This is a genomic window from Xenorhabdus mauleonii (genome assembly GCF_900113945.1).
GTDB classification, from domain to species: Bacteria; Pseudomonadota; Gammaproteobacteria; order Enterobacterales; family Enterobacteriaceae; genus Xenorhabdus; species Xenorhabdus mauleonii.
On the sequence record NZ_FORG01000016.1, the window covers coordinates 57,672 to 102,009 of the forward strand.

Below are 44,338 nucleotides of genomic sequence, written 5' to 3' on the forward strand. Positions count from 1 at the left end.
TTATTTAACCCCACCATCCATCGCTTTCAATTTTTTAGATAATTCACGGCGCTCTTTAGATAACTCCGCATTCTTGATGATATATTCATCGACACGTTCTTCATAATCACTGCGCATATGAGCAATAATTCCCTGAATATCATCAATCGACATACCAGGTTTAATGTAATCACTCAAATTATCGAGCAGTAATACGCGCTTTTGGTTATCGCGGATCTTTTTCTCATTATCTACAATTTCACGTTGCAATTTGTTTTTACGACGGAATATACGCACAAACTCCAGTACATTATGAAATGTTGGTTTATTTGTGTTGTCCATTTTTTACACCTTTTTAATCTGACTGATAATTTCTTATGCTAACCCCACAATACAATTTCAAGCAACGTATAGACAAGTTAGTTTCGATAATTTTTAAGACTTAGGTGTTAAACGCCGGTACATCCCCTGCGCATCTGGGCTTGTCAATTGATAACCGAGTTTTGCATAAAATTCAGGTTCATCCGCAATCAAAGAAACATAAGAGCCTGATAAGGCTTGTGCCTCCAACCAGGTATCAATTCGAGCCATAATTGTTTTACCAAGCCCTTGCCCTTGATAATCTGGATCAACAGCAATATCCACTATTTGAAAAAAACATGCGCCATCACCAATCACACGACCCATTCCAATCAGTTTTCCTTGAGTACGTAAGTAAACGGCAAACAGTGAGTTAGGTAATCCTTTCTGTGCAGCTTCTATAGATTTTACTGATAACCCAGCTCGCTCACGCAATGTGACATACTCTTTCGGTGTCGGAAGTGTGTCTGTAATTTCTATCATCAGTATCATCCTGTTTTAGGGAAAGATTCACGAGATTCAAATATGGTGTTTACCCCACAATAATACACTGGCATTAAATAGCCCAAAAGTCACTCTTCCAACTTTTACGGAATCAGTTCATTTTTTCCATATCACAAACATTCAGATCTGTTCATTCAGATTAGCCAGAATATGGTTTACCATGTATAACTCGCAATTTAGTGTTACTGAGAATCATCGTTTTTAGTACGCGCAGTTTTTAGTATGCACTGTTTTAGGTACACATTTTCGATATGATTTAATTGGCGATGACGGAGAACACACAACATTGAACACCAGTAAAGAACAACAAAGTTTCTACTTTCACGATTATGAATTTTGACATCCAATCCATTGTAATATAACTATTTTAATTTTATTAAATTTTTAATGTACTCGATTTTGTACTCAACCATCAAAGAGCGGCATCACTCTTTACCTACCTCCCCTTCAAATGTCATACCAACCTAGGGAAATTAATAAGCATTACGGATTAGGAAGCCTTGCCCTTTACCTTCAACTTTCATCAGTCATCTGACAAATTCTATTAATTTCCCGCCTGTCATTTTATGTCATCCTGCCATCAAAAATATGCTACTCACAGAATCACCTTCCAACTGTAATTAGTCAAAATTCATTCTCCAGTATTGATGAACCGATTTTATTGATGTTCACTGGCGGAGAAGTCCCCCGCCTCATGTTATTTAGCAATGTGTATTGTTGATTAAATGAGGGAATAAATATGAGCAATCGAGACAGTAGCAATTCCGTTGAAGTCCCAACAATGGACGAAGTCAGAAAGGCCATTAAAGACGCAATTGCAGAACACGCCGCAAGTCGTAATCATCCAGATGCAACGCTAAAAGATAAGGGATTAGTGTCTCTAAGTAATGATGTTAATAGCAATAGTGAAACAGCCGCATCAACCCCAAGAGCAGTAAAAACAACATATGATTTAGCTAGTGCAGCCAATCAGAATGCTAACAATGCAAACAAGGATGCCAATAACGCCAATGACAATGCTAATACTCGCTTAGCAAAAGGCCTGAACGGGGTTGATATTCCAGATAAATCGGCGTTTGTGCGGAATATTGGGCTGGGGAATACGCTGAAAGTTGGAGAGTATGGAGTCGGGGCAGATCCAATTTCTTCTCCACAAGCAGGTATTGATGGCAATGCTAACAATTTAGTGAGGTCGGGGTGGTATGGAGCAGGAGGATATAACACCCTTAACTACTGGTATAATTATGCGCCTATTATGGTCATGACAAGAAGCGGAGGTGATGGTACTGGGTCAGTCGCGCAACTTCAGATTAGTGAAAAAGGAATGGGAACTCGTTATCGAGTAAGTAATCAGTGGAGTAAATGGGTATCATTTTATCATACGGGCAACACAACCAAAGACAATAATGGCGTCCTCAGAGTATCCACCTCCATTATCCAAATTTTCCCCGATGGCAACTTTACCACCAACGTCGAATCTGAAGGTGCTATTGTTGAACGTCTATCAAAAGGGACTTATCTCATCAAAGGTGTTCAGGGATTCAGTAATGATGGGCAGATAGGCGGTATTGAAATTCCTCGATGCCAGAATGACCTTCCACTAATCTGGGTTAATCACGACGTTCTGCCTGATGGTTCTATCAAATTAATGACCTACCATCGTGAACATTCAGATGCTCCTGCATTCGCCAGAAATAGACGAGAAGGCTACACGAGCGGGGATTTGATTGATATTCCCGAGGGTAGATTCATTTCGGTTCGTGTGCAAATGCCTGACACCCAAAAATCACAATCTTAATTCCTCTATCAATTTCAAAATATCATTTGGAGGTAATACTATGTACGATTGGTCTGGAAATGTTCCTGCAAATGCTGAACAAGGTCAACCCACTGGGCTTATCCTTGAAAAAGGAGACGTGATCTCTGTTATTGCCTCTGGCTGGGTTAGGTATACCCTTGACAATACAAATCCCTGGTCTGCTCCTCAAGGAGTTCCGCCTCTTCCTCCAGGAGGGGGTTTAATTGCAAAAATTGGTGACAGCACCTATGAAATTGGCAATGGTGTACTCCACAGAACAGTCCCTACAAATGGTGAATTAACTCTTTTATTTTCAGATAGCCAATATAGCGATAATTCTGGAGATTTTTATGTCAACGTTAAAATAGAATCACGCTATGATCCTCTTCAAGAAATAAAATAAATAACCTTAATACATAACCCGCAACTTTTTGCGGGTTAATCATTTCTCTATTTTCACCTGCTCAGTTACTTCATCATCAGCAACCGCATCTGCTGATTGTTTCTGCCCCCTATTCCACACCAAATCCGCCGGCATCTGCACACGGACATCAAAGCGACAGCCTTCGGGAATATCACAGGGTTTACCGTCGTAAAAGGGCACGAAGCCCTATTTTTATTTCGGCGGTTCCGGCCAGGCGATATTGTAGTGGTTTAATAAATTTGGCCACCTGAACAGAGATGATATGCTCACCTCAGAGCAACACAGGTGCCTTGATGAAAAAACGAAATTTCAGTGCAGAATTCAAAATTGAATCCGCTCAGTTGGTTGTGGATCAAAACTATACTGTTGCGGATGCTGCGAACGTTATGAATGTCGGGCTTTCCACTATGACCTGGTGGGTAAAGCAGCTGCGGGATGAACGGGCAGGCAAAACACCGAAAGCATCCCTCATCACCCCGGAGCAAATTGAGATACGTGAGCTAAAGAAGAAACTTCAACGTATTGAAATGGAAACGAAATATTAAAAAAGTCTACCGCGCTCTTGATGTCAGACCCCCTGAACCGTTCTCGATAACCGGGAAACTCAGAGCGCATTATCCTGTGGCCACATGTCCTCTTCCCCTAAAATGAGACAACGATAATTAGATTTTCTGCCCTAATATTTGCAGAGGTCAACATGAAAAAAGCACGATTGGCTGAAACTCAGGTAGTGAATATTTTAAAGCTCGCCGATTCGGGTATGAAAGTGGACGATGTCTGCCGCCAAAATGGGATCAGTAATGCCACTTACTACAATTGGAAGTCAAAGTAGGGTGGTATGTAAGCCAATGATATTAAAAGATTAAAATAACTTGAGGAAGAAAATACCAAGCTTAAAAAGCTATTTGCGGAAGTCAGCCTTGAAAATCATGCCATGAAGGAACTTTTCGCAAAAAAGGGTTGGTAGTGGCCGAGAAAAAATCCTGCGCACAATCGTTGGTTCAGGCGGGTTTGTCGGTCATAAAAGCGTGTCAGTTAACGTCCCTGACGCGTGCAACCTTCTATCGTAACGGGATGGATTAGCGTAAAAAAGATAATGTCGTCATTGATGCTATACACGCTGTTTTAGCTAAATCACCTCAAGCAAGCTTCTGGAATTGTTACTATCGGCTCAGGTTTCAAGGCTATCCCTTTAACCCTAAACGCAGGTTCAAAAAAGCCCTGGCTCAACGTGAAAAAAGGCCATTAATAGTAACAAGCCAACCTAATATTCACTGGGCGTTGGATTTTATGCATGACGCATTATATTGCGGTAAGCGATTCAGAACATTAAATATTATTGATGAGGGAACACGAGAATGTCTTGCCAGTGAAGTGGACACTTCACTGCCGGCAGAAAGAGTCATTCGAGTCCTTGAACGTTTAAAAACAGAACGAGGCTTGCCTCAACAAATTAGGGTTGATAATGGCCCTGAATTAATATCCGCAAAACTATTAAATTATTGTGATAGTCACAATATTGAGTTATGCCATATTCAGCCCGGCAAGCCACAACACAAAGAAATGGCGTGGTTTTGGCTGTAGGGTTACAACCAGAATCGATCCCATGAAATTTTAAATCACCTCCCGCCAGAAATATGTCGAAAACAGTTAGAAAATTCCAGTCAGGTATGTCTCAGTTAATGAGGAGTGGGCACTAGCATCTCGTAATGATATAGCTGGGTATCTGCCTATGCTGACCCTGTGCTGTTTACCATCCAATCTATATCGACACTGAAACGTAATCACTCCTTTGGGTGACACTCGCACACTAAGCCCGTCGATATCTGTTATTTCAGATTTACCTTGATATGGTTTACCATGTATGGAACGTAATTTAGTGTCACTAAGAGCCATATTATTCTGTACTCGCGATAATTATTAATTTGTACTCATTATGTACTTAAATATCGCATGGACAAAACCGGACAGTAAAGAACACAAACAAACCAATAGAGCAAGATTCAATCAAAAATAACTGATGAATAATTTAAAATCAAAAAGATAACTGTTGATAACTTACGGAAAAAAACTTTGTCTACCGATAACAAACAACCATCCTTCTACTTTCACGATTATGAGACGTTTGGCAAACATCCTGCCTTAGATCGCCCTGCCCAATTTGCGGGAATTCGCACCGACAGTGATTTCAATATCATTGAAGAGCCTTTGGTGGTGTATTGTGCTCCTGCTGACGATTACCTTCCCGACCCTGAAGCGGTGATGATTACGGGAATTACACCGCAGTTGGCATTGAAAAAAGGGGTCAATGAAGCTGAATTTGCTCGTCTGATTCACGAAGCATTCAGCAAGCCCAACACATGTATTCTTGGATACAACAATATTCGTTTTGATGACGAAGTTAGCCGCAATATTTTTTATCGTAACTTTTACGATCCTTACGCCTATAGTTGGCAAAAAGGTAATTCACGTTGGGATTTACTTGATGTATTACGTGCTTGCTATGCCTTGCGTCCAGAAGGTATTGTCTGGCCGGAAAATGATGATGGGCTGCCCAGTTTCAAACTGGAACATCTGACAAAAGCCAACGGTGTTGAACATAGTCAAGCCCACGATGCAATGTCCGATGTTTACGCTACCATCGCCATGGCAAAACTGGTGAAAAAAGCCCAGCCCCGCTTATTTGATTACTTTTTCCAATTGAGAAATAAGCAAAAAATCAGCAATCAAATTGACATTCCGCAAATGAAACCTTTGGTTCATGTATCGGGAATGTTTGGGACTTTGCGCAGCAATATTAGCCTTATTGCACCTCTGGCATGGCATCCGACAAATCGCAATGCCGTTATCATGTGTGATTTGGCAGGTGATATTACGCCACTACTGGAACTCAGTGCAGATAAGCTACGTGAACGTTTATATACCCGACGCGATGAGTTGCAACCAGATCAAAGCCCAGTTCCTATCAAGTTAGTGCATATCAATAAATGCCCAATTATCGCGCCAGAGAATACGTTACGGTCAGAAGATGCAGAACGAGTCGGATTAGACCGCAATCAATGTGAGCAAAATTTGGCTATTTTGCGTAATCATCCACAAATCCGGGAAAAGGTTGTTGAATTGTTTTCGCACCCAGAAGAGTTCCCCGAATCTGATAATGTAGATGCTAAACTATATAGCGGATTTTTCGGCGATGCCGATAAAACTGCCATGGAAATTATTCGGGAAACTTCCCCACAAAACTTACCGGCCTTGGATTTAACCTTTCAGGATGCGCGCATTAAGGCATTGTTATTCCGCTATCGTGCCAGAAATTATCCAGCAACGTTGGATTACGATGAACAGCAACGTTGGTTGCATCATCGTCAGGATCTCTTCACACAAGAGAGCATCAGCCAATACCTTGCAACGATTGAGGCGCTTTTTGTTGAATATCAATCTGATGAAGATAAATGCCGTCAACTAAAGGCACTGGTTGATTATGCAATTCAACTGGCTGAGTAAATTTTCATAACTATTTCAATTTATTACTGAAGAAAAAAGACAAAACACAAATTTTGTCTTTTTTCTTTCATTAAGAAAGCAAATCAATCATGCTGGTGTTCAGTATGTTGGCAATCATGCCCCTTCCCCCAATTTTTCAGTTTGGAGGTTTTGCCAATTCCCGGATTCAACGCATTTGTCGGATCCGTCATTTGATAGAATTGCTTAAGCTGAGGTTTAGCGTGATATATGTGCCCAACATTATGCTCAGCAGGATATTCTGCTCCACGTTGATTTAATATTTCCAGCATTTCGGCTTTCAGTGCCTTAATATCTGTACCTTTTTTAACAATATAGTCCTGATGGAATACGTGACACATAAAATGTCCATAATAGAGGCTATGTACCAGTTTTTCATTGATTGCTGGAGGCAAGGATTCAAACCATTCATGATCATTACGCCGCAAAGCTATATCCAATGCCAAAATATCTTCCACTTCCTTATCATGGACTGCTTGATAACGAATTGCAGCCCCAGCAGCTGCAAAGCGATGCAAAAATGCCTTTGCTCCCTCTTCGGGCGTACAGGCAAAATATTCACCCTCAGCCTGTTTAAAATAGCTTTCCAGCCACTTTAGTGCCTCTTTAATCCCATCACCGGACATTTTTAACATCAAGTGATGTTCGAAACGGTTTCGATATTCTTTCAAGCGAGGTGGCAAATGAGAAGGCAATAAACGACTCAGCCCCTGCATAACACGATCAGTCAGATGCGAAGGCAAAAATGGGACTTTGCCAAACATGGCATCCATCCGCCCTTTCAGACTGAAAAATTTTGGCATTTTATCTGTGCCTAATTTGTCAATCATGACGAAAGTGTCTTTTCCATATACTTCGGCGATATCAAAAATATCCCGATGCATATATTCTCCAGCAACGGGCAAATGTTGGAAATTTGAGAGAATATGGCGGCGCAATTCCGTCAATTCCTGTGGCTGGTTAGTACCGATATAGAAAACCTGCGAAGAGGACTCAGCCGGAAAAGTATCAAGACGAACAGCAAAAATCACTAACTTACCCGCACAGCCAGACGCCTCGAATAGCCTGCGTTCATCAGCATTGAACCGTGATGGTGTATCAGCATCAACGTCTCGGATACGTTGTGAGTATTCATGATCGGAAGCTACCCTGTCACTGGATTGAATATCTTCAGTACGATAGCGTTGTGTCTCTAGGTGTGTCAGAATCTCTTCTGGTGTATCGCCCAACGCAATGCCTAAGTGATTTATGAGTTCAGCCTGACCTTTTTCATTAACGCGACCATACAGTGCCAATTCAGTATACGCAGGGCCACGCTGCACCAATGACCCTCCTGAATTATTGCAAATCCCGCCAATAACAGACGCACCAATGCAGGACGAACCAATAACCGAGTGGGGTTCACGGCCTAGCGGTTTCAACTCTTTTTCTAAATGCCACAGGGTGCTGCCGGGGAAAGCAATAACTTGATTGGTCGATGGAAGGATCTGTATCTTATCCATCCGGAGTGTACTGATAATGATAATATCGCGATCATAGTTATCACCATCCGGTGTTGAACCACCGGTTAACCCCGTATTGGCGGCCTGCATTAAAATAATTTTATCAGCGTCGATACAAGCCTTGAAAACTTTCCATAACTCTAATAATGAACCCGGAAATACAACCGCAAGTGCATTTCCTTGCCCAGAACGAAAACCTTTACGATAACGTTCTGTTTTCTGAGGTTCAGTGAGAATATGGGAAGATCCGACGATATGCGTAAGAGTGGCGATTATCTGCTGATTTTGAGCATTGTTGACATCATTCATAATGATCCTCTTACCTTATGGCACCAATCAAACAGGCTTTTCATGAAATGAGATGTGGTTACTTAATCACTTATTATATCCCGTTTCTTTTCGTTTACTGGTTTCTTGTTCACGTTTAGGCTTAAGGTCTACAAGATATAATGTGATACCTTCAAATACTGCATTTAATTTAGACAAAATGAAAACAGCACCCGAAGGTGCTGTTTCAAATACAAGGGGTTGCTTTCTATTCGTGATTTATTGACTCTTATGATTCACTGAATTGCGGCATCGGTTGACGGAAGCTTCGCGTCAGGAAGAACATATACAGTAAACCAATTCCCCCCCAAATCAGACCCAACTCCATAGAGTGTGCATCCAGATTCATCCACAAAACGCCTACTGTCGCAGCGCCAAGCAAAGGAAGAATCAAGAAATTCAACGTATCTTTCAGGGTGTTGTTGCGGCGCTCACGAATATAAAATTGTGAAATAACCGACAGGTTTACGAAAGTAAAGGCCACCAGCGCACCAAAATTAATCAATGCAGTTGCAGTCACCAAATTCAACCAACCGGCAGATAGCGCAACAATACCAACCAAGATGACGTTAATTGCCGGAGTACGCCATTTCGGATGAACATAGGCAAATACTTTCTCAGGCAATACCCCATCCCGACCCATTACATAAAGTAAACGGGAAACACCTGCATGGGCAGCCATACCAGATGCCATCACAGTCACGCAGGAGAACACTAAAATAATAGCCTGGAAGAATGCTCCGGCAACAAACAACATAATTTCTGGTTGAGATTCATCCGGGTTTTTAAACCGAGAGATATCTGGGAAATAGAGTTGTAAGAAATAAGACACAGCAATGAAGATGGCGCCACCAATTAATGCCGTCATGAAAATCGCTTTTGGGATTACCTTTTCTGCATTTGGTGTCTCTTCAGACAACGAACTGATACCATCAAACCCGAGGAAAGAGAAACAAAGTATCGTCGCCCCGGTTATCATTGGGATCAATTTAGCTTCTTCTGACGTAAATGGCCGCAAGCTGAACAGTGTTCCCGCACCTTCACCATGATGTACGCCATACATTAATAAACCGACAAAGACCACCATAACAGCAATTTGCACAACCACGATCAGGCCGTTGAGGTTTGCCACAACATTAATGCCACTCAGGTTGAACACTGTCATCAAGACCGCCAAGCTAACCACGAAGACCCAAGGGTCGATTCCTGGAAAAATCGCTTGGAGATAAATTTTTGCCAGCAGGATATTGATCATTGGCATGAGCAAATAATCCAGCAAAGATGACCAACCTACCATAAACCCAAGGTGGGGATTTATTGATTTTTGTACGTATGTGTAGGCTGAACCTGCTGACGGAAAACGTTTTACTAATTTCCCATAGCTTAGAGCTGTAAATAAAATTGCGATTAATGCGATAGCATAAGATGTCGCAACATGCCCACCAGTCAGACCAGAAACGATGCCGAATGTGTCAAAAATAGTCATTGGCTGCATATATGCAAGCCCCATCATAACTACCTGAAACAGGGTCAACGTTCTTCTTAATTGAACGCGATTATTAGTACGAGTCTGAGTGGTGTCGAAAGCGATTGAATTATGCGACATGAGCGAAACCCCCCATAACTTCGATCTGGGTACTAATACAACTACTTAATCGATAGTTACTGGGTAGACTTCGCATCTGTCTATAGACAGAAAAGAAAGAAGAATTAGAAGAGGATGAACTAGCAAGGAGGCATGCCCCATAGTCATCGTTGCAGCAACGAGCGCCAATTGGCACAAGTGCAAAAGAGAATAATTGCTCCATTTTTTATTCCTCAGTACAGCAACCCGCTTTCAGTTATGGTTGCTTATGGTCAGTATCGATCCGGAACAGGCTCCGGCCTCTTTGTGTGGTAAAAAATAACTCGATTGCAAAAAAAATAACTGGTGCATATTTACACACCAGTTATTTTTTAGTGCACGCATTTTGCACTTCAAGTTCTGAAATAGCAAGCGCTAGGCACTAAAAAATTTATTATTTTTTACGGCACTACAGAGCCTTACAGAATAAGCTCTTACTGAGTGTGTGCTTGGGTTCATCGCCATCATTTCCATTGCTGGCCTTTGATAAACTTTTAGCACAGAGGGGAACTATTTGCCATTTAATTGTGTGCATTTTTATAGCAAATTTATCGCAAAAAAGTCATTCTATCACCACAAAAATGATTACAGAATGACTTTATACAACGTCTAAACGTTAATTATGATTACTAATATTAATAAACAGACACAATATTAATTAAAAGTCATAATTAAGACCGATGTTGTAACGACGGCCATCAAGTGTAGTGCCGTGAGTTTCCTCAGTAACACGTTTGTCCAAGATGTTATAGACGCCACCCAGCACACGTAGCTGTTTCGTTATATTGTAAGTCATGCCTAAGTCAAAAAAGGTGTAAGAAGGACTTCCTGCTTTTGGTTGACCACGATATAAATATTCTTTTGATTTACTTCTAAAATTGACACGAGCCCATGTTTCTACTTCTGGAAGTACCTGCCAGTTCAATGTGGCATTAACCATATTTCTTGGCATCTTATTTATAGTTACTCCCTTGTATTTACCACTTTTCTGCTCTGATTCGGTATATGTATAATTTGCAGCTAATGATAAATTTTCGATAATATTCCAATTTATTGCAGACTCGATGCCACGAAGATTAGCTTTATCGACATTTACACGGTCACTGATGAAACTATAAGATTTGTCCCCAATTTTACATTTGTCGCCTTTTCCATTACTTGGATCGGTACAACTGCGTAATTCCGTAATTTTATCTTTGTAGTCTGTATTAAATACTGTCAAAGAAATATTAAAATTTTCTTGGTTATTCCAAATTACACTGATCTCTTCGCTAACACTTTTCTCTGGTTTTAGATCCGAGTTTCCTAAAATAATCCCATTTCCACCCGATCCACCAGTTGCTTGTCCCCAACCAGCAGAAACTTGTCGTAAGTTAGGTGAGCGATAACCTGTGGATATACCGCCCTTAATTGTCCATTGCTCATCAACATGCCATACGCCGTATAAACGAGGTGTCCAATTTACGCCAAAATTTTCGTCTTTATCTAATCGAATGCCTCCAGTTAAAGCGAAATCATTGGTCATTTGCCACTCATCATCTGCAAATAGCGCTCCGCTCCAACGGGTCAATTTGGTTATCTTATCATCTAACGGTAATCTGTTACTGCTATCATCTTTCAATTCCTCATAACGGTACTGTCCACCCACGCTTAATGTATGCTCATTCAACGTAAATGTTGTTTGATTATTGAACACCGTATCGTTGTATTGCATCTTGCGCTTTGGGTTATTCGATTCATCCCTTTGGATATAAGAAGTCATTGTGCCAAAATCATAAACTCCATTATGAGTTATAGAATAGTTATTACGCTTATAACGGCTTATATCATCTGGACAAGAGGTTTTCGCACATGTAAGAGTCTTGCCAAACGTCGAATCTCGGTCTTGTTCGTAACGGCCAACTTCAAAATCGAAGGTATTTTTTTCATCAGGTGTCAGAGAAAAAACCGCTGTACCATTACGCATTTCTTGCTCACTAAATCCATCAATAAATTTATCTTCATTTCGATGAGAGAACAAACCACTGACTTTCAGACCCAATAATCCTTCGATGAGTGGCCCAGCAGCATACGCGCTGGTTTGATACGTATTACCAGAACTCTTTCTCTCAGTCAGAGTAGTATCAGCACGCAAGCTTCCGTGCCACTCCTTCTGAACTTTACGGGTAATAATGTTAATAACCCCTCCCATAGCATCAGAACCATAAAGAGAAGACATTGGTCCGCGTACAACTTCAATACGCTCAATCGCTGCTAATGGGGGTATCCAGCCCTGTTCAATACCTGAACCATCACTGTTTGGACGCGTATTGCGTGTATCCATACGCTTACCATCAATCAGAATCATAGTATATTGTGATCCCATTCCACGAATGTTGATATCACTTTTACTGCCACCACCAGTAACAACCACACCCGGTACATCTTTCAATGCATCCGTGACATCACGGTAGGCTTTAGTTTCTAATTGCTCACGGCTGATAACTGAAATAGATGCAGGTGCATCTTCAATTTTTTGCTGAAAACCTGCTGCGGTAGTCACAATAATTTTATCTTCGCCATTATTAGCCATATTGTCAGCCAAAACAGAGCTGGATGACATAGCAGCAATAATGCCTACTACAATTTTTTTCTTTGCAAAAACAGACATTCCCGATTCTCCAAAAGGTAGAATAGAACTATTTAAATTAATATGGATAATCGACATAAACCCATTGCACGGGAATAATAATTTATTCCCGTCAGTATTATAATTTTTTAATTAGAGATACTTTAAAATTAATAAAGCACTCTATCTCTTTTATTATTTTAACTTACTAGCTCTGTTACTAAACCATCAATTAGTACCCGTGGTATACCTTGAGAGCAGCGCTCAATCCGGCCTTTGATGCCATAGACTTGGGCTAGGCTATCTGGCGTAATAACTTGTTCCGGTAGACCTTCAGAGATTAATTTTCCATTTTTTAACATTAATACATGGTCGCCATGTCGTAATGCAATATTGATATCGTGCACAACGACAACCGTAATAATATTACGTCGGCGTGTTTCTCGAGCGACTAAATCCATTACGTGATACTGATAATTTAAATCCAGCGCACTTAGCGGTTCATCCAATAATAATAAAGTTGGATGGCGAATTAATGATTGAGCTAATCCGACCAATTGTTTTTGCCCGCCAGATAATTGGTCCAAATAACTCAATGCCAAATGTTCAATACCGAGCTGGCGCAGCAACTCCATGACTTCTTGCTCACATTGACGGTTATTCACGCCGCCAGATGCGCGTTGAGCGACAATCACAGACTCCAATGCATGAAGGTGAACACCCGCAGGTAATGACTGAGGCAAATAAACTACGTTCTTTGCTCGTTGGGCAAAATTCATTTGCATTAAATCTTGCCCATCCAGCAATAATTCACCACTGGCTTTATTCAAACCAGCCAGCGAGCGCAAGAGTGTAGATTTCCCGCAGCCGTTTGGCCCCAATAATACCGTGATTTGACCACGTGGCAATGTACCGATATTCAGATTTTCAATCACAGGGTGTTTTGGGTATCCTGCCGTTAATTGATTAATCTTCAATCCCTGATTCATACATTCCCCCGATGGCGCAAAACAATGCTAAGGAAGAAAGGCACACCAACCAACGATGTTACGATCCCGACAGGAATAATGACTCCCGGAATCAAGTTCTTGGATGCAATAGAAGCCATTGACAGAACCAGTGCACCAATCAGAGCACTTGCAGGTAAATAGAAACGGTGATCTTCACCAAACATCATTCTGGCAATATGAGGCGCCACCAAGCCAATAAAGGCTATCGGGCCAACAAACGCAACAGCCAATGCAGTCAGAATACTGATCCGCAACAATGTTCCCAAACGAAGACGACTGATATTAATGCCAAAGCTGATAGCGCGATCTTCCCCTAAACGCAGGGCGGTTAATTTCCAGGAGTTAGACAGGGAGATAGGTAAAATGATGGCGAAAATCAGTATCATGATACCCAATTTTTCCCATGTTGCTCTGGCAAGGCTGCCCATGGTCCAAAATACCAATCCCTGCAAGGTATCTTCCGTCGCGATAAATTGCATCATGGAAACAAGCGCATTAAAGGTGAATACCATCGCAATGCCGAACAGTACAACCCCTGAAGTTGCCACTCTTGTCCAGCGGGTAACTGCATCCAGCATTAGAGCAGCGAGTAACGCAAAGAGAAACGCGTTTGCAGAGATGAACCATTGATCCGGTATTCCCGGAATCCCGATTCCCGATACAATCGCCAATGCTGCCCCAAACGAAGCAGCATTGGATACTCCCAAAGTAAACGGGCTAGCGAGTGGATTATTTAAAATTGTCTGCATTTCAGCGCCGGCCAACCCAAGGGACAGGCCAACCACTACCGCCATCAAGGTATAAGGTAATCGAATATCCCATACAATTACCCTTGTTCCTGCATCAACACTTTCTGGTGAAATCAGTGTCTTCCAGAGGGTTTGCAGAGATAACCCTGATGGCCCCATTGTAAAATCAAGTACAACAGAGGTGCCAATCACCAAGACGATGAATAACATCCATGCAATACGTCGACGTAATATATTGCGATAGTGTACTTTTATATCGCTTTCATTCAATTGCTGCTTCACCGTTGGCATAGGCTCGGTAGTAACACTCATTTTTATTACCCGTTACTGCTTATTTTTCACTGACCCAATACGTACCTGCTGGTTCAACAGCCAAGAATTTACTGTGGAGTTCTTTCAATGTTTGTTGTGGATCTAAATCTGCAAATTTTTCAGGGTAGAACCATTTAGCAAAAACTTGCGTAACGACAACGTTATAAGGCGAGTTGTAATAATGATGCCAAATCGCGTGGCTACGCCCTTCTTTCACCGCAGTTAGGTTATTGATGCCTTTACGTTCAGTAATAGTTTTCAGGCCAGCACGGGCTATATCCGCGGAAGTCTTAGCCCCCATCTGGATCCCAACACCTTTTTCACCCGGATCTTGTGCACCGCTTGCGATATAAATATAAGGATCTTCAGCAATCACTTTTTCCAGATTCATGGTTCCCAACGGAGCTGGTAACACGGCTTTGGCAATGTTTTTGCCTCCGGCCAGGTCAATGAAATCACCCATATTGCCGTTGCCTGCTGTACCGCAGCAATCTTCGCTTGAACCGGCTCTTAGTTCAATAAACACTGAAGGCTTCTGAGCCTCTGCTATACGGTCAGTAATATCAGTGACTAATTTCTGGTTTTTTTCATAAAAATCAGCATAGGCATTGGCTTGTTCTTCGCGATGCAAGACCTTACCCAGCATACGAATACTTGGTAATGTATTTTTCAAAGGATCGTTGCGGAAATCGACAAAAACAACAGGCACGCCCGCTTTTTCCAATTGCTTCACCAGTTCGCTGTTTTTCCCTGGCCCATGACCAGACAAACCAAAAATAGCGATATCAGGATTGAGTGTTAGTACTTTTTCAGAGCTGACACTTTCAGCACTTGTGTTACCAATCAGAGGAATGTTATCGATTTCAGGGAATTTTGCTTTGTAGACAGAGTAAGTTTGTGGATCCAATTTACGGAAATCACCTTGCCATCCGGCGATACGAGCCAGTGGTTTGTCCCCTTCCAACAATGCAACCGAATGGAACAGACGGCCTTCACCTAGCAAGATACGATCAACTTTCTTTGGTACCTCAATAGTACGTCCAGCAACATCAGTGACTGTTTCAGCCCAGGATGCAAAACTTGCTACCATGGCAGAGCCTGCCATTAGACTGATACTCATACTTTTCACGACTGCTCGAAATGCAAACTTCACTTTAGTTAGCCTCTTCATGACACAATTTTGCTGTTAACAATAAAGCAAATAAGAATACTTATCAATGCGATTGGAGCGGTATAACCGAAATTTACCGTTCAACTTCCCCAGCTAACCCTATGAAAAATAAAAACTGCCAATTCCATCACAGAATCGGCAGTTTCTTGCAAAGAAAATACAATAATATGTTAATCAATAAATAGCAATTTATCTGAGTTCTATTAACAAGTTAGCTTTTATCAGAATAGTTAAATGCCGGAAATTCCATCTCATTATATTTAATAAAACGGGTTTTCTTTTTCAACTTGTAACCAAACCAGATAAGCAGGAATAATGGAATGCCAATGTAAGTGGCGATCACACCATACCAATCAATAGTATCTTGCAAAAATGCCTGATAATTCTGACCCAGCGTGATGGTTAAACATAACACAAAGGCAAAAATCGGCCCGATTGGGAAAAAGCCTGAACGATATGGCAGGCTATTTAGATCCAAGCCTTGCGCTACGTAACCTTTGCGGAAACGGTAGTGGCTGATTGCAATACCCAACCATGCAATAAACCCGGTCATTCCTGAAGTATTCAATAACCACAGATATACCGTTTGGTTGCCAAACATAGAACTAAAGAAGCATAACCCAGCAACCACCGTCGTCGCGTAAAGTGCATTGCGCGGCACCCCACCTTTCGACAAGTGACCAAAGATCTTCGGTGCCTTACCTTCTCTTGCCAATGTGAATAGCATACGCGTTGAGGCATACATTCCAGAATTGCCCGCCGACAATACAGCCGTCAATATAACTGCATTCATAAGAGCTGCGGCTGACAACAATCCGGCATTTTCAAATACCAGTGTAAACGGGCTGACACTGATATCCTTTACGTCATTACGCAATAAGCTAGGATCAGTATAAGGAATGATCAGACTGATAATTAAAATGGCAAACACATAGAATAATAGGATGCGCCAAAACACCTTACGCACTGCACGTGGGATATTTTTTGCTGGATCTTTAGATTCCCCCGCAGTAATGCCAATCAGCTCTGTTCCCTGGAAGGAGAAACCGACAATCATTGCCACCCCAATCATGGCAGAGAAACCGCCTGCGAAGGGAGCATCGGCAATTTCCCAGTTATGCCAGCCTGCACTTTCAGCGCCTTTCATAATGCCGACAATCATCAGAATACCGACAATAATGAAGACAATTACCGTAGAAACTTTGATCAAGGAAAACCAATATTCCGCTTCACCAAAGCCTTTGACGGAAATGTAATTCAACAAGAAAATCAAACCAAGGAATAGCGCACTCCATACCCAGCCAGGAACATCATTGAACCAATATCCCATGACCAATTGTGCCGCTACGAGGTCAACCGCAATCGTGACTGCCCAGTTGTACCAGTAGTTCCATCCCAATGCGAAACCGAAACCTTCATCAACGTACTTAGAACCATAGGTTGAAAATGATCCTGAAACTGGCATGTATGCTGCTAATTCGCCCAAGCTGGTCATCAAGAAATAGACCATGAGGCCAATTAACGCATAAGAAAGCAAAGCGCCTCCGGGGCCAGCCTGAGAAATTGTTGCACCAGATGCAACAAACAGCCCTGTTCCAATTGAACCACCAATGGCAATCATTGCCATGTGACGAGCTTTTAATTCACGGCGCAAAGTTGTTGGAGCTTGCGTACTTTTATCCTGTGACGTACTTTGATCTCGTGACGTACTTTGACCTCGCGACGTACCTTGTTCTTGAGACATTCTATTCCTATATTATTGAATAACTATAATGTGGGATTGTAACAAATCCTTGTCCCTAGAATAGTAACGAATGCTTGGTTATAAGATACCTTCATAATCCACAGCTAATTATTAGCTGCACGATTAGATTCTAATAATTAATTACAATAACTTAATAATTTTTGTAACGCATTGGACATGTGTTTTTGGCGATGGTAAATCAGATACAGAGTACGTTTCAGATGAAGCCCGGGAATTATCAGTTCGGTTAATGTGCCATTTTTCAACTGCTCTTGGATAACCCGGCGCGAAAGGCAACTGATCCCCATTCCATACTGAACTGCATGTTTAATGGCTTCCGAATTTCCCAATTCCATAGCAATATTGAATCTCGGCATCTGTGAAAACAGCAGATGATCAAGCACTTCCCTTGTTCCGGAACCCTTTTCCCGCAATATCCAAGGAGCGCTAATCAAATCCTCCACAGTAATCTCACGCTTCAATAATGGATTTTCAGGTGAAGAAAAGATGACCAGCTCGTCTTTCATCCAGGGCTGTGCGATAACTTCAGGATCATGACACAGACCTTCAATCAGCCCTAAATCAACCCGAAATTCCACCACTGCCCTTATGACATCTTCAGTATTGCTGATATTCAATTCCAAAGGCGTATCAGGATAATCCTGACGATATTTCGCCAGCATTTCAGGCAGCATATAGTTACCAATAGTACTGCTGGCCGCCAGCCGCAATGCTCCTAATTCCAGTTTGAAAAGTTGCTCCACTTCGCCTACCTGTTCAAGCAATGCCAATGCCTTGGGATAAAGCAGACGCCCATGTTCATTGGTCACCAGCCGTTTACCTACCCTGTCAAACAGCTGCACACCCAATTGCCCTTCGAGATCTGTCAGCGACGCACTCACCGCAGATTGTGATAACGCTAACTGCTGAGAAGCCTGTGTCGTTGAACCACTTTTTAGAACTTCTGTAAATATTTCCAGTTGTCTCAGAGTGATACGCATATGGCCTCACGGGACGCAAAATAAGTTAGAAGGAAGATAGTCTTGATTTTAGACAGTATTATGCAACTTAACAAAAATCACCTTAGCTAATTTGCTTTACTGGTTAGTTATATAGATTTTATCAATTTTATTGATTTGAAAATATTCTATATGCTTATTCCTAAAACATATAAGCATAGGTCATTGCAATGTCTGAAAATCAACTGAGGGGATTCACAAAACCCTACCAACATACCGTATTAAAGTTAGTTCCTGGATTATTATTGACAATGGTGCTGACAGCCCTCGCTACCTATATCGGCAATATTTCATGGTTTATTAATCTAGGGCTAGGCACCCTGACGCTTGCCATTCTATTGGGGATGCTTGTCGGCAATACGCTGTATCCTTACTTAAAATCTTCTTGTGATCATGGCATTCATTTTTCCAAGCATTATTTGTTGCGGGCAGGCATTATTCTTTATGGATTCAGGTTAACATTTCAACAAATCACGGATATTGGCACAACTGGGATCCTGATTGATATCATCATGCTTTCTTCAACTTTCTTTATTACCGTGTGGCTTGGCCGCAATTTGTTTCGGCTGGATAACCAAACTGTATTGCTGATTGGTGCAGGAAGCAGTATTTGCGGAGCCGCCGCGGTTATGGCAACAGAGCCCGTTGTCAAATCATCTGCCAGTAAAGTCACTGTTGCTGTCTCTACCGTTGTGATTTTTGGCACACTCGCCATTTTTATCTACCCATGGTTTTACCAGCTAATGGCTCATTATCAATGGATTAACTTCTCGCAAGAAACCTTTGGTATTTTTGCTGGCTCAACGGTTCACGAAGTCGCTCAGGTCGTCGCCATTGGGCATACGGTAGGAAATGAGGCTGAAAATGCAGCGGTAATTAGCAAAATGATCCGCGTTATGATGCTGGCTCCCTTTTTGTTGCTTCTTTCTGGCTATGTCAGCCGCAGCTTAAAGGCGAAAAATACCTCTGATTCTCCCCAAAACTCCCCAATCTCCATTCCCTGGTTTGCAGTCTTCTTCATTATCGCCGCAGGTTTTAACTCTTTTCATTTTCTGCCCGACTTCTTGGTCGAATTTATCATTGCCGCTGATACCATAATGTTAGCCATGGCAATGGTTGCCCTCGGTTTGACCACTCATATCAGTGCCATCCGTCAGGCAGGTGTAAAACCCATTCTGTTGGCGCTCATAGTTTTTATTTGGTTGATGGTCGGAGGATTGATAGTTAATCAAGGCATTCAGCATTTATTGAACTAGGTAAATTTCACGTTTAGCTAAACTAGCTGGTTATGACAGGATTTTATCAACCGGATGAACAATGCCATAATAAGAGAAAATAGGAGAAAAAATATGAAATTTGTTGGAGCCCATGTGAGCGCGGCGGGCGGTGTTGATCAAGCGGTGATCCGTGCTCATGAATTAAACGCAACGGCATTTGCCTTATTCACTAAAAATCAACGTCAATGGCACGCACCACCGTTATCATCTGATGTCATTGATAAATTTAAAGCAAACTGTGAGCGTTATGGCTATGGTAGCCGACAAATTCTTCCCCATGACAGCTATCTGATCAATCTAGGTCATCCTGAAACAGAAGCCTTGGAAAAGTCCCGCGCAGCTTTTCTTGATGAGATGCAACGTTGTGAACAATTGGGCATTGATTTATTGAATTTTCATCCAGGCAGTCATCTCAATAAAATTGACATAGATAAATGCCTCGCCCATATCGCTGAGTCCATCAATATCACGCTGGATAAAACACAAGGCGTTACAGCAGTCATTGAGAACACCGCCGGCCAAGGAACCAACCTCGGTTTCAAATTTGAACAGCTCGCCGCAATTATTGATGGTGTTGAAGATAAAACCCGTGTCGGTGTCTGTATTGATACCTGTCACGCTTTTGCAGCCGGTTACGACTTGCGCACGGAAAAGGATTGTGAGGAAACCTTCAAGGCATTTGATCAAATTGTGGGATTTAACTATCTCAAAGCCATGCACCTGAACGATGCCAAGAGTGAATTCTCCAGTCGCGTCGACCGGCATCATAGCCTTGGCGAAGGTAACATCGGTAAAACGCCTTTCAGTTATATCATGAAAGATGATCGCTTCAATAATATTCCCTTGGTTCTTGAAACGATCAATCCAGATATCTGGGATCAAGAAATTGCCTGGCTAAAATCCCAGCAAGTCTAATCACCTGAGCGAAGTTAGTTCTATCTTTGACATCATTGATGCCAATTCAATTCTGCTTCTAATCCCAACATCCGGCTGGCTGACCGTAAGTGCAGAAACCGCGGTAGCCAGACGCAATGTATATTCGCTGGATTCACGCATCAGTAAACCGTAAACCAAGCCACCGACCATGGAGTCCCCTGCCCCAACAGTGCTGACCACTTCACAATGTGGTGGTTTTGCCAACCATGCGCCGGAGGCATTAACCCATAATGCCCCTTGTTCCCCCAATGAAATGACGACATGGGCTATTCCTTTATCACGCAATTCATGAGCCACATCAATGATGCTGTCCAAATCTGGCAACGGTTTGCCTGCCCAAATTTCTAATTCATGGTGATTGGGCTTTACCAGCCAAGGTGATGCCTCAAGACCGGCAACAAGGGCTTCGCGGCTGCTGTCGAAAATAATACACGGGCAACGTTGCCGCAGCTGCATCATCCAGTCTGCAAATCGTTCTGGCTTGATCCCTTCAGCCAAGCTTCCGCTGACTACAACCATATCGAACTGATCTATCCACATGAGGGAATCATTAACAAACTGCTCCCACTCTTCTTCTGTCACATGAAAACCAGAAAAGTTAAAATCCGTCACTTCACCATGTTTTTCTGTCAGTTTCACATTGATGCGCGTTCGTCCCGAAACTAAATGGAAACGATTTATCATATTATTTTCGCTGAAAAACTGTTGAAACCCTTCCTGATTTTCCCGTCCCAAAAATCCACTGACCGTGACATCAATGCCTAAATCACGTAAAACCTTCGCGACGTTATTTCCTTTACCGGCAGCATGGAGTCCTGCCGTCTGTACACGGTTAACGCTTCCCTTGACAATATCTGGGCACAAGCCAACTAGATCATAAGCTGGATTTAAGGTAATGGTGGCAACTCGACGGCTCATTTTGCCCGGTCTCTCCTGAATAAACAGTCATAAGTAAAATTAAGATTTATCTGTTATTTATAACATCAAAATTGAATCGTTTCAGTTAAAATTACTACTTGATTGATCATTGTGTTACCACGATCTAAAAGTAAGAATATTCTGCGAAAAAAATTAAAACTTCTTCAGTGCAAATAGCGAGAGCAAAGATAACGATGACAACTGTAGTGATGACCAATAAAATAACCGTCCTGCATCCAAATACGCCGTTACCATTCGCTGGAGGAATGTATCTGTGTCTGTTGTAGTCGGAGTTGGTGTCATTATCGTTAATGATAACGGTGAAATCTTATTGGGAAAACGAACCAGCCAACATGCACCTTATTGGTCTATCTTTGGCGGCCATGTTGATCCCGGTGAATCATTTGAAGAATGCGCGATTCGTGAAATTAAGGAAGAAATTGGTTTAACCATCCAAGACCCGAAAGTTTATGGCATCTGCAATAACCTTGAAACTTACCGTGAGGAAGGGAAGCATACCGTTTCAGTTTGCTTATTGGCTCAATACTGCGGTGGAGAACCTCAATTAATGGAGCCTGAAAAATGTGAGCAATTGATTTGGTGCAATCCTGAACATCTCCCTGAACCCCATTTTGAAGCCAGTCGCAATGCAATCAAACTGTGGAAAAACTCTCAATTTTATTCAATTGGGTAACATCATTATTACTCGATAAATAGCCGGCCTGAAACCCCAAAAAAGTTAACCACTTGAAAAATTGAATTAAAAATAAAGGGAGGTTATTTAGCTGATAACCCCCTCGTCCCCGTTGTAAGGCAAATACAACAACCTCCATTTCGTTTTCTTCTCATAAATATCTATTTACACTCATTATTCATTAATGTATCGTTGCGCTAGTACAAGGTAACATCATTCATCAGGGAGCCCACATGGCTATTGAAGTAACGCAAAATTCTAAACGCCCCTCCATCTTTGGTGGTGCGATGATCATTGCCGGTACCGCTGTCGGTGCAGGTATGTTTTCCATCCCTATTGTTACTTCAGGTGTGTGGTTCACAGGATCGATAATTTTGCTGGTATATACCTGTGTTTGCCTTTACTTCTCCGGCTTGATGATTTTAGAAGCTAACCTGAATTATCCCGCAGGCTCCAGTTTCCATACCATTACGAAAGATTTATTAGGTAATGGCTGGAGTGCTATTAATGGATTATCTGTCACTTTCGTTTTATACATCCTGACCTATGCGTATGTTTCTGCCGGAAGTTCAATTATTTTCCACAATATTCAAGACAGCATTCCAATAACACAGCCGGTGGCGGGTCTGATTTTCGCTTTTGTTGTTGCCTTTATCGTCTGGTTATCCACTAAAGCAGTAGACCGTTTAAGTACCATATTGATCGGCGGTATGGTAATTACCTTTGCCATGTCTGTTGGCGGAATGTTTGTTGATGTCAAAACTGCCATTTTATTCGACCATGCCAGTACCGAGATGAGCTATTTACCCTATGCTCTGGTTGCGCTGCCTTATTTGCTGACTTCATTTGGCTATCACGGAAACGTTCCAGGCTTGGTCAAATATTATAATAAAGACAGTCGGGCCGTTGCGCGCAGCTTGTTATATGGCACATTGTTAACATTGACCATTTACATCTTGTGGCAGTATGTGATTCAGGGCAATATTCCCCGAGAAGCCTTCAAGCAAATCATTGCTGATGGGGGTAACATCGGTAACTTGCTGCAACAAATGAATATGGCATCCAGCAGTAAAACTGTGACCCAATTGTTGAATACTTTCTCATATATGGCATTAGCAAGTTCATTTTTGGGAGTTTCACTCGGATTGTTTGACTACCTGGCTGACTTCTTTAAATTCGACGATAGCCGCCAAGGCCGCTTAAAAACAGCGCTGATTACTTTTGTTCCTCCTACCATTCTCGCATTGATCTTTCCGAACGGATTTTTATATGCGATCGGTTTCGCAGGATTGGCAGCAACAATTTGGGCAGTTATTGTTCCGGCATTAATGGTTCGAGCCAGCCGTAAGCGCTACCCTTTATCCAGCTACCGTGCACCGGGCGGTAGCTTTTTAATCGGGTTCATTATTCTGTTTGGCTTGATAAACGCTGTAACGCATATTCTCTCGTTGTTTAATCTGCTGCCAACTTACCGTTAATATTCCCTCCGGCCCCGATATTTTTATCGGGGCATCTATTCATTTCTTGCCTAAAAGGACGACTGCGAGTAATTTTGTCGCCACTCGAATATTCATTCCACAATTTCCTTGTTCTTATGGAAGGTATCTATGGCTAAAGCCAATGAAATTAAACGCGGCGCTGCTGTCAGCCACAATGGAAAATTATTGCTCGTTAAAGACATCGATATTCAATCTCCCAGTGCACGTGGTGCCAGCACTTTGTATAAAATGCGTTTCACGGATATTCGTACTGGTCAAAAAGTTGAAGAGCGTTTCAAAGGTGATGATATCCTTGAAACCATCACATTGACTCGCCGTGCAGTGAGTTTTTCTTATATTGACGGTGATGAATATATCTTCATGGATGACGAAGATTTCACCCCTTATCACTTCAAGAAAGAACAAATTGAAGAAGAATTGCTGTTCATTCCAGAGGAAGGATTACCTGGAATGCAAGTATTGACAATGGAAGGCCAATTGTTGGCTCTCGAATTGCCACAAACGGTTGATATGGTAATTGAAGAAACATCACCGGGCATTAAGGGCGCATCTGCCAGTGCTCGTACTAAACCCGCTAAAATGGCTACAGGGCTGACGATTCAAGTACCTGAGTACCTGAGTTCTGGCGAAAAAGTCCGCATTCATATAGCAGAACGTCGCTATATGGGTCGCTGTGATTAATTCTGGATTCTTAAATATGAGCTGCTCTTTTAGCTAACAAAATAACTTGACGAAAAGAGCAACTCATCGCCTATTAAGTTAGAAATAATCCACATTAACGACTGCCACTCGTTTTTGGGCATCAGTCCACTTCACACTGGAAACACCAATATTGCCAGGAAGCATGACATTGCCTGTTGTTTTATGCGTTGAAATAACTTGCTTAACGGTAAAGTTTTGTCCTAATCGATAGCAAGAGATATTGGCCTGGGTGTTTGATACGACAACTTGACATCCTGGATCAACAATCGCACCTGAAAACTGAATTATTCCTCCTGTAGATTCAGCATATCCATAAGAAAGCCATGAGAGTAATAAACAACTAATTACTAATTTAAGATAGTTCTGCATGGTCACCTCACTTTCGTTTTTCCATTAACTAAAACTCAGTTACCTTTTATCCCCTCATCTCCATCATAACTATTTCATGTGAAAAAAATACGACGTCAACATCTTTTATTGATAAAAATCAAAAGTGAATTTAAGTCAGAAAAATAACAACAATAATTTTATTAAATAGTTTACAAAACTGTTATGAAAAATCATCACTGAACTAAATTGCAAAAACCATATTTCATACTGATTTATCTTAAATATAAAAATCAAAATAATAAGACGCTATTTATAAAATATTTAGTGATAAGTAATAGTAATTAAGCCTAACCTTTTATTTTCTCCTACCCATTTTATTTCTTCTGTTCCTATATGCTTTTGGAGAGATAAGGGGGACTTGCTATCCACTTGATATTTTATAGTTTTACTTTGATTTAATGACTTGCCATTATACCAACAAACCGTTTCAGTATGCTCTTCATCCCAATTAAATTGGCATGGGGGATCAACAATCGCACCATGAAAGTGAACAAGTCCAGAACTTGAAGTTGGCGAAGAATACGCCATGGCAGGATAATATAAAGACATAAATAAAAAAGTCGTCATTTTTCGTAACATAAGCATTCAACCTCCACAATTGGTATTATTATCTTTTTCAATTTAGCCCCGCGCTAATTTGAAAACCAGATAATGGTGTAACGCTCTGCTATCTATATAACGATATAACGGAAAATAAAACAAATTCTTTATACTTTTTATTTACATTATCTTAAATTCGAAATAATGTTCTAATAAATTAAGATATGAGGGAGTTAACTCGCAGTTATTTAATAATAGTCAAGCATCTATATTACACCAAATATATATTTTCGTTACTGGCATGAGGATTTAGCTATTTTTTCGATATCGCAAAATCATTTCCATATTAACAATGAGCGAACTCATTAATAAAATGTATAAATATGCTGATATAACCACACCTTAACCATGCTCCCCTCAGGTTATTACGCTTTCTACTAAATTTTGTTATAGTGCCATTTCAGTTAATTTGACTACCAAAATCCATTTTTGCGTTAAATAGGTAACCCATGACCCGCAGTCACCCACTAGCCATACTTGTGCTCAATATCCTTGGTATCACCCTGTTTCTCTCATGGTATCTGCCTGAGAATCACGGCTTTTGGTTTCATATTGATTCCGCCATCTTTTATTTTTTCAATGAAAAACTACTGCCAGACTCAAAATTTGCCCTATTTGTTGCTATCGCGAATGTCAGGGCGTTTGATGTCATTTCACTGTTGTTCATGGGATTACTGTATTACAGTGCGTTTCGTAAACAAGATTACGCGGGCAAGCGTCGGCTATTCATGATTGGCCTGGTGATGCTTATTTCGGCTGTTATCATTAATCAGATCGGCCATCAAATCCCAGTCAGTCGCCCAAGCCCGACGTTAACTTTTGAAAATGTTAACCGCATAAACGAAATGACAACTTGGCATACAAAAGATGCATCCAAAGATAGCTTTCCCGGCGATCATGGATTAATGCTACTGATTTTCAGCAGCTTTATTCTGCGTTATATTTCCCGCGGTGCATTTTTTGTTGCTCTGTTGATTATGATCGCTTTCGCCTTGCCACGAATCATGGCCGGCGCTCACTGGTTTACAGATGTTGCCGTAGGCTCCCTGTCTTTGACGCTCATAGGAATGAGCTGGGTACTGCTGACACCACTTAGTGACATCATGGCAAAATGGCTGGATGACAAATTGCCTCACATCGGGCGGGGCAATTAAGGGAATAATATTGGGGAGATGTCAGTTATCTCCCCAATATTACAAAAAATTTATCAAATCAGGATGAAATACCAGCAAGCCATTCTAAGCTCTTAGTTCCTAATCTAATTTTTTGTAAAGACTCTCTATTGTCTCTCGCTTTTCACTAATGATTTCAGTACTCTTTCACCCGTCCTTTTTATTAAAATAATACACTTTGTAAAGATAATAATAAAATGTGTTGCTTCGCACACTTTAGGGACAGAAAATTTGTTAATTCACCGTCTTCTGACTACGCTTTAAACCGTTAAGTGTTTTTATATGGTGGTGAAAATCACATTAAGGACTGCAAGGGAAAAACAATACAATGGTCACATCTCAACCAATACTGAGATATATATTGCGGCTCATTCCCGCAATTTTAGTAGCAGTAACACTAACCGCCTGTAGTTCACCAGATTCTAAGCTTCATAATAAACAAACTGAGACGCATGCAGTAAATTCCCAAAAGCATTTCTTACTGCAACCATCTCAGGATGAATTTGAAACTTTGGTTAAGAGTCTGGATATAAAGTCTAAACTGCTTGATCAATATGCAGACTGGAAAGGTGTTGCCTATCGCCTCGGTGGAAACACAAAGCGCGGCATTGATTGCTCCGCTTTTGTTCAGCGAACTTTTCATGATCAATTTGGCATGGCACTTCCCCGCTCCACACTAGAACAGCAAAACATTGGCCAAACAGTCAGCCGTTCTAAATTGCGCGCTGGAGATTTGGTGTTGTTCAAGACAGGTGCCCATATGCGCCATGTCGGTATCTATATCGGTAATAACCAATTTGTACATGCTTCCACCAGTAGCGGCGTTATGGTTTCCAAACTGACTGATAACTACTGGAATAAACGTTATTATGGGGCTAGACGGGTCTTGTCAGATAATACGAAAGTATCGATATAGCCCTGCACTTAAATCGAGTAAACGTCCCATTACTCAAACATATTCCTTGCAGACAATTAAAAAACGCTTCCATTTTGGAAGCGTTTTTTATCAATGAGTAAAACAATAACTAGCGATAATTAGAGTGGATACAACGCAGTTATGTTTTCCGCAATTGCAGCACCTAACGTCTTTAAGCGACATATCACTGCACTCTCATCTTCCTTGGCAAAAAACAAGCATGGCTCCCCTTCCCACTCAATCACTGCACTTAATATCTGTAGATCAGCAATAGACTGATTTATAACATGTAAGATATCCCGTGCCTTCTCACCTTCATGGCTTAATAACTTCAGCCCTGTAAGGCTACCTATGTCTGTCTCTTCCGCTGGCAATATTTCAACCTTGGTGCCAACGAAGCCAGATGACCACCGATAACTTTGCGGTAGCCTGTGTACCACCGAAAGTTGGATATTATTCACGTATTATTCCTATCAGAAACAACATTAATACATTTAACCACCGGCTATAGGCTATTGATTCGTCAAAACCGAATAACCACCCAACAAAAAAGTAAATAAAAAGTTAAAATAAAAAATCGTCTTATTGCACTTTTTTTGTCCTACACCTTAAAAAAAGTGCGATCAACCTCGCATTTTGTATATATTTATACTGTTTAGGTAAAAAATTCAACTTATTTTTATGCAATATGGCAACTTTTCATTCAATTTTTATTTACATATTCACTCTTTTCAGGCTTTGCTCCGTATAAATGGAAGCATAATATGCTTTAGTTACAACAGATTGATTGGTGCTAGATCTAGTATCATCTATAGATATAGAATTAGCCACAAAAAATTAACAAAAAACCAACACAAAATTGCTAACTGGCATCATTACGCAAAAAAAAATCTACATTTATTGTTGATAGCTCGATATTTCCTGTCTATTAGAAAAGTAAATGTATCTTCACGGATTCAAGATCATTTTTAGAAAGCAGCAACCATTATCGGTTGGAGAAGATAGGCACTAAGTCTTTGCTTTTTGATGTATGGACGCAAATAACAGGCTATCCATGCGATGGATAGCCCTGCAAAAAAAATTTACTGTGATGTCTTACGGGCATAGATAACAAGCGATACGGCCAACACCGCACATAGCACCATTGATCCCACCATTGGCCAGGCATTTTCCTCTGGTAATAAAGACAAAGACGCCCCCACTAAAGCAGCAATACTAAAACGGATGGTGCCTGCCAAAGAAGAAACGGTTCCAGCCATATGGGGATAATCATCCAGTATTACCGCCATAGAATTCGATGTAATCATGGAAATGCCGCTAATATAAATAGCAACGCCCATAACTAAAGAAATAAAACCGAAATCAAACAGAGTGCTGATAAACAACCACAGCCCCATAATAAATTGGACAGACAACCCAACATGCAGCATTGTCAATGGGCCATATTTACGGACGCACTGGCTATTAATCGTTGCCATGATGAACAGAAAAATGATGTTCAAACCAAAATAGTACCCAAAATCCTGTACGGATACGCCATTCAATTTTATATAAACAAACGCCCCAACGGTCAGAAAAGAGAACATTCCTGAAAAGGAAAAACCACTGGCCAAGATGTAACACAATACCTGACGTTGCCGGAACAGCATCACAAATTGCTTCATCGTGGTTCGTAAATGAAATTTCTGCCTTTTCTCTTTCGGCAGTGTTTCTCTAATGAAGATAGCGACCAAAGCCAAAGCGATGACCGACACTATGGCTATTGACCAAAAAATCGCGTGCCAGTTAAACCATATCATCACCATCCCACCTAACATGGGAGCCAATAAAGGAGCAATAACCATCACCAATGTCACAAATGACATACTGCGTGAGAATTCCTCTTTCGTGAACATATCACGCATTAAGGCGTTAATGACAACACCGGCTGCTGCTGCGGAAAAACCATGCAAGAAACGCATGGAAATAAAGGCATGAATATCTTGGGCCAAAGCACAAGCGGCTGAAGATATCGCAAAAACAATGACGCCACCTAGAATAACCGGCTTACGTCCCCAACTATCTGACATCGGCCCATAAATGATTTGCCCAATGGCAAAGCCAAAAATATAACTATTCTGCGTCATTTGCACCAAACCATCACTGACACCAAAGTCTTCAGCAATCGTTGGCATACTTGGCAAATACATATCAATTGCCAATGGCATTAACATAGAAAGCAAACCAAGGATCAGGACTAATCCTAAATAGGATAACCTCTGTTGTTGCACGTGTTGCTCCTGAAAAATTAAAGTGTTGGCGTTTGTATGCTATTAATTTCACTCTCAGTCAGCGCCCGGTATTCACCCGGCTCTAATTGAGCATCGAGATAAATTTCACCAATTCGTTCTCGATGAAGCTCAACAACGTGATTTCCCACTGCTGCAAACATGCGTTTTACTTGATGGTAACGCCCTTCGCTGATAGTCAAACGTACTAATTGAGGTTCGATAATTTCCAGTTTTGCAGGTTTTGTAACTGTTTTCTCTCCGTTTAATTGCACTCCAGCCAGAAATTTCTCCTCGGTGTCCTCTGATATTGCTTGTTCTAATGTAACAAGGTACGTTTTTTCGCAATGATGTTTGGGTGATGTAATGCGGTGAGACCATTGGCCATCATCTGTCAGCAACACTAAACCAGTGGTATCAATATCTAATCGCCCGGCAGAATGTAATTTATGGGCAACCGGCTCATCAATAAAATATAGGATTGTCGGATTTGAGGGATCATCTGTTGAACAGACATAGCCTTGGGGTTTATTCAACATGAAATAACGCGGGCCGCTTAATTGTTGCAATACTGTTCCATCATAAGCAACTTGCTGTTCAGGCTTTAATTTATAGGCCCCTGCTTTGATGATTTCATCATCAACAGTAACTCGCCCTACCCTTAGCTCGCGTCCCACATCATTGCGGCTGATACCTAACTGTTGTGATAAAAATTTATCTAATCGCATGAATAGATCTACCTGGTAAAAAAATAAACATGAATATGCCTTAAATATTACAAATAATTCCAATACGTTACGTATCTATTGTTTTCAAGATGCAGCCTGTTGGCCCATTTTAAAATCTATTGAGTATAGAGATAACAGATTCAACAAATACTTTTTATGACAATAATAATCCGTCCCACTATAGCATCATCATAGCCCGCCTGATTCACAACATATCGGGAAGTCATTTCTCGCCAGCAAGGTTGGAGGAAAGATGTTATTCTCTACATCAACTATCTTTTATCTGATACCAATGACAGTAACATAAAAATGGCTTTTATTTTACGCCCTTATCAACAGGAAGCAGTTGATGCCACCATCCGCTATTTCCGGCAACACAAAGATCCAGCAGTTATCGTTTTACCTACAGGGGCAGGTAAGAGCCTAGTCATTGCAGAATTGGCAAAACTGGCCCACGGACGCGTTTTAGTGCTGGCTCATGTCAAAGAACTCGTTGCACAAAACCACAGCAAATATTGTGCATACGGGTTAAATGCCGATATTTTTTCAGCCGGATTAAATCAAAAACAAAGTGAAGGGAAAGTCGTTTTTGGCAGTATACAGTCCATTGCCCGTAATTTGGATCGTTTTAACCATCACTTTTCCCTGTTAATCATTGATGAATGCCACCGCATCAGTGATGACGAGAACAGCCAATATCAACAAATCATCCAACAACTCAAAAAAAATAATCCCCAACTACGTATTTTAGGCTTAACGGCAACACCTTACCGTTTAGGCTCTGGTTGGATATACCAATATCATTACCATGGCATGATACGTGGCGATGAACAGAGTTTTTTTCGCGATTGCATTTATGAACTTCCGCTGCGTTATATGATTAAACACCGTTTTTTGGTTCCCCCAGAAAGACTGGATATGCCCGTAATGCAATATGACTTCAGTCAAGTACGCACCAGCCAACAAGGGATTTTCAATGAAGCAGATTTGAATCGGGAACTTAAGCGTCAAAAACGTATTACACCTCATATCGTTAAACAGATTATCGGGTACGGACAAGACCGAAAGGGCATAATGATTTTTGCAGCTACGGTCGAGCATGCCAAAGAGATATTTCAATTATTGCCAGCCGGGCAAACCGCTTTGGTTAGCGCAGATACTCCCGCATCTGAGCGAGATTTTTTGATAACCGAATTTAAAGAACAGCGATTACGTTATATGGTTAACGTTGCCGTACTAACGACAGGGTTTGATGCTCCCCATGTTGATTTAATCGCTATATTGCGGCCGACAGAATCCGTTAGCCTTTACCAACAAATTGTTGGCCGCGGGTTGCGCCTATTTCCGGATAAGCAAGAGTGCTTAATTCTGGATTACGCGGGAAATCCTCACGATCTATACACGCCTGAAGTAGGCAGCAGCAAGCCCAATTCACAAAGCCAGCCTGTACAAGTCTTCTGCCCTATTTGCCAATTCGCCAATACGTTTTGGGGAACATGCACCGCGGACGGTGAAATTATTGAGCATTTTGGGCGGCGTTGCCAAGGTTGGGAAATCGATATTAATGGAAACAAGCAACAATGTGAATTCCGCTTTCGTTTTAAATCTTGTCCACATTGTGGGGCAGAAAACGACATTGCTGCCCGACGCTGCCACCGTTGTGAGGAAATTCTGGTCGATCCAGATGATATGCTGAAAGCCGCCTTAAAATTGAAAGATGCTTTAGTACTGCGTTGTGGTGGAATGCAATTAACGCCGGGACAAGATGCCAAAGGTGAATGGCTGAAAATCACCTATTATGATGAAGATGGGGCAGATGTTTCAGAATTGTTCCGTTTATCTACACCAGCCCAGAAAAAAGTATTCGAACTGCAATTTCTTCGCCAACATCAACGGGCACCCGGCACGGCTTTCCACTGGAAAACCGCAGAAGACATTGCCCATCAGCTCCCTTTATTGCGCCACCCTGATTTTGTCGTAGCGCGCAAAAAAGGGCAATTCTGGCAGATCCGAGAAAAAGTTTTTGACTATCAAGGGCGCTTTAGACGAGCTGATTCTCTGTACTGAATCTTCGCAATAATCGGTCGGAGACATATTTCCATTTGCTGTCATATCGGTTTTTCGTTAGAATGCCGCCCGCTTAACATAACATATAATGTTAAGCCAAGTATCGAACCTGCTGCTGGGTCGCCTGTAGCAGGATTTATTTTCTTCTTTTACAGAGAAAAAATAATGTTAACTATTAATGCAGAAGTACGTAAAGAGCAGGGCAAGGGTGCGAGCCGCCGCCTGCGTAGAGCTAACAAGTTTCCAGCAATCATTTATGGTGGTAACCAAGAACCAGTTTCTATCGAACTGGATCACGATGCAGTTATCAACCACGAAAGCAAGCCAGAATTCTACGAAGTTATGACTCTGGTTGTTGATGGTAAAGAAACTAAAGTTAAAGTGCAGGCAGTACAGCGTCATCCGTTTAAACCTAAACTGACGCACATCGATTTCCTGCGTGCTTAATTAGCCACAGTCGAGCTTTTATCGGGACGCCGAGTAAATAACGCCGCATTTGCGGCGTTATTTATTTTTATCGCTTTATATTCTTTTACCGCTCAAACCACTAACGGCATCAATAAATATTAGCGATTGCCACCGCTACGGCGTTGCAATTGATCACGCAAATTTGGCGGAGTACCTTTGATCGTTAATGTATCGGTTACGGGATCCCAAAAAATCCGCTCTCCCATCAGCATGGCATCAAAGTTGATAGTTAAGCCTCCCCCGCTGCCTGCAAACTTTGTCAATTGACGCAAAGTTCCGCGATCGGCAGGAAAACTTTCTTCCAGCTCATACCCCTTTTCCTGTGAGAACTGCTGGAAATTTTGTTCACCCAATGGAGGCAATTCCTGGGATAAATCCTGTAGCTTAATCTCTTCGCCTGCCTGCAATTGTTCGTTGCAGTAGCCATAAACTTGCTGTCGATAAGCCTGGCGCTCATTTTTATCCAACTGTGCCGATTCACAGTAATCATCCACCGCCTGCAATAGTCCTTTATTCTGCACTTTTGCATTCATGCCTTCACTGGCCGCCAGAAAATCCATAAAAAAGTCAGAAACCTTACGACCCACACGACCTTTCAAGAAGGTAAGATACCGGCTTGATTCAGGATTAGTTTCCCATTCAGTCAAATCAATTCTTGCCACAATATCGGCATGAGGAATATCAAGATACTGTGTCGTATTGATATCCAGCTCATCATTGACAGACATACTGTTGCAGCTATTCAGCACGGCAATAAACAAATACTCCACAGCCAAATATCGATATTGGCAAAACAGCACTGTTCCGCCTTCTGCAAACGGATATTTTGCCAATTCGTCTTTCAAACGAACTGTTGCCGCCCGACTAAAGCCGAGAAAATCATCATTCCCTTTACGCTGGTGATGGAGAGATTCTGCCAGTTCACTCTCTTCATTGAACAAACCATAAGCCTTACTTTTTGCACTATACACCCGGTGCAGCTCCGCCATCATATCTTCTACTACTTGATTGGTATCGAGCAGAGAATCACGTAGAATCACTTCCAACGTTTGTTCATCACGTTTAATCAGTCGGTGTAACGCGATCTGGGTAATTTCCAGACTCATTATTTATACTCCTTTTGCAGCTTTGACCGAACTAGGCCTTGCAGTTAGCGGCGTATTCAAACACTGTTATCTTTATGCTGCAACCAAAAAACCAAGTGATGGAAAAGCGTTCATAATTGAGTTATCAACGCTCGCATACAGCGTTTAAAATAGCGCAACAAATTCAAAAATGGCAGTAATGCCCGCTTCAGGGAATTAATTTGTTATAAAAAAGCAGAAAAACGCCCCTCTATACGGTAAGATATGGGGCTTTGTACATTCAGGATATTTGATATATGCCACAGTCATCTCGCTATAGCGATGAAAAAGTTGAACATTTATTAGCTGAATTGGTAAATGTTTTCGAAAAAAACCATACACCGACTGATCTCACACTGATGGTTTTGGGTAATATGGTAACGAATTTAATCAATACGAGTATTGCTCCTGCGCAACGCAAACACATTGCAGACTCGTTTGCACACGCGTTACAGTCTTCAATTAACGAAGACAAAGCGCATTAATTTTTAATTAAAACTGTAACGTAAAGAAAATATGGTGACTAGCCGTCAGCATTACCGCGAAAAAGTTTCTCTCATGATCAGTTGGGGACACTGGTTTGCGCTGTTCAATATCGTGTTCAGTCTTGTGCTGGGCAGTCGCTATTTATTTGCTTCTGACTGGCCGGGTTCACTGTTTGGTCGTATCTACGCGCTGGTCAGTTGGCTCGGTCATTTCAGTTTTATTGTCTTTGCTGCCTACGTACTTATTTTATTCCCGCTGACATTTATTGTAATGTCTCAGCGGTTACTCAGGTTTATTTCAGCCGCTCTGGCAACTGCCAGCCTGACGCTGCTGATATTTGATTCCTCCGTTTATGTTCGCTTTCACTTGCACTTAACGCCATTAGTCTGGGATTTAGTCACCAATCCAGAACAAGGTGAATTGGCAAGGGAATGGCAGTTAATGTTCATCTGTATTCCAATTATTTTCTTAATACAGATGCTCTTTGGCACATGGAGCTGGCAGAAACTACGCAGCCTGAACCGCCAACGGCTTGGCAAACCACTGGCAGCGGTATTTATCACCGCCTTTATAGCTTCCCATCTTATGTATATTTGGGCAGACGCCAATTTTTATCGCCCAATTACCATGCAGCGTTCTAACCTACCGCTCTCTTACCCAATGACGGCGCGTAAGTTCCTTGAGAAACATGGGCTATTGGATCATCAGGAATATCAACGCCGGGTTGACCAGCAAGGAAACCCTACGGCCTTGGGTGTTGATTACCCTTTGAATAAACTTTCTTATCAAGACAGTGGGCGCGGCTATAACCTACTCTTGCTCGTTGTGGATGAACTGGATAATCAAGACATTCTCAACAATATGCCAGCCTTGGAGCAATTTGCAAAAAGCAACACCCAGTTTACTCAGCATTTCAGTACTGGCATTCACAACGACACAGCATTATTTGGCCTGTTCTACGGCATATCATCCGGTTATCTTGACGGCATCCTTAATGCGAGGAAACCATCGGCGCTGCTTGATGCCCTGACACATCAAGGGTACCAGTTTGGCCTTTTCTCCTCAGATGGCTTCCAAACCCCACTTTACCGCCAAGCTATTCTGACTGATTATTCATTGCCAAGTAACAACAAACAAGATGATAACCTAACCGTCGCTCAATGGCGCCACTGGCTCGACGCGCGCGGTGGTTCAGCCCCTTGGTTCTCGCTGCTGAATATTAACGGCTTCACACACTCACCGGATAAGTTTGATAAAAAAACGCTGGATGCTGAGATTAACACTGTTTTAGATACGTTGGCAAACAAAGGGATTCGGGATAAAACGATTGTTATCATCACAGCCAAGCAAAACAAAGAGGCCGTTGGCAACGCAACAGGATGGTTTAGCGGGAAAAAATTCAACCGTGCGCAACTCCACGTCCCGTTGATAGTTCACTGGCCGGGTACGCCAGCACAAACAATAAATAAACTGACCAGTCATCAGGACATAATGACAACGCTCATGCAGCGCTTACTGCATGTCAGTAACTCTCCAGAAGATTACTCTCAAGGTGAAGACCTGTTCAATGCCCAAAGAGAAAATCCATGGCTTATTACAGGTGATGATGGCTCATTAATAATCACGATGGCTAAAAATACAATCTATCTTTCCAAAGATGGTGAATATTATCTGTATGATTTAAATGGCAATGAAGTTCATGGTGCAAAACCTAATCTCGCCCAACTATTACAGATATTAACTGAATTGAAACGTTTTTTAGCTAATTAATCGTTTAAAAATCAAGCACTCATTACATTGAGGTCTTGCGTTGGAAATAAAAAACGGTAATATATGAAGTCATCGGCATGTAGCGCAGCCTGGTAGCGCACCGTCATGGGGTGTCGGGGGTCGTAGGTTCAAATCCTATCATGCCGACCAAAATTCCCTAGAAAAACCAACCTGTTAAGGTTGGTTTTTTTATGCCTCAAATTTGCTTGGTGTAAAACTGGTGTAAAATGGGTGTAAAACTCTATCCAAAAATACCATCTTTGTTGAGGCGGAAATAATCATGTTTTGCTAGCTTACTCGCTCATAACCATCATTCCACTCTCCCCTTTTGCTGCCAATTTTATATTTATGATGTTTGTTCATCAGTTTAATCTTTCTGTCCCTTCTCTTTAATATTCCACACCGAATCCGCCGGCATCTGGACACGGACATCCAAGCGACACCCTTCGGGAATATCACAGGGTTCACCATCCGCATAGTAGACCTTTTCACCGTCCACGAGGGCTTTTATGCGCTTGTTTTGAAAGCGCTCCGGTAAATGGCTGTGCTGACGGTGGAACGTCTCAATCGTGATGCTGCCGTCTTTTTCCACCCGGTCATCAATGTAGATGAGTTCAAGGCCGTTGTTATTCTTCGGGGAGGAGATACCGCCGTGCACACCCCATGCCCCGTCGGCGTTATAGCCAAGGATACCGTCTATCTGATAGTGGCCGGTACCGAGTTTGGTGACCGTGGCCCCTTCTGATTCGTCATTGGTGGTAAAGGTGCCGTCGGGATGAATTCCAACAATGGGGGAGGATTTTTTGACAAAACCATTACCGTCCACAGTGACCGTACTCAGATTGGTTGAGGCATCAGTCTTAATCAGACGAGACCATGATGATCCTCCAGCACTACGTGTATATTTTCTTACAAATGTTTCTCCCGAGTGTCCACCCGTATACCGTTGGATGACATACCCTCCGGGGTAATCACTGGGTAAAACTTCCAGAATGCCAAATTCCTGTATAGGATATCCCCGCCCGGACGTTGCCTGAGGCCCGTTCGTCTGATAGTAGTAATTAGGTGGCAATAACCTGTTGATTGAATCGGTTCCTAAATAAACTCCCGATGATGCGATTGTATTTTCCTGTAATGCCATTGTACCCGGCCTCAATGGATGCAACACTTCTCCTGCCCATTTACTGCCATCCCAATTCTTGTCTGCCGGATGCGGCAGGTATCTCTCTTTCCGACGCTTTATCACCCGTTCGCCATCAACACAATCGCCGATCATGTTCCATTCTGGCAAAAACTCGGCGTATGCCGGATGTCTGTAATCAACGTTTGTGCTCATGTTAGTTCCAATTGAAATTGAGTGATTGAGTAAAGCGCTTCTGGTTGCGTCGACTGACGGCAAAATATCTGAATCCATCAGCATCATGAGAGGTATAGTCATGCAGCGGCTTATCTTTCCAGCAGCCGCGTTTGTCATCCCATTCCTTGCGGTAACTTTCCAGATGGGTTATTCCTTCGCTGCATTTCTCTTCATCAAAAACACAGCTAGGTAAAATTTCACGTACTGCCTCAATACCTTCATCGACAGAAAGCTTAGGCACAACGTCAAATCGGATTGAATAGACCTCACCCTCAATCAAATAGCCTTCCCGTGCCAGTTCCCGTCGTGATTTGGCATCAGAACCAAATTCCCGGTTGTCAATATCATGCGGCCCGTTGTGGCTGGTGTAGGTGTACCCTTTGTCTTTCAGCACTTTCATGTAATGCCGTAACCCTTCACCACTGTTCGAGTAGTGATCAATAACATGAAACTCATCACCCACCTCCCGTACAAACCAGATAGCCGTCGAATCCCCCACCCCGATATCCCAGAAGGTATGAACCGGCAAATGTGAGTTATCTGGCAGCTTACCGATGCGTTTCTTCTCGTACAGTTCACGGAACTGCTTGGCATAGTAAGTGCCTTCGACTGATTGCTGGAAAGCCTCGGCGGGGATAGAGGGGTATTCCCGCTTCATGTCATCGCCAAGGGTCTTTTCTTTGGCGAGATACCACGCTTTTTGGCGTTCGTTTAACTCAATGCCGTGCTTGCCTGACAACTCCGCAAAGTAATCCACCAGCCGTGGCGGAATGGGTTCAACGGGATCGATGGCATATTGCGGATTTTTCCACCATGAGAAAAAGAAGAACTTCCAATCAAGGTTAGATAATGGCTTGCCTTGTAGCTGGGCTTTCTCCGCTGATTGGCAGTAATCAAAGAAATAACCTGCCCGCCCTTCTGCCGTACTCTCAATTGTGGTGAAACAATCGGTGGAGACAGCCTCAAATGCACCGGTGACTATCTCGCGTGCTTTGTGTGGGAACTTGGCACAAATCTTCCCAAACTCGGACACATGCAGATAACGCAGGGTGCCACCACGGAACGAGGTTGAGACATACAGCGAACCACCTTTACGGAAGACCAGTTCACCCGCTGAATCATTACTGGCCGGGTTGGCGGCTTTAATCTCATTCGGCAGTCTGTCATAGGCATATTTCACCTTTTCCCGAAACAGCCGCTTGGCGTCATTCAGGGTGTGGGCAATCAGGGCGCATTTGGCGGACTCAAACAAGGCTGCATCCAACTGAATGATGCAAACCTCAGTCGTGAAGCCTAGTTGACGAGCCTTCAGGATAATGTTGCGGGTGTGGATGCCTTCGAAGTATTCCAGCTGTTCCGGCGTCATTTTGAATCTGACGGGGCGATTTTCTTTGTCCGTTATCCAGTAAAGATGATTGAGCCGCCAGAGTTTATCGCGTAATAACGCTAAATGTTCTGGCTTCATGATTATCCTTTGGCGAGTTCGTCCATCAGGTCAGCTATGCTATCTATTGATGTGTTTTTATCACCACTGTCGATGTTGTATGATTCCCGCTCACCTTTGATGAGCTTGATTTGAGCATCAACGCCAGCCGTAATCGTTCGAGCGATGGAGGTATGGTTATCCTCGGTAATTTCAACATCATCAAGAAATGTTCTCAGTTTGTTTGCTATCCTTCGCCAGTCAGCCAAATCAGTGCGATGGTTGAGGACAACTTCCGCCGCTTCACTGGCTGCCTGCTCGATAATATCTTCATCAGTTCGCACTTCGGGCTGCGAACCAGTCCTGCGAACCTCACTGTGAACTAACTTCGTTCTTGTCGCTTTTTTTACCTTATCAGTGAGGTCTCTTTGCCAGCCATGTAAATTAGCCCGTTTCCTTACGGCGGTATCACTGACACCGTGTTTGGCTGCGATTTCACGAATGGACAACGAACCAGCCCGGTAAGCCGATTCGATAGCCTCCCAATCTGGTTTAGCCATTTTTGTTCCTTATTTTGACAGCAATCCACCCGGCATCAATTCACGAGTAACGAACTGGCGCATTTCTTCGCGGATGAGCTGGCGGATGTGATCGTCAGAGTCTGTTATCTTTACTGAGTCAATAACGGCTTCTTTCACGTGAATTTTTCCTGCCATTCTATAGGCTTGCTCTACACTCGCTATAATGGCACTGGCATCTACATCTATCGCCTGTTTAGCGATAACTGCTCTTAGTTTCCCTGTTGGGTCACACACCTTAAAACCATCAGCAGTAATACTTACCTGCTTCCGTTCCGCCTTCGGTTTGAATGCATTGTGAATGATGAGATATTCAGGAGCACTCCCCATCATCATCTTTGGCTTTCCTTCTTTGTCGTAACAAGCCATGTATCCTTCCGCCTGTATAGAAGTACTACCATCCTCTTTGATATGAATTATCATCATGGTTTTTGTCTCATTTAGAATGTTCAACTACTTCGATTTATATAACCCCCTACCTGAGCGAGACCACGCCCGCCCAAAACTGACACAAAATTCTATCAAGCACCCGTTTGGGGATGCTTTGGAGAATTTTGTAAAATCACTTCTTCCGGTTTAGCATTGCTTCCAATATGGCTTCGACGATATCAACAGTGATGCGTCCATCATTAACCCGACCGGAATGCAGATAATCACTGGCTTCTTTTATCTGTTTCAATGCAGTGGTGAGTTCGTATCGTTCCTGTTTAGTCATCGTAGACTCACTTCTTCATCTGTAGGCAGTCGGTACAGCCCATTTTTCTCTCTGATCCCCAAATCCATGAGCATCATCCCAAATTCATGCAGGAAAGCATTCATGTATCTCTTTCCACGTCTACTCAGTTCTGGTGCCACACCACCGACAAAGACAACACGCTCATTAGGTATTTTCTCGTAGAGTTCAAGTAATCTATCGTAAAACAATGTCTGACTGCTGGGGCTTAGCTTTTCACTTAACCTGCCATCAAGCAAACCTGCAATGAAATGCTGATTGACCTGTATATCCCCAAACATATGTCGGTACACTAGACTTTGATTCATTTTCATTAGGTGATAGCAGTAGGCTTCCGCAACACGCCAGCATAAAAACTCATGGGTTGGCATATTCATTATTTCACTTCCTCCAGACCGGGGATTAAAATCTGCATTTCATTAGCCAGTTGCTCCCTTGCAGATTCAATTCTCTGCTTCTCGCCACCAACACCCCAGCCGTTCATTATTCTTGCTGCCGTACTGACCCTGCGTTTCTTACTTTGGTATTCAAGTTCAAGTCGATTTGCCTGAGCAAACTTACCTAAGTGACCAAGAATAAAAGCACGGAAGGTTTGGTAAACTTTTACTTCGAACGCTGGCGAAAGCCATGCAGCATAACGCAGAGCAATTAACTCATGCGCCCATGTGCCGCGATAAGCCCCACCACGAATGACATCAAGTATTTGTTTTTCTTCCAAAGTGTTTTTTAGCACTTTGGAAACTTCATCAATAAATGCTTGAATTCCATCAGAAGAAATAAACTGACTTGGCACTTGCCATTTTTGCGCCAGACCTCCTGCTATTGCAGCTTTATGCAAATCATTAAGGTTATAGGTGCCATACTCATTACTACGAACACTGATATTTTCAATTACGATAGTGGGATATTGCATAACGTTTACCATCTCTATGAAATGAACCCTCGCCGAAATAGGAATGCCAGCCCACCGAGGCTCGCCAGCTCTGCTGACATCCTCGAAGGCTCACTTCTATAGGGTAGGTTCGGTGGATTTTAAAGTGCGCTTTCGGTGCGCAGGAAATGCAGATACAAAAAAGCCACCACGAATGTGATGGCAGGGGTTATTGCTTTAACCACTCAAGGGAATGGGTAAAGGAATATTGTTTTTAATTTCAGTGAGTAACTAATAGTTAAGAATTATTCGCTTGTTTTGTGGTGGGGATGGGGGTAGAGGTTGTTATAAATGTGTTCAGGCTTAAGGAAAGTCTTTATGTATATATGTGAGATTTGTCGTCAAAGCTATAAAACCGGGTCCGGTCTGGACTCGCATATGCGGACGCAGCATCCTACAGAACGACAGCAACAAGCTAAACCCCTTAGTCAATCAGAACAAGATATATTGAATAGAGCCTTGGCTTCTGTTTCATCCAATCGTCCGCCAGTTGCACAAAAGAATCCTCCTCCACACGGCTACAATATCCCGTCAGCTCAAAGTCAGGTGAGTGGAGCAATGAGGTCTCGACCTCAACAACATAACCAGAATCGCTCTAACCCTATGGCGGCACCACCAAGTCTTTTCGGTCAACGCCCACAACTACCTCAATCTGGAAGTGCGATGGGGTATCCGGCACAACAGCTCTCCTCTTTACAACAAGGGCAACATTATCCCCCTCAACGTAATATTCAGGCTACTTACGCTCCAGTTGGTGGAGCAGTGAGGCAGCAAAAGTCATTAAATTGGGAAGATGACCCTCTTATTGCAAGCTGTATAATCCGCGCACAACCTCAAATTGGGCAGCCAATATCACGATCTGGCCTAGAGAATGAACTGAGCGAATACTTTTATCTGGGTGTGCCACCTTCTCCCTCTCCATCGCCAATACAAAGAAGCTCACCACCTCAATCTGGTGGGCCAATAAGGCGCCAAGCTCAACACCACCACCAAAGTCGCTACAATCCGGTGTCTGCTTCTATAAATCCAGCATCACGAAATCAACCCATGCGACCACGTGACCCCGTGGCTGCCCGGTTACTTGCTAATCGCCCACAATCACCTCAATTTGACGGTGCAAGGGGGAACCCAGCACAACAGCCCGTTCATCACCCACCACTACCTCTGCTTACCGATGCAAAAGTCGACGAAGTAACTCTAACAACTTCAGCACCAACTGGATACCCTGGCCTTGAAAGTTGGTTCCCAAAAAAATGAGGAAAACTGAGATGACAAAATGCAATATCAAGATCCATTGACACTACGCCCCAACACATTCCTACACCCCAGAATCATTTGCTCTGGGGTGGAAACAAGTCATCTAATGAGTGATGCGGCATATTCAATTAACCAAACTTTGGGGGCTACAACTATCTGGATGACGGTAAAAGCGCAGCGTAGGGAGATAAAGCCAAGTACACAAACAACTACAAAAAGGACTATATATATACCGCCTTCATTGTAAATATTGCTTTCTATTGCTTTCTTCCATGTATAACCAGCTAATAACGCCAAAGTCAGAAATAAGATAAATAACAAACTAGTTACCCAAAGCTGCCAAAGCATCAATTGTTCTATGACTGTGGGTAATTGGTCTTTACCAAAGTCAACCAAACCGTCCATACCGGACAATGCTTTGTTAACCAGCTCAGCCAATACCTTATCTGTGTTTTCCATCGCTTCACCTACACTCAGTCTTCACATAATCCCTCAATCCAAGGAACTGGGCTTCGAGGGTTTCAAGTTCTCCGAGGAGACGGACATAATCTTGTTCAGCGTCTTTCTCCAGTCGGGCGGGTCTTGAACCATCCAAGCCGGCGGGGGAAGCGGTTTCAGGCACTGGGCATTCTGCCCTGACGTACACGCGCTTAACGTGAGTGCGCAAATCATCGCTAAGCTGAGTGATTTTAGATTTGGCATTCGTGAGTTCCTGTAAGCGGGTGGTGTCTATTTCGGAAAGGTGTTTGATGCGTTCTTGCTGGTCTTTGATTGCGATGACCTGTGTTTGGTATTTCGTCTCCAGTTCATCATAATCTTTGGCCTTTTGCTGATACTCACTGTAATAGAACCAAAGCAGGCCAGCGATGACAGCAAAAGCACCAAGGGCGAAATATCGGCTGTTAAGCCTCACAGCATCTCAAACGCTTTTTCAAACGTCGCCTCGGAATAAGGTTGCTTGCCGTTCTCGTGTCGGATAATTGCCTTAGCCAGCGCAATCAATGTGGGTTTGTTGATTTCGATTTTCTCGAACTGGCCAACATTGAGCATTTTGGCAACACCGTTAATGTAAGCCGTGGTGTTGTTCTCTATTGAAGGTGCCCAGCGGTTGATAATCTTAGACACGCTGTTATGTCCGCCTTTATGGTAATTGCACAGCAGCTTCATCAGTGCCCGAATACCATATTCAGGAGACTCAAACCGACAGAACCGTTTTTCTATGTTCGGGTCATGTGGCAGCAAGCCTTGCCATTTATTTGCCGAGTTATGATCAATATTGCCGGGATTATTGTTGCGTATGCCTCTGGTCATCAGATTATTCCCCGCTCTCTGTCAGCCCTTACAAGTAACTTGGTCAGCCGATAACGGTTTTCTAAATTGAAGTGATCCCAA

44 protein-coding genes, 1 tRNA gene and 3 pseudogenes are annotated in these 44,338 nt (G+C 42.4%); 19 read left to right on the forward strand and 29 right to left on the reverse strand.

Features of this window, described 5'->3' with window-relative positions:
- Together tmaR and BM100_RS14925 are read right to left on the reverse strand one after the other, a co-directional pair.
- A complete protein-coding gene (gene tmaR, locus BM100_RS14920) occupies positions 1–321 on the reverse strand; it encodes a PTS system regulator TmaR (protein ID WP_010846704.1) in 321 nt (106 codons plus the stop codon).
- 93 nt (positions 322–414) lie between these two features.
- Positions 415–822, reverse strand: coding sequence for a GNAT family N-acetyltransferase (locus tag BM100_RS14925; RefSeq protein WP_211284479.1), 408 nt, complete (start codon positions 820–822; stop codon positions 415–417).
- A 760-nt stretch (positions 823–1,582) separates the two neighbouring features.
- On the opposite strand from BM100_RS14925, the gene BM100_RS23625 reads away from it, so the two are divergent.
- Both BM100_RS23625 and BM100_RS14935 read left to right on the forward strand, forming a co-directional pair.
- Entirely contained in the window at positions 1,583–2,641 is a 1,059-nt protein-coding gene (locus BM100_RS23625) for a phage tail fiber protein (RefSeq protein WP_244590536.1), read from the forward strand.
- Positions 2,642–2,681: 40 nt separating this feature from the next.
- Complete coding sequence (locus tag BM100_RS14935; RefSeq protein WP_092512328.1) at positions 2,682–3,044, forward strand: LecA/PA-IL family lectin; 363 nt, start codon at positions 2,682–2,684, stop codon at positions 3,042–3,044.
- 39 nt (positions 3,045–3,083) lie between these two features.
- Here the strand turns inward: BM100_RS14935 and BM100_RS23105 are convergent, their stop codons facing one another.
- Positions 3,084–3,245, reverse strand: coding sequence for a hypothetical protein (locus BM100_RS23105; RefSeq protein WP_169924644.1), 162 nt, complete (start codon positions 3,243–3,245; stop codon positions 3,084–3,086).
- A gap of 113 nt (positions 3,246–3,358) precedes the next feature.
- Here BM100_RS23105 and BM100_RS14940 point away from each other — a divergent pair.
- Together BM100_RS14940 and BM100_RS14945 are read left to right on the forward strand one after the other, a co-directional pair.
- A pseudogene (locus tag BM100_RS14940) lies at positions 3,359–3,695 on the forward strand (transposase); the annotation flags it as partial.
- A 67-nt stretch (positions 3,696–3,762) separates the two neighbouring features.
- Positions 3,763–4,748: pseudogene (locus BM100_RS14945) on the forward strand (transposase).
- 15 nt (positions 4,749–4,763) lie between these two features.
- Here the strand turns inward: BM100_RS14945 and BM100_RS14950 are convergent.
- A pseudogene (locus tag BM100_RS14950) lies at positions 4,764–4,961 on the reverse strand (Arm DNA-binding domain-containing protein); the annotation flags it as partial.
- A gap of 177 nt (positions 4,962–5,138) precedes the next feature.
- Between BM100_RS14950 and sbcB the strand changes: the two are divergent.
- On the forward strand, positions 5,139–6,569 hold the full coding sequence (sbcB, locus tag BM100_RS14955; RefSeq protein ID WP_092512332.1) for an exodeoxyribonuclease I: 1,431 nt from the start codon (positions 5,139–5,141) through the stop codon (positions 6,567–6,569).
- Positions 6,570–6,652: 83 nt separating this feature from the next.
- On the opposite strand, the gene dld is transcribed toward sbcB, so the two are convergent.
- Positions 6,653–8,398 (reverse strand): D-lactate dehydrogenase, encoded by a 1,746-nt coding sequence (gene dld, locus BM100_RS14960; protein WP_092512334.1) that lies wholly within the window; start codon positions 8,396–8,398, stop codon positions 6,653–6,655.
- Positions 8,399–8,645: 247 nt separating this feature from the next.
- Positions 8,646–10,022, reverse strand: a complete 1,377-nt coding sequence (locus BM100_RS14965; RefSeq protein ID WP_092512336.1) for an APC family permease — start codon at positions 10,020–10,022, stop codon at positions 8,646–8,648.
- A gap of 132 nt (positions 10,023–10,154) precedes the next feature.
- On the opposite strand from BM100_RS14965, the gene BM100_RS23110 reads away from it, so the two are divergent.
- On the forward strand, positions 10,155–10,316 hold the full coding sequence (locus BM100_RS23110) for a hypothetical protein (protein ID WP_175494966.1): 162 nt from the start codon (positions 10,155–10,157) through the stop codon (positions 10,314–10,316).
- Between the two features lie 382 nt (positions 10,317–10,698).
- On the opposite strand, the gene BM100_RS14975 is transcribed toward BM100_RS23110, so the two are convergent.
- The 6 genes from BM100_RS14975 to yieE all read right to left on the reverse strand — a co-directional run bounded on the left by BM100_RS14975 (position 10,699) and on the right by yieE (position 18,635).
- Positions 10,699–12,690, reverse strand: a complete 1,992-nt coding sequence (locus BM100_RS14975) for a ligand-gated channel protein (protein ID WP_092512340.1) — start codon at positions 12,688–12,690, stop codon at positions 10,699–10,701.
- A gap of 158 nt (positions 12,691–12,848) precedes the next feature.
- On the reverse strand, positions 12,849–13,637 hold the full coding sequence (locus BM100_RS14980; protein WP_092512342.1) for an ABC transporter ATP-binding protein: 789 nt from the start codon (positions 13,635–13,637) through the stop codon (positions 12,849–12,851).
- Entirely contained in the window at positions 13,634–14,719 is a 1,086-nt protein-coding gene (locus tag BM100_RS14985; protein WP_092512344.1) for a FecCD family ABC transporter permease, read from the reverse strand. Before BM100_RS14985 ends, BM100_RS14980 begins: the two co-directional genes overlap by 4 nt.
- A gap of 19 nt (positions 14,720–14,738) precedes the next feature.
- On the reverse strand, positions 14,739–15,839 hold the full coding sequence (locus tag BM100_RS14990) for an ABC transporter substrate-binding protein (protein WP_274539924.1): 1,101 nt from the start codon (positions 15,837–15,839) through the stop codon (positions 14,739–14,741).
- Between the two features lie 262 nt (positions 15,840–16,101).
- A complete protein-coding gene (locus tag BM100_RS14995) occupies positions 16,102–17,634 on the reverse strand; it encodes an amino acid permease (RefSeq protein WP_092512348.1) in 1,533 nt (510 codons plus the stop codon).
- Positions 17,635–17,771: 137 nt separating this feature from the next.
- On the reverse strand, positions 17,772–18,635 hold the full coding sequence (gene yieE / locus BM100_RS15000; protein WP_092512350.1) for a DNA-binding transcriptional regulator YeiE: 864 nt from the start codon (positions 18,633–18,635) through the stop codon (positions 17,772–17,774).
- A gap of 188 nt (positions 18,636–18,823) precedes the next feature.
- On the opposite strand from yieE, the gene BM100_RS15005 reads away from it, so the two are divergent.
- Positions 18,824–19,909, forward strand: a complete 1,086-nt coding sequence (locus BM100_RS15005; RefSeq protein WP_092512352.1) for a YeiH family protein — start codon at positions 18,824–18,826, stop codon at positions 19,907–19,909.
- 93 nt (positions 19,910–20,002) lie between these two features.
- Positions 20,003–20,845, forward strand: a complete 843-nt coding sequence (gene nfo / locus BM100_RS15010) for a deoxyribonuclease IV (protein WP_092512354.1) — start codon at positions 20,003–20,005, stop codon at positions 20,843–20,845.
- Here nfo and fruK read toward each other — a convergent pair whose 3' ends face one another.
- On the reverse strand, positions 20,846–21,784 hold the full coding sequence (fruK, locus tag BM100_RS15015; protein ID WP_092512356.1) for a 1-phosphofructokinase: 939 nt from the start codon (positions 21,782–21,784) through the stop codon (positions 20,846–20,848). It lies immediately after the preceding gene.
- 274 nt (positions 21,785–22,058) lie between these two features.
- Here fruK and BM100_RS15020 point away from each other — a divergent pair, with 274 nt between their 5' ends.
- The 3 genes from BM100_RS15020 to yeiP all read left to right on the forward strand — a co-directional run bounded on the left by BM100_RS15020 (position 22,059) and on the right by yeiP (position 24,658).
- Entirely contained in the window at positions 22,059–22,478 is a 420-nt protein-coding gene (locus tag BM100_RS15020; RefSeq protein ID WP_092512358.1) for a nucleotide triphosphate diphosphatase NUDT15, read from the forward strand.
- Positions 22,479–22,711: 233 nt separating this feature from the next.
- On the forward strand, positions 22,712–23,956 hold the full coding sequence (gene mtr, locus BM100_RS15025; protein WP_092512360.1) for a tryptophan permease: 1,245 nt from the start codon (positions 22,712–22,714) through the stop codon (positions 23,954–23,956).
- Between the two features lie 129 nt (positions 23,957–24,085).
- Complete coding sequence (gene yeiP, locus BM100_RS15030) at positions 24,086–24,658, forward strand: elongation factor P-like protein YeiP (RefSeq protein ID WP_092512362.1); 573 nt, start codon at positions 24,086–24,088, stop codon at positions 24,656–24,658.
- Between the two features lie 78 nt (positions 24,659–24,736).
- Here yeiP and BM100_RS15035 read toward each other — a convergent pair whose 3' ends face one another.
- Both BM100_RS15035 and BM100_RS15040 read right to left on the reverse strand, forming a co-directional pair.
- Complete coding sequence (locus tag BM100_RS15035) at positions 24,737–25,048, reverse strand: hypothetical protein (RefSeq protein ID WP_092512364.1); 312 nt, start codon at positions 25,046–25,048, stop codon at positions 24,737–24,739.
- A 282-nt stretch (positions 25,049–25,330) separates the two neighbouring features.
- Entirely contained in the window at positions 25,331–25,654 is a 324-nt protein-coding gene (locus BM100_RS15040; RefSeq protein ID WP_244590537.1) for a type 1 fimbrial protein, read from the reverse strand.
- A 464-nt stretch (positions 25,655–26,118) separates the two neighbouring features.
- Here BM100_RS15040 and BM100_RS15045 point away from each other — a divergent pair, with 464 nt between their 5' ends.
- Both BM100_RS15045 and mepS read left to right on the forward strand, forming a co-directional pair.
- The gene (locus BM100_RS15045; protein WP_092512366.1) at positions 26,119–26,823 is read left to right on the forward strand and encodes a phosphatase PAP2 family protein; all 705 of its coding nucleotides are present in this window, start codon (positions 26,119–26,121) and stop codon (positions 26,821–26,823) included.
- A 346-nt stretch (positions 26,824–27,169) separates the two neighbouring features.
- Positions 27,170–27,757, forward strand: a complete 588-nt coding sequence (mepS, locus tag BM100_RS15050; protein ID WP_092512368.1) for a bifunctional murein DD-endopeptidase/murein LD-carboxypeptidase — start codon at positions 27,170–27,172, stop codon at positions 27,755–27,757.
- A gap of 119 nt (positions 27,758–27,876) precedes the next feature.
- Here mepS and BM100_RS15055 read toward each other — a convergent pair whose 3' ends face one another.
- From BM100_RS15055 to rsuA, 3 genes are all read right to left on the reverse strand, one after another.
- Entirely contained in the window at positions 27,877–28,218 is a 342-nt protein-coding gene (locus BM100_RS15055) for a YejG family protein (RefSeq protein WP_092512370.1), read from the reverse strand.
- 621 nt (positions 28,219–28,839) lie between these two features.
- Complete coding sequence (locus tag BM100_RS15060; RefSeq protein ID WP_092512372.1) at positions 28,840–30,027, reverse strand: Bcr/CflA family multidrug efflux MFS transporter; 1,188 nt, start codon at positions 30,025–30,027, stop codon at positions 28,840–28,842.
- A 17-nt stretch (positions 30,028–30,044) separates the two neighbouring features.
- Positions 30,045–30,752, reverse strand: a complete 708-nt coding sequence (gene rsuA / locus BM100_RS15065; protein ID WP_092512374.1) for a 16S rRNA pseudouridine(516) synthase RsuA — start codon at positions 30,750–30,752, stop codon at positions 30,045–30,047.
- 309 nt (positions 30,753–31,061) lie between these two features.
- On the opposite strand from rsuA, the gene radD reads away from it, so the two are divergent.
- Entirely contained in the window at positions 31,062–32,819 is a 1,758-nt protein-coding gene (radD, locus tag BM100_RS15070) for a DNA repair helicase RadD (RefSeq protein WP_092512376.1), read from the forward strand.
- A gap of 165 nt (positions 32,820–32,984) precedes the next feature.
- Positions 32,985–33,266 (forward strand): 50S ribosomal protein L25, encoded by a 282-nt coding sequence (rplY, locus tag BM100_RS15075; RefSeq protein WP_038235979.1) that lies wholly within the window; start codon positions 32,985–32,987, stop codon positions 33,264–33,266.
- A 119-nt stretch (positions 33,267–33,385) separates the two neighbouring features.
- Here the strand turns inward: rplY and yejK are convergent, their stop codons facing one another.
- Positions 33,386–34,393: a nucleoid-associated protein YejK gene (gene yejK / locus BM100_RS15080; RefSeq protein WP_092512378.1), complete on the reverse strand. Its 1,008-nt coding sequence runs from the start codon at positions 34,391–34,393 to the stop codon at positions 33,386–33,388.
- A gap of 275 nt (positions 34,394–34,668) precedes the next feature.
- Here yejK and BM100_RS15085 point away from each other — a divergent pair, with 275 nt between their 5' ends.
- The 3 genes from BM100_RS15085 (at position 34,669) to BM100_RS15095 (ending at position 36,817) form a co-directional block, all read left to right on the forward strand.
- Positions 34,669–34,896: a YejL family protein gene (locus BM100_RS15085; protein ID WP_092512380.1), complete on the forward strand. Its 228-nt coding sequence runs from the start codon at positions 34,669–34,671 to the stop codon at positions 34,894–34,896.
- A gap of 31 nt (positions 34,897–34,927) precedes the next feature.
- Entirely contained in the window at positions 34,928–36,667 is a 1,740-nt protein-coding gene (gene yejM, locus BM100_RS15090; RefSeq protein ID WP_092512382.1) for an LPS biosynthesis-modulating metalloenzyme YejM, read from the forward strand.
- Between the two features lie 73 nt (positions 36,668–36,740).
- A tRNA-Pro gene (locus BM100_RS15095) sits at positions 36,741–36,817 on the forward strand.
- 217 nt (positions 36,818–37,034) lie between these two features.
- Here the strand turns inward: BM100_RS15095 and BM100_RS23635 are convergent.
- The 7 genes from BM100_RS23635 to BM100_RS15125 all read right to left on the reverse strand — a co-directional run bounded on the left by BM100_RS23635 (position 37,035) and on the right by BM100_RS15125 (position 41,671).
- The gene (locus BM100_RS23635) at positions 37,035–38,003 is read right to left on the reverse strand and encodes a pyocin knob domain-containing protein (protein ID WP_244590538.1); all 969 of its coding nucleotides are present in this window, start codon (positions 38,001–38,003) and stop codon (positions 37,035–37,037) included.
- Position 38,004: 1 nt separating this feature from the next.
- Positions 38,005–39,489: a terminase gene (locus tag BM100_RS15105; RefSeq protein ID WP_092512384.1), complete on the reverse strand. Its 1,485-nt coding sequence runs from the start codon at positions 39,487–39,489 to the stop codon at positions 38,005–38,007.
- A gap of 2 nt (positions 39,490–39,491) precedes the next feature.
- Complete coding sequence (locus tag BM100_RS15110; protein WP_092512386.1) at positions 39,492–40,007, reverse strand: hypothetical protein; 516 nt, start codon at positions 40,005–40,007, stop codon at positions 39,492–39,494.
- Positions 40,008–40,016: 9 nt separating this feature from the next.
- Entirely contained in the window at positions 40,017–40,394 is a 378-nt protein-coding gene (locus BM100_RS15115; protein WP_139216969.1) for a hypothetical protein, read from the reverse strand.
- Positions 40,395–40,587: 193 nt separating this feature from the next.
- Positions 40,588–40,740: a hypothetical protein gene (locus BM100_RS23115; protein WP_169924645.1), complete on the reverse strand. Its 153-nt coding sequence runs from the start codon at positions 40,738–40,740 to the stop codon at positions 40,588–40,590.
- Complete coding sequence (locus BM100_RS15120) at positions 40,737–41,135, reverse strand: hypothetical protein (RefSeq protein ID WP_092512390.1); 399 nt, start codon at positions 41,133–41,135, stop codon at positions 40,737–40,739. Before BM100_RS15120 ends, BM100_RS23115 begins: the two co-directional genes overlap by 4 nt.
- Positions 41,135–41,671 (reverse strand): KilA-N domain-containing protein, encoded by a 537-nt coding sequence (locus BM100_RS15125; protein WP_092512392.1) that lies wholly within the window; start codon positions 41,669–41,671, stop codon positions 41,135–41,137. Before BM100_RS15125 ends, BM100_RS15120 begins: the two co-directional genes overlap by 1 nt.
- A gap of 336 nt (positions 41,672–42,007) precedes the next feature.
- On the opposite strand from BM100_RS15125, the gene BM100_RS15130 reads away from it, so the two are divergent.
- Positions 42,008–42,946 (forward strand): C2H2-type zinc finger protein, encoded by a 939-nt coding sequence (locus BM100_RS15130; RefSeq protein ID WP_092512394.1) that lies wholly within the window; start codon positions 42,008–42,010, stop codon positions 42,944–42,946.
- 99 nt (positions 42,947–43,045) lie between these two features.
- On the opposite strand, the gene BM100_RS15135 is transcribed toward BM100_RS15130, so the two are convergent.
- Genes BM100_RS15135 through BM100_RS15145 form a run of 3 tightly spaced genes read right to left on the reverse strand, consistent with a single transcriptional unit; the run spans position 43,046 to position 44,257 of the window.
- A complete protein-coding gene (locus tag BM100_RS15135; protein ID WP_092512396.1) occupies positions 43,046–43,405 on the reverse strand; it encodes a hypothetical protein in 360 nt (119 codons plus the stop codon).
- A 4-nt stretch (positions 43,406–43,409) separates the two neighbouring features.
- The gene (locus tag BM100_RS15140) at positions 43,410–43,859 is read right to left on the reverse strand and encodes a lysis protein (RefSeq protein WP_092512398.1); all 450 of its coding nucleotides are present in this window, start codon (positions 43,857–43,859) and stop codon (positions 43,410–43,412) included.
- Positions 43,856–44,257, reverse strand: a complete 402-nt coding sequence (locus tag BM100_RS15145; protein ID WP_092512400.1) for a structural protein — start codon at positions 44,255–44,257, stop codon at positions 43,856–43,858. Before BM100_RS15145 ends, BM100_RS15140 begins: the two co-directional genes overlap by 4 nt.
- Positions 44,258–44,338: the final 81 nt, after the last annotated feature.

Excerpts from the sequence above, each read along its gene's own strand:
- yieE (WP_092512350.1), bottom strand. The coding sequence starts at position 18,635 with ATGCGTATCACTCTGAGACAACTGGAAATATTTACAGAAGTTCTAAAA.
- BM100_RS23635 (WP_244590538.1), bottom strand. The coding sequence starts at position 38,003 with ATGAGCACAAACGTTGATTACAGACATCCGGCATACGCCGAGTTTTTG.
- BM100_RS15145 (WP_092512400.1), bottom strand. The coding sequence starts at position 44,257 with ATGACCAGAGGCATACGCAACAATAATCCCGGCAATATTGATCATAAC.
- BM100_RS23625 (WP_244590536.1), top strand. The coding sequence starts at position 1,583 with ATGAGCAATCGAGACAGTAGCAATTCCGTTGAAGTCCCAACAATGGAC.
- BM100_RS14965 (WP_092512336.1), bottom strand. The coding sequence starts at position 10,022 with ATGTCGCATAATTCAATCGCTTTCGACACCACTCAGACTCGTACTAAT.
- BM100_RS15130 (WP_092512394.1), top strand. The coding sequence starts at position 42,008 with ATGTATATATGTGAGATTTGTCGTCAAAGCTATAAAACCGGGTCCGGT.
- radD (WP_092512376.1), top strand. The coding sequence starts at position 31,062 with ATGGCTTTTATTTTACGCCCTTATCAACAGGAAGCAGTTGATGCCACC.
- BM100_RS15045 (WP_092512366.1), top strand. The coding sequence starts at position 26,119 with ATGACCCGCAGTCACCCACTAGCCATACTTGTGCTCAATATCCTTGGT.
- BM100_RS23110 (WP_175494966.1), top strand. The coding sequence starts at position 10,155 with ATGCCCCATAGTCATCGTTGCAGCAACGAGCGCCAATTGGCACAAGTG.
- BM100_RS14975 (WP_092512340.1), bottom strand. The coding sequence starts at position 12,690 with ATGTCTGTTTTTGCAAAGAAAAAAATTGTAGTAGGCATTATTGCTGCT.
- tmaR (WP_010846704.1), bottom strand. The coding sequence starts at position 321 with ATGGACAACACAAATAAACCAACATTTCATAATGTACTGGAGTTTGTG.
- BM100_RS15085 (WP_092512380.1), top strand. The coding sequence starts at position 34,669 with ATGCCACAGTCATCTCGCTATAGCGATGAAAAAGTTGAACATTTATTA.
- mepS (WP_092512368.1), top strand. The coding sequence starts at position 27,170 with ATGGTCACATCTCAACCAATACTGAGATATATATTGCGGCTCATTCCC.
- BM100_RS14980 (WP_092512342.1), bottom strand. The coding sequence starts at position 13,637 with ATGAATCAGGGATTGAAGATTAATCAATTAACGGCAGGATACCCAAAA.
- BM100_RS14925 (WP_211284479.1), bottom strand. The coding sequence starts at position 822 with ATGATAGAAATTACAGACACACTTCCGACACCGAAAGAGTATGTCACA.
- BM100_RS15005 (WP_092512352.1), top strand. The coding sequence starts at position 18,824 with ATGTCTGAAAATCAACTGAGGGGATTCACAAAACCCTACCAACATACC.
- BM100_RS15105 (WP_092512384.1), bottom strand. The coding sequence starts at position 39,489 with ATGAAGCCAGAACATTTAGCGTTATTACGCGATAAACTCTGGCGGCTC.
- BM100_RS14935 (WP_092512328.1), top strand. The coding sequence starts at position 2,682 with ATGTACGATTGGTCTGGAAATGTTCCTGCAAATGCTGAACAAGGTCAA.
- nfo (WP_092512354.1), top strand. The coding sequence starts at position 20,003 with ATGAAATTTGTTGGAGCCCATGTGAGCGCGGCGGGCGGTGTTGATCAA.
- yeiP (WP_092512362.1), top strand. The coding sequence starts at position 24,086 with ATGGCTAAAGCCAATGAAATTAAACGCGGCGCTGCTGTCAGCCACAAT.
- BM100_RS14985 (WP_092512344.1), bottom strand. The coding sequence starts at position 14,719 with ATGAGTGTTACTACCGAGCCTATGCCAACGGTGAAGCAGCAATTGAAT.
- mtr (WP_092512360.1), top strand. The coding sequence starts at position 22,712 with ATGGCTATTGAAGTAACGCAAAATTCTAAACGCCCCTCCATCTTTGGT.
- yejM (WP_092512382.1), top strand. The coding sequence starts at position 34,928 with ATGGTGACTAGCCGTCAGCATTACCGCGAAAAAGTTTCTCTCATGATC.
- BM100_RS15125 (WP_092512392.1), bottom strand. The coding sequence starts at position 41,671 with ATGCAATATCCCACTATCGTAATTGAAAATATCAGTGTTCGTAGTAAT.
- BM100_RS15035 (WP_092512364.1), bottom strand. The coding sequence starts at position 25,048 with ATGCAGAACTATCTTAAATTAGTAATTAGTTGTTTATTACTCTCATGG.
- BM100_RS15115 (WP_139216969.1), bottom strand. The coding sequence starts at position 40,394 with ATGGCTTGTTACGACAAAGAAGGAAAGCCAAAGATGATGATGGGGAGT.
- rsuA (WP_092512374.1), bottom strand. The coding sequence starts at position 30,752 with ATGCGATTAGATAAATTTTTATCACAACAGTTAGGTATCAGCCGCAAT.
- BM100_RS15135 (WP_092512396.1), bottom strand. The coding sequence starts at position 43,405 with ATGGAAAACACAGATAAGGTATTGGCTGAGCTGGTTAACAAAGCATTG.
- BM100_RS15040 (WP_244590537.1), bottom strand. The coding sequence starts at position 25,654 with ATGCTTATGTTACGAAAAATGACGACTTTTTTATTTATGTCTTTATAT.
- BM100_RS23115 (WP_169924645.1), bottom strand. The coding sequence starts at position 40,740 with ATGACTAAACAGGAACGATACGAACTCACCACTGCATTGAAACAGATA.
- BM100_RS14995 (WP_092512348.1), bottom strand. The coding sequence starts at position 17,634 with ATGTCTCAAGAACAAGGTACGTCGCGAGGTCAAAGTACGTCACGAGAT.
- dld (WP_092512334.1), bottom strand. The coding sequence starts at position 8,398 with ATGAATGATGTCAACAATGCTCAAAATCAGCAGATAATCGCCACTCTT.
- BM100_RS15110 (WP_092512386.1), bottom strand. The coding sequence starts at position 40,007 with ATGGCTAAACCAGATTGGGAGGCTATCGAATCGGCTTACCGGGCTGGT.
- BM100_RS15120 (WP_092512390.1), bottom strand. The coding sequence starts at position 41,135 with ATGAATATGCCAACCCATGAGTTTTTATGCTGGCGTGTTGCGGAAGCC.
- fruK (WP_092512356.1), bottom strand. The coding sequence starts at position 21,784 with ATGAGCCGTCGAGTTGCCACCATTACCTTAAATCCAGCTTATGATCTA.
- rplY (WP_038235979.1), top strand. The coding sequence starts at position 32,985 with ATGTTAACTATTAATGCAGAAGTACGTAAAGAGCAGGGCAAGGGTGCG.
- yejK (WP_092512378.1), bottom strand. The coding sequence starts at position 34,393 with ATGAGTCTGGAAATTACCCAGATCGCGTTACACCGACTGATTAAACGT.
- BM100_RS14990 (WP_274539924.1), bottom strand. The coding sequence starts at position 15,839 with ATGAGTATCAGTCTAATGGCAGGCTCTGCCATGGTAGCAAGTTTTGCA.